Genomic DNA, 49605 nt, shown 5'->3' with positions numbered 1-49605 from the left:
GCATCGGCCTTGATCGGTGCCGGTTGCGCAGGTCCCTCAGGAACGGAAGGTTCCGCCAGGTCCGGGGCGAGCCACGGTGGCCGGGGCCTTCGGCACAGCGGGCGGGCTAGATCCCCTGCCAGGCGGGCTTGTTGGCGTAGGTGTGGCGGAAGTAGCCGGCGAGCTTCAGCTTGGACGCCGCGGCCTCGTCGGCGACGACCGTCGCGTGCGGGTGGAGCTGGAGCGCGGACGCCGGGCAGATCGCGGCGACGGGGCCCTCGACGGTCGCGGCGACCGCGTCCGCCTTGCCCTCGCCGGTGGCGAGGAGCACGAGGTGCCGTGCCTCCAGGATGGTCCCGATGCCCTGGGTGATCACGTGATGCGGTACCTGGTCGATGTCGCCGTCGAAGAAGCGCGCGTTGTCGATCCGGGTCTGCTCGGTCAGCGTCTTGATCCTGGTGCGCGAGGCGAGCGAGGAGCACGGCTCGTTGAACCCGATGTGCCCGTCGGTGCCGATGCCGAGCAACTGAAGGTCCACGCCGCCGGCCGCGGCGAGCGCACGGTCGTAGGCCTCGCACGCCGCCTGCACGTCCTCGGCGGTGCCGTCCGGTCCCATGAAGGCGTCCATGTCGATGCCGAGCGGCTCCAGCACCTCGCGCCTGAGCACCGAGCGGTAGGACTCGGGATGCTCGGCCGGCAGCCCCACGTATTCGTCGAGCTGTGCGATCCGCGCCCGCGAGGCGTCCACGGCACCGGAGCGCACCTCGGCCGCCAGCGCCTCGTAGACGGGCAGCGGGGTCGAGCCGGTGGCCACCCCGAGCACGGCGTCGGGCTTGCGCCTCAGCAGCCGCGCCATGGCCTCGGCGATGAGTGCGCCACCTGCCTTGGCATCCGGAACGATGACAACTTCCACGCTGGGCCTGCCGATCTGAAGAGGGCTCGCCGGGGAACCGAGGGGAAACAATAGTGGTATAGACCAATCTACCAGAAACGGTCTCCGACCGAGGGTTCCACGGGCCGCGCGTCCCAGGCCGGCCATGTCCGGGTCGCCCCCCGGCTGCGTGGATCCAAGGACGGGGGCGTGGAACGGAGGCAGCCGACGCCGTGCCGTAGCGGTGAGCCACCCCGAGGAGGCCCCATGACCGCGCCCACCACGGACCCCCGCAGCGACGACCTGCCCGGGCGGATCATGGCCGGGGAGATGGCCGAGCAGCCCGCCGTGCTGCGCCGGATCCTGGACGCCGGGGCGCCGCGGATCCAGGAGGTGGCCCGGGAGGTCGCCGCCCGCAAGCCCCGGTTCGTGCTGCTGACCGCCCGCGGCACCTCCGACAACGCCGCGCTCTACGCCAAGTACCTGCTGGAGATCCGACTCGGTCTGCCCTGCGGTCTCACCTCGATGTCGACGACCACGGCGTACGGCGCCCGCCCCGATCTCACCGACGTTCTCGTCATCACCGTCAGCCGGTCCGGCGGCTCCCCGGACCTGGTCGCCTCCACGCAGGCCGCCCGCGAGGCCGGCGCGCTCACGCTCGCGGTGACCAACAACCCGGACTCGCCGCTCGCCGCGGTCTCCGAGTTCCACATCGACATCCTCGCGGGACCGGAAAAGGCCCTTCCGGCGACCAAGACCTACACCGCCTCCCTGCTCGCCCTCTATCTCTTCGTGGAAGGGCTGCGCGGCGGTGACGGTGCGCCCGCGAAGGTACTGCCCGACCTCGCCGGGCGGCTGCTCGCCCGCCAGGACGAGGTCCGCACCCTCGCCGCCCGGTACCGGTTCGCCGAGCGGATGGTCATCACCTCGCGCGGCTACGGCTATCCGACCGCGAAGGAAGCCGCCCTGAAGCTGATGGAGACCAGCTACATCCCTGCCCTGTCCTACTCGGGCGCCGACCTCCTGCACGGTCCGCTCGCCATGGTCGACAACGTCTCGCCGGTCATCGCGGTCGTGACGGACGGCAAGGGCGGCGCGGCGTTCCGGCCCGTACTGGACAGGCTGCGCGGCCGCGGCGCCGATCTTGTCGTCATCGGGCCCGAAGACCAGGTGGAACAGGCCTCGGCGGGCTTCGTCCTGCCCACCGGGGGCGTACCCGAGGAACTCCAGCCGATCCTGGAGATCATCCCGCTTCAGTTGCTGGCGTACGAGGTGACCATCGCCCGCGGTCAGGATCCGGACGCTCCGCGTGCCCTGGCCAAGGTGACGCAGACGCATTGAGCGGGAGGGTGGTGGCTCCCCTCAGACGCACGCCGGGGCGGGCCGGTGGGAAGCGGAGCACTCGCGAGCACCACGATGGCGATCCGGCCCCGCCCGGGAGCCGAAGACGGCTACGCTGCGGGTGAGCCGTCGGCGGGTGTCCGATAAAGAGACAACAACAAACATCCGCCAACGCATGGACACACGCCCCGGGACCCAGGAACATGGTTCGCGAGCGTGGTCTAGTCCAGACAGCTCAGGTAAGTTCAGTAAAGTCCGCTCGTCCCACGGTGAGCGGGACCTGCCGCACAGACCTCCGTCTTCCCCGCACAGGAGGACGGAACGAGGATCCGGCGCTCTCTGCCCTGACTGCTCCGGCTCCTCGACCATCGGCCGACCGGGACCGCACACCCCACGGCCGTTGCTGCTCCGGGCTGCGGTGCCGGGAGGGTTGAGGGTCCCTCCCAGGCGCCGCGGCCCGCGGGTGTTCCTGGGGGCCTACCGCACCGTCGCCGGTCTGGCCGATTTCGATCGATGTACGAAGCCCCGGGTACCCTCGCACACGTGCCCTCCATGAACGAGCTGGTCCGCCAGCACACCGCGCTCAGCGACTCCGACCTGGAGTGGCTGCATCTGCTGGTGTCGGAGTGGCAGCTGCTCTCCGACCTCTCCTTCGCCGACCTGGTGCTGTGGGTGCCCACGCGCGACGGCACCCGTTACGTCTCGGTCGCCCAGATGCGCCCCAACACCGGCCCCACCTCCTACCAGGACGACATGGTCGGCCATCTCGTCCCGCGTGGCCGCCGCCCCATGCTGGACGCGGCCCTGGACGAGGGCCGGATCGTCCGTGAGGGCGACCCCGAGTGGCGCGAGGAGGTTCCGGTCCGGGTCGAGTCCATTCCCGTGCGACGCGAGGGCCGTGTCCTCGGTGTCATCGCTCGCAACACCAACCTGCTGACCGTACGGACCCCGAGCCGCCTGGAGCTGACCTACCTCCAGAGCGCCTCCGACCTGGCGCAGATGATCGCGGCGGGCTCCTTCCCCTTCCCCGGGCAGCAGGTCGACATGGACGCCTCGCCGCGTGTCGGCGACGGGCTGATCAGGCTGGACGCGGACGGCATAGTCCAGTACGCCTCCCCGAACGCACTGTCGGCGTACCACCGCCTGGGCCTCGCGGCCGACATCGTCGGCCACCACCTCGGCGAGACCACGGCCGAACTGGCTCCGACCCAGGGTCCGGTGGACGAGGCCCTGGTCAAGGTCGCCAGCGGCTGGGCGCCGCGCGAGTTCGAGATCGAGTCGAACGACGGGGTCATCCAGTTCCGCGCGATCCCCCTCAAGCCGAAGGGCACCCGGATCGGCTCTCTGGTCCTGCTCCGGGACGTCACCGAACTGCGGCGCCGTGAGCGGGAGTTGATCACCAAGGACGCGACCATCCGGGAGATCCACCACCGGGTGAAGAACAACCTCCAGACGGTAGCCGCGCTGCTCCGGCTCCAGGCCCGCCGGATCGAGTCCGAGCGGGGGCGGGAGGCCCTCGAGGAGGCCGTACGGCGCGTGGGCTCGATCGCGATCGTCCATGAGACGCTGTCCCAAAATCTGGACGAGCGGGTGGAGTTCGACGAGATCGCCGACCGGGTGCTCGCCATGGTCGCGGAGATCTCGCCCGGTATGGTCACCGGCCGGCGCAGCGGCCGCTTCGGCATCCTCGACGCCGAGGTCGCGACCCCGCTCTCCATGGTGCTGACCGAGGTGCTGCAGAACGCCCTGGAGCACGGCTTCCGGCAGGGCGACACCGGCACGGTCGAGGTCTCCGCGGTCCGCGGCGGTACGACGAAGGAGGCCCGCCTCCTGGTCACCGTCCAGGACGACGGTGTCGGTCTGCCCGAGGGCTTCGATCCGCACACGGCGGGCAACCTGGGCCTGCAGATCGTACGGACGCTGGTGGAGGGCGAGTTGGGCGGCACCTTCGACATGGTCCCGGCCCCGGAGCGCGGTACGAGGGTCATCCTGGACATCCCGGTACGGGCACCCAAGTGACACCGCCTCACGGCGCCGGCGGCGTCCTGCCCCGGACAGCGCCCCCCGACAGTGGTCCCGGACAGCAATGAGCCCCGGACCACAAGTGGTCCGGGGCCAGAGCTCGTTGCCGGGTGTTGCTCACTAGGCGCACCGGGGGTACTGCGCGCTGCGGCTCGGGGGCGGGAGATGCGTACTCGCTGTACGCGCCGCCAACCTCAGGCTCGTACGGGGTGGGCAGGTCAGGCGGTGGCCTGACGGGCCCGGTTGCGGGCGGCGCGGCGCTTCATCGCGCGGCGCTCGTCCTCGCTGAGACCACCCCAGACGCCGGAGTCCTGGCCGGACTCGAGCGCCCACTGCAGGCACTGCTCCATAACCGGGCAGCGACGGCAGACGGCCTTGGCTTCCTCGATCTGCAGCAGCGCAGGACCGGTGTTGCCGATGGGGAAGAAGAGCTCGGGGTCTTCCTCGCGGCAAACGGCGTTGTGACGCCAGTCCATGGCTGCTACCTCTCCGTGGTAATACGTGCAGATTGCTTGTGAATGTGAACGCTTTCACGAATCCCTCAACAAGTGAAGGGCCGATCGTCAGACATACTGACGTGGTCCTGTGGATTGAGGAGGGGTTCGGGCTCTCGATGGGAGGCCGATGTTGCGGGCCGTCCCGAGCGCCACGTAGAGACTCGCAAACCTCAGCGGCGGATACAACCCCTTCCGGAAAGTTTTTTTTGATTCCTTGGTGTCGGCTCGATCACAGCCGTACTTCCAAGGGGTGGATCCTGGCCTAAACGTTCGAGTGAAAGGACTTTAGCCCCTTCTGCTCACACAATCACACGCAGTGCACGGCGTACGCCTGTGAACGTCACGCTCGTACGCACCCCTAGGTGGTCACCGTCCATCTGAAGGGGCAGGGGAGCCTTCGAATGCAAGGTGAAGTCACTCAGGTCGTGCAGTGACACCACATGCTTGCCGCGGGGCCCCCGTTCGGGGGACGAAGTGAGCAACTGGGTTGCATATCGGGCAACCGAGGCCGTCGAGACGCGGCTGAGACCGAGTACGTCAAGTCCTGTATCGAACGACGCCTTAGGTGACGCGTACACCGGACGATTGCCGAGAAACGTCCAGGGCGCCGTGTTGCAGATTATGGACAGGACGAGATCCGTGATCGGTTCCTCGCCGGCCCGCTCCAGAGTGATCGTTCCGTGCCGGCGGTGGGGTTCGCCCAGGAACTGGCGTGCCACCTGGCGCATATACAGCGCATGGGTCGAGCGCTTGCCCTGCTCGCGCCGCTGCTCGACCCGGCCCACCACGCCGGCGTCGAAACCCAGGCCCGCGTTGAAGGTGAACCAGCGGGAGGGCACCGCCTCGTCCTCGGTGCCCGGGGTGCCCGAGGCGAGACCGAGGCCGACCGTCCGCTCGCTGTCGTTGCGCAGGGCGTCGAGGATCGCGCCGGTCGCCTCTACTGCGTCGTTGGGCAGCCCCAGCGCGCGGGCGAAGACATTGGTCGAGCCGCCGGGGACCACCGCGAGGCGCGGGAGGCGGTCGGGGTCCGGGCCGTGGTGCAGCAGGCCGTTCACGACCTCGTTGACCGTGCCATCCCCGCCGAGGGCCACCACCAGCTCGATGTCGTCGCTCTCCGCGGCCTGGCGGCCGAGGTCCCTGGCGTGCCCCCGGTACTGCGTGGTGATCGCCTCGAGCTTCATCTCGCTCGCCAGCGCGTGGAACAGGACGTCACGAGTACGTGCGCTTGTGGTGGTGGCTGTCGGATTGACCACGAGAAGTGCACGCATGGATTGCAGGGTACCTACCGGGGCGGTGCTCATCCCAGCCCGAGGTAGGGATCCGGTAAGAAGAAGGGGGGTGGCCTTGAGCACAGTCGCGGTACCCGTGCCGACGGTGGGCGTGGGCCCGAAGGCTACTCTTCAGGGGTGAGCGCTGAGCAGAACCCCACCCCCGCCGCCTCCGGAACAGAACCGCGTCCCGGGCGGCTGACCGCCGCGGCCGCGCTGGCCGCTCTGGAGGGGCTCGCCGTGGTCGTGGGCGGCATCTGGATTCTCGTCCTGGGTCTGACGGGCACGCCCGACGACCGCGGGCAGGCCGTCACCGGTGGCCTGACCCTGGTCGTGCTCGCGCTGCTGCCCCTGCTGGCCGCGCGCGGACTGCTGCTGCGGCGCGGCTGGAGCAGGGGACCCGCCGTCATCACCCAGATCCTGGCCCTGCCGGTGGCCTACAGCCTGCTTCAGGCCGACAGCATGGCGATCCCGGCCGGCATCGCCCTCGCGGTCGTCGCGGTGTCCGCCCTGGTGCTGCTGCTGCACCCGGCGACGACGCGGGCCCTCGGCATCCGCGGACCCGGAAACGTGCAGGACCAGAAGTAACGGCGCGGCCGGGCTTCGGCACACGCACCTTGGGGCGACCGGATCTCCGGTCGCCCTTCGTCACTCCTCGACCAGCAACTTCTCCCGCAGTTGCGCCAGCGTCCGGGCCAGCAGCCGCGAGACGTGCATCTGGGAGATGCCGACCTCCTGCGCGATCTGCGACTGCGTCATATTGCCGAAGAAGCGGAGGAGCAGGATCCGCTTCTCTCGGGGCGGAAGGTCCTCGAGCAGCGGCTTCAGCGACTCGCGGTACTCGACGCCCTCCAGCGCCTCGTCCTCCGCGCCGAGCGTGTCGGCGACCGCGGGCGACTCGTCGTCCGTGTCCGGCACATCGAGGGACAGCGTCGAGTACGCGTTCGCCGACTCCAGGCCCTCCAGGACCTCTTCCTCCGAGATGGCCAGTTTCTCGGCCAGCTCGTGGACCGTCGGGGAGCGGCCGTGCTGCTGGGACAGCTCGGCCGTGGCCGTGGTCAGGGCCAGACGCAGCTCCTGCAGACGGCGCGGCACCCGCACCGCCCATCCCTTGTCACGGAAGTGGCGCTTGATCTCGCCGACCACGGTCGGGGTCGCGTAGGTGGAGAACTCGACGCCGCGGTCCGGGTCGAACCGGTCCACCGACTTGATCAGACCGATGGTGGCGACCTGGGTCAGGTCGTCCAGCGGTTCGCCCCTGTTGCGGAAGCGGCGCGCGAGGTGCTCGACGAGCGGCAGGTGCATACGGACGAGCTGGTTGCGCAGCTCGGCGTACTCCGGGCTGCCCTCCTTCAGCTTGCGCAACTCGACGAACATGGCCCGCGCTCCGGTGCGGTCCTGAGGGTCGTGCTGTACGCCGCCCGGCACACTCTGCTCAGCGTTTCGCTCGTGCTCGCTCATCGTCCCGCCCGTCACCCTTCCCCATGCTCTCGACTCCGCTCGAGCAGGGGAGGCCCCAGTCCCTCCGGAGGACGTGCTCCGCGTGGCGTCGTCCGGATCCCGCAGTCCGTCGCCCCGGACGGAGAACGCCTCGTCCGTGCCGTTCGGCCCCGTCTGCAGGGGCGCCACGGCCGCCGAAGCCTCGTCCTCCGGGTGCGGACGGGCCTGCTCAGGGATGCCGTCCACGCCGTCCGCCATGCGCCGCGACCCGCTCGGGCCACCGGCGTCCCCGGCGGGGAGTTCCCGTGTGCCGCGCTCTTCGTCCCGCACCGGCCCGTCCCCGTTCGTCACGCCGGCCCGGGTCCCGCGCCGCGCTGTTTGTAGAGGCTGATGGACACGGTCTTGTCGTCGCCGACCGCGGAGGAGACCTTGCCGGCCAGAGCCGACAGAACGGTCCAGGCGAAGGTGTCCCGCGAGGGGGCGTGCCCGTCCGTGGTGGGGGCCGAGACGGTGACCTCGAGCGAGTCGTCGATGAGCCGGAAGACACAGCTGAGCACCGAGCCGGGCACGGCCTGTTGCAGCAGGATCGCGCAGGCCTCGTCGACCGCGATGCGCAGGTCCTCGATCTCATCGAGGGTGAAGTCCAAACGCGCCGCGAGACCGGCCGTGGCCGTGCGCAGCACCGACAGGTAGGCACCCGCTGCCGGAAGCCGGACTTCCACGAAGTCCTGGGTCGCGGGCTCGCCTGCGATCTGGGACACCCTCACCTCCAAGGTGGTACAAGCTCTTTCGGGGCCGAGGGTCGCCCCCGGGGGTAACGCCCTACGTGGTTCAGCGGTGACGCTATCGCGATCTCAGCTTTTCTGTCCCGGGACCCCGATCCCTTCCTGTCACTCATAGTAAACCCATGTATACGCACAGTGGCTAGGGGTCTGCGGGCCCAATCCGGATGAGCGAGCGCCGGTTTGACGTACCCAGTCGTCAGACCGCCGAACCGTCCGGATCCAGGGTCACACGCGAGGGGACCGCGCGTCACACGAGTACATGGTCGACAAAGCACCACCGCCAGCTCTCGCCGGGCTCGAAGGTGCGCATCACCGGGTGGCCGCTGTCCTTGTGGTGCGACGTCGCGTGCCGCAGGGGCGAGGAGTCGCAGCAGCCCACGTGTCCGCACTCCAGACACAGCCGCAATTGCACCGGGTGCGTGCCTGCCGCGAGACACTCCAGGCAGGTCTCGCTCTGGGGCTTGGGCTCGGGGAGCGGCAGCGCGTCGGCGTGCGTGCACTGTTTCATGATTGCCAGGTTACGACGGGTCCGTGCGGTGCCGCGCGGAATTCGGGGACGGGAAGCTGTGCGGAGATCGAGGGTGGGCGGAAGACGATGAACGTATTGCCGTTGCTGTTGCTGGTGGCCGGCAGTGCCGCCGTCGCCGGTGCGGCGCGCCGGACTCCGGTGCCCGCGCCGCTGCTGCTCGTCGCTGTGGGGCTGGTGGTCTCGTATCTGCCGGGGGTGCCGGAGTACACCCTGGACCCCGACATCGTGCTGCCGCTGGTGCTGCCCCCGCTGCTGTACACGGCGGCCACCGACAGTTCGTACCTGGACCTGCGGGCCCAGGTGCGGCCGGTGGCCCTGCTGTCCATCGGGTACGTGCTGTTCGCGACGCTCGCCGTGGGCTGGGCGGTGTATGTACTGGTGCCGGGCATGCCGCTCACCGCCGCCCTGGTGCTGGGTGCGGTCGTCGCGCCGCCGGACGCGGTCGCCGCGACGGCGGTGGCCCGGCGGGTGGGGCTGCCGTCACGGATCACCACGATCCTGCAGGGCGAGTCGCTGGTGAACGACGCGACCGCGATCACGGCGTACAAGGTGGCGCTCGCGGCGGCGGTCGGCGAGGGGGCGACCTGGGCGGACGGGGCGCGGGAGTTCGCCGTGGCGGCTGTGGGCGGCGTCGCGATCGGTCTGCTGCTGATGATGCCGATCCACTGGCTGCGTATGCACCTGAAGGAGGCGTTGCTGCAGAACACGCTCTCCTTGCTGATTCCGTTCGTCGCCTACGGGGCCGCTGAGTGGGTCCATGCCTCCGGGGTGCTCGCCGTGGTCGTGGTCGCCCTCTACCTCGGGTACCACAACTGGCAGGTCGACTTCGCGACGCGGCTCCAGGAGGAGGCGGTGTGGAGGATGGTCGCGTTCGTCCTGGAGTCGGCCGTGTTCGCGTTGATCGGGTTGCAACTCCCGGTCGTCCTGAGGGGGCTGGGCCGGTTCGAGGGCACGCGTGCGGCCTGGTACGCGCTGGTCCTGTTCGTCGTGGTCGTCGTGACACGGTTCATGTGGGTGTATCCGTCGATCTTCCTGCCGCGGATTGCGTCCAAGCGCATCCGGGAGCGGGAGGAGGACCCGACGTGGAGGGGGCCGTTCGTCATCAGCTGGGCCGGGATGCGCGGCGTGGTCTCACTGGCGATCGCCTTCTCGATCCCCCGGGCCATGCACAACGGCGACCCCTTCCCCTACCGCAACCTGATCCTCTTCCTGACCTTCACGACGGTGATCGGCACGCTGGTGGTGCAGGGACTGAGCCTGCCCCCGCTCATCCGGCTGCTGAGGCTGCCGGGGCGTGACGCGCAGGCGGAGACCCTGGCGGAGGCCAACGCCCAGGCACAGGCGTCCCGGGCCGCCGAGCAGCGCCTGGACGCGCTGCTCGACGACGAGCGCAACGCCCTGCCGCCACCGCTTGCCGACCGTCTGCGCAGGGTCCTGGAGCGGCGCCGCAACTCGGTCTGGGAGCGGCTGGGCTCGGTGAATCCGGTGACCGGGGAATCGCACGACGACACCTACCGCCGTCTGTCCCGCGAGATGATCGGCGCGGAACGCAAGGTCTTCGTCAAGCTCCGCAACCACCGCTACATCGACGACGAGATGCTCCGCACCCTGCTGCGCCGACTGGACCTGGAGGAGGCGGCGGCGTACCGGGAGACCACGTGAGGCGGCTCGTCGGGAGCCCACGGGACCACGGCGGTCCCGTCCCGGGGAGGGGCTTGGACCGTATCGCGCGTCGGGCCCCGGATGTCGGTGACCGCCTAAGGGACCCGGGGCGGCGCTGAGGGAAACGGGCTTCCGGTGATCACGGCGGCCAGCACCGTACCCGGAGGGATGGCGCCCTCTTCGGTCAGGACGACAAGTCCGTAGAGCAGTTTGGCGACATAGAGATGTTCCACCGGCAGGCCGTGGCGGGACTCGAAGTCGGCCGCGAAGGCCTCCAGTTCATCGGGTACGCGGGCGTAGCCGCCGAAGTGGAAGCGGGTGTCCAGCGACCAGGTGCCCCGCCGGGCGCCGAAGGTCCGCTGTTGCAGCTCGGCGGTGTCGGCGGCCAGGAAGTCGCCCTTCAGAACCGGGATCCCCAGGGCCCGCTGGTCCTGTGCCAGGCCGGCGGCAAGGCCTGCCAGCGTGCCGCCGGTGCCGCAGGCGACGGCGACCACGTCCGCCCGGCCGCGCAGTTCCTCACCGAGCGCGAGGCAGCCGTGCACGGCGAGGGAGTTGCTGCCGCCCTCGGGCACGACGTAGGCCTCCGCGGCGTCCGCGGCCCGCAGGATGGCGGCCAGGGTCTCAGGTTCCGACTTGCGGCGGTACGTCGACCTGTCGACGAAGTGCAGCCGCATGCCGTCGGCCGCGCACCGGGCCAGGGAGGGGTTGAGCGGGCGGTGGGCCAGCTCATCGCCGCGGACCACTCCGATCGTCCCGAGGCCCAGCAGCCGGCCGGCGGCTGCGGTGGCCCGCAGATGGTTGGAGTGGGCGCCGCCGAAGGTGACCAGGGGGCGGCCGGCCGCGGCCCGCAGGTTCGGGGCGAGCTTGCGCCACTTGTTCCCGACCAGGTCCGGGTGGATCAGGTCGTCCCGCTTGAGCAGCAGCCGGACGCCGTGCCGCGCGAACCGCTCGTCCGCGACCTCCTTCAGGGGAGACGGCAGACGTGGGTGCAGCACGGCCGGGTCGAGCGCTTCGGTGTGCGGCACATCGGGGCTGGTCACCCCGCCATTGTCGAACACGCGGGGAGTCCGCACGGCCGGGCGGGGGCGGCCGGTGTCACTTCAGGCGGTCGCGGACCCGCTCCCGAAGCCAGGTCATCGAGAAGCCCTTCGGATCGACCTTCCCGGGCTGCCACTCCAGATGCCCGATCACCGAGCGTTCCGACCAGCCGTGCCGGCGGCAGATCGCCGCACTCACCTTCTCGATCGCCTCGAGCTGGGCCGGGGGCCAGGGGTCCTCGCCGTCGCCGAGGTTCTCGCACTCGAAACCGTAGAAGTGGCGGTTGCCATCGGTGTTCGCCTCGTTCACCGGGGGCAGCGCCTTTTCGGCGACGACCGCGCGCAGTACGTCGTCGTCGCCCGGCCCCGCGTGGTTGGCGCGGCCGTAGCCCACCAGATGCACCACACCGTCCTTGGTGATCACGCCGTGGCACAACGGCCCGGGCAGCTCGGCGTCGCCGTCGCGGCACACCGCGACGGTCCGCTCGCTCCCCGATGTCGCCGTGTGGTGGATCAGCACTCCGTGGACGGGGCCCCAGGGGCCCTTGTGGTCGCGGTTGTGATGTCGCCAGTCGCCGACCTCGACGACGGTGACGCCTTCGGCTTCGAGCCGGTCGAGGAACGTGCCCGCGGACATGGGTGGGGCCATGGCCGCCTCCTTCGCGCTGCGCGACGGCCACCGGTCGCGGCCGCCCTGTACCGCTGCTTGTACCGGCGACCGCAGCGCGCGGACCAGCCGTTCGTACGGTGTGCGAGCCGATCCGGTCAGCGGAGGATCTGCCGACGATCGGCCGGCCCGAGCAGGGACTTGTGCGTGCGCTTTTGGGCCCGCGCCCGTCCTCGACCGCCGGTTCGGGAGGGATGCCGCGGCGCCTTGGCAGGGCTCCCCAGTGTGCCCAGGGCCACGATGATCCATTCCCGCTCGTTTGGGTAATGGCACGGTCACGCTTCGTGCTGCGAGGCTTCTTCCCGCAGATCAACGCATGATCCGGGAGGGGCAAACCCAATGTCGGTAGGCGAAGAGGTCCGCGCGGACGAGAACAGGCCGCAGCAGAGTCTGGGTACCGCGGCCGCACGGAACCTGGCCACCACCACCAAGTCCGCACCCCAGATGCAGGAGATCAGCTCACGATGGCTGCTGCGCATGCTGCCGTGGGTGAACGTGCAGGGTGGTACGTACCGTGTGAACCGCCGCCTCAGCTATGCGGTGGGCGACGGCCGTGTGACGTTCGTGAAGACCGGCGACCAGGTCACGGTCATCCCGGCCGAGCTCGGTGAGCTGCCGGCCCTGCGGTCGTACGACGACCAGCACGTGCTCGGCGAACTCGCCCAGCGCTGCCAGCAACGGAGGTTCGCGCCCGGGGACGTGCTCGCCGAATTCGGCAGCCACGCCGACGAGGTGTATCTGCTCGCGCACGGCAAGGTCGAGAAGATCGGAACGGGCCCCTACGGGGACGACGCGGTGCTCGGCGTCCTCGCCGACGGCGCCTACTTCGGCGATCAGGCGCTGCTGGACCAGGGTGCCATCTGGGAGTACACGGCCCGCGCGGTCACCGCCTGCACGGTGCTCGCCCTGCCCCGCCGGGACGTCGAACAGGTCGCGGAGCGCGCGGAGTCGCTGCGCGAACACCTCCGGCAGCAGCGCACGATCCCGGAGCAGCGCACCAACAAGTACGGCGAGAAGCAGATCGACCTCGCCGCGGGCCACAGCGGCGAGCCGGACGTGCCGCACACCTTCGTCGACTACGAGGCCGCACCCCGCGAGTACGAGCTGAGCATCGCCCAGACCGTGCTGCGTATCCACTCGCGCGTGGCGGACCTCTACAACCAGCCGATGAACCAGACCGAGCACCAGTTGCGGCTCACCGTGGAGGCGTTGAAGGAGCGCCAGGAGCACGAGTTGGTCAACAACCGTGACTTCGGTCTGCTGCACAGCTGCGAATACGACCAGCGGCTGCAGCCGCACGACGGCGTGCCGAGCCCCGACGACCTGGACGAACTGCTCAGCAGGCGGCGCGGCACCAAGCTGTTCCTCGCCCACCCGCGCGCGATCGCCGCGTTCGGCCGGGAACTCAACAAGCGCGGACTGGTCCCCGAGACCGTCGACATGGGCGGCAACCGCATCCCCACCTGGCGGGGAGTGCCGATCTTCCCGTGCAACAAGATCCCGGTCAGCGAGGCCCGTACGACCTCGATCATCGCCATGCGTCTCGGGGAGGAGGACCAGGGCGTCGTCGGCCTGAGGCAGACGGGCCTCCCCGACGAGATCGAGCCGAGCCTCTCGGTGCGCTTCATGGGCATCAACGAACAGGCGATCATCAAGTACCTGGTGACGGCCTACTACTCGGCCGCGGTCCTGGTCCCCGACGCGCTGGGTGTCCTGGAGAACGTCGAGATCGGCCGCTGGAGGTGACACTGAGCACAACCGGCACGCCGTGTGCCCGCCCGTCCGGGCGGGTACACACTCGGGGTACTGGCCCATCGGCAGCGGAAGCGTCACCGTCCGCAGACACTTCGAGGCGGTTCCATGGGTGAGTTCATGACGGAGCCGAAGCAGAGTCCGACGCTCGGACGGCTCGGCCCGGCCGGCCCCCTTGGCCGGCTCGGCCCGCTCCCGGGCCCGGCCGGGCCGCCCGACGGACACGAGGCCACGGTGATCCTGGAGCGCACCCGCGCCTCGGTCGACCCGGAGCTGCGCCGGGCCGTGGACTCGCTGCCCGGCTCGATGCGCCGCATCGCGCGCTACCACTTCGGCTGGGAGCACGCGGACGGCACCCCCGCGTCCGGCAACGCGGGCAAGGCGATACGGCCCGCGCTCGTCCTGACCGCGGCCCGCGCGCTCGGCGGCCAAGCGGCCGCCGCCGTGGGGGCCGCCGCGGCCGTCGAACTGGTCCACAACTTCACGTTGCTGCACGACGACGTGATGGACCGGGACGCCACCCGCAGACACCGTCCCACCGCCTGGACCGTGTTCGGCGACGCCGACGCCATCCTCGCCGGGGACGCCCTGCAGGCGCTGGCCCTGCGGCTGCTCGCCGAGGACCCGCACCCGGCGTCCGGGGCGGCGGCCGCCCGGCTCGCGTCCTGCGTCGTCGAACTGTGCGCCGGTCAGCACGCGGACACGGCCATGGAGCGGCGCGACCCCGACGAGGTCACCCTCGACGAGGTGCTCGCCATGGCCGAGGCGAAGACGGGCGCACTGCTCGGCTGCGCCTGCGCACTCGGCGCTCTGTACGCCGGAGCGGACGAGGAGGACGTCGCGGCGCTGGACGCCTTCGGCCGCGAGGCCGGGCTCGCCTTCCAGCTCATCGACGACGTGATCGGGATCTGGGGGGACCCGAGCCGCACCGGCAAGCCGGCCGGGGCGGATCTCATGGCCCGGAAGAAATCGCTGCCCGTGGTCGCCGCCCTGGCCTCCGGTACACCGGCGGCGGCGGACCTGGCGGAGCTCTACCGGGGACCGTACGAGGAAGGGGAGTTGGAGCGCACCGTGCTCGCCGTCGAGCGGGCGGGCGGACGTGACTGGGCGCAGGTGCAGGCGGCCGACCGGATGGGCCGGGCGATGCACGAGCTGTCCCGTGCGGTTCCCGACCCGGCGGCAGGGGACGGCCTGCTGGCCCTGGCCGAGTTCGTGACCCGGCGCAGCAGCTGACCGGCACGACCGTCAGACCCCGGAGACCCGGGTTCCGCGAGGCTCCTGACCCCTCGCGGCACCCGGGTCTCCGGCTGCGCAGGAGGCCCCGCACCTCTCCGCGGTGTGCGGCCCCCCGCGCCCTTTGTCGAAGGCCGGTTCGCCTCCCGAACGCCCCTTCGGGTCATGCGCCCAGCAGCACTCGATAGGGTCAACGCCCGTAGGGGAAGAGCTGGTTGGGGTGAAAGGGCGGGCAGATGGGCGTGGCCATCCGGGCGGCGGAGGGGGACGACCGCGAGACGGTCGTCCGGCTGCTGGACGAGGCGTTCCGGGACGATCCGGTCAGCAGCTGGGTGTTTCCTGACGAGGAGCACCGGCGTACGACGCACCACAGGCTGATGGGCGCGTTCACCGACATCGTGTTCGCCGAGGGGCGCATCGATGTGACCGAGGACGGCACGGCCTGTGCGCTCTGGCTGCCGGTGCCCGCCGGCGACCACGCGGGCGCGGAGGACGACGCGGAGGACGCGGACGACGCCGTGCGACTGCGTGAGACGGTCGACCCGGACAACGAAAGGGTCGAGCGCATCGCCCGGCTGACGGCCGCGTCGCACCCCACGGAACGAGCCCACGAATACCTGTGGATGATCGGCGTGGCCCCGGGGCACCAGGGCGAGGGCCTCGGCACCGCGCTCATCCAGCACGTCCTCGACCGCTGCGACCGGGAGGGCCTGCCTGCCTATCTGGAGGCGAGCAGTGCCCGCAGCACCAGGCTGTACGAGCGGCTCGGGTTCGCCTACACGGGTCGCACCCTCGACATCCCCGACGGCCCGAAGATGTGGCCGATGTGGCGCGATCCTCGCTGACCGAAAGCACCGGGGGCGCCGCACCCGTGGCCGCCCTACGCTGAGGGCATGGGCAGCAAGGATCAGGTCTGTCCGTCCTGCGGGCAGCCCGTCGGCACCGTCGTACGGCGCCACAAGACGCTGGGTGCCTTCGTCCCGGTGTGGCGCCCCGGTCCGTGCCGCAACCCCAAGTGCCCGGCGTACGCGGCTCGGGAGACCGGGGTGTCGTACCCGAAGCCTAGGGTTGGCGGTATGTCCGAACCTCTGCTGCACCTCACCGAGCGCTCCCTGTGGGAGGCGGCCCGCGCGACCGGCACCTACGAGATGTCGACCCGCGACCGCACCCTTCAGGAGGAGGGCTTCATCCACTGCTCGCTGCGGCACCAGGTCCCGCGCGTCGCGGGCTGGGTGTACGGGACGTACGAGGGGCCCGACGAACTGGTGCTGCTCGTCATCGACCCGCGGCGTCTGACGGCCCCCGTACGCTACGAGGCCGTGCGGCCCGGCGGCGAGGAGTTCCCGCACATCTACGGGCCGATACCGGTGTCCGCCGTGGTGGACGTGGAGGTCTGGAACGCCGGGACGGCGGCGCCGGAGTGACCGCGACGGGGGGACGGAGCAAGGCCTGGCGGTGGGCCGTCGGGGTGTGGGCGGCACTGGTGCTGACGGGCGGGGGCCTCACGCTGTGGCTGCAGGAAGCGAACGAGCCGGATCCTCCGGCCCGGTGGGAACGCGCGCCCGCTCCGCTGCTGTCCGCGGACGTCGACGAGACCTCCTGTCCGACCCCGACGCCTGCCACGAGGCCGGTGATCATCGTCTGTGCGTACTCCGCCGTCCGGTAGGACGCCGTCATCCGGCGGAGCGGGCATGACGGCGCCGTCCGGCGTCGCCTAGCCGGGCAGGCCGCCCGTCCACGGGTCGCGGCCCGTCAGGCAGTACGTGCCGCCGGCCGGGTCGCGCATCACCGTCCAGTGGGTACCCCGCTCGACGAGGGCGGCGCCCAGGCGTTCGTGCCGGGCCCGGGTCGCCTCGATGTCCGCGCACGCGAGGTCGAGATGGGCCGAGGCGGGGCCGTCGGTGCCGAGGCGCTGCACCAGGATGCGGACCGGCAGTGCGGCGGGCGGCCGGACCACATGGAACTCCGGCAGGGAGCCCGGATACGACTCCCAGCCGGTGAGGCCGCCCCAGAAGGCGACTTCGGCGTCGAAGACAGCCAGGCCGACGTCGAGACACACCTGGTCGAGCCGGTCGGCCGCACTGCCGGAGTCCTCGACCACGGGAGGCCGCGCCGACTCGCCGTGCCAGGGCACGGCGCAGAACGACTGGCCGCCGGGGAGCGGAGCACGGCCCACCCCGGATGGCCGGCGACGACGTCGGCTCCGCGCCGCCGCCACCAGCGCGGGCACGTCCTCGACGGCCAGGTCGAGATGGGTGCCGCCGCCCGCGCGCACGGCCTGCGCCTTCAGGCAGGCGTCTCCCGTCTCTGGCAGCAGCGTCACGAACTCGCCGTCATCACCCCGGGTTTCGGACAACTTGGTCTCCGTGACCGCGGTCCAGAAATCGCAGGCCCGGCCGAACTCCGGAGCGGGTCGGTCGACGAAGACGTAGGTCCAGCGGATCGGTTCGCTCACGGGGCGACTCCCTGGCAGACGGTGCGGACGGTGGACGGGCCGCTCGTACCGTCTCCCGGCCGGAAGGAACGCGCAACGCGTATCCCGGGCCCGGCTGCCAGGTGGCCGCGGTCCGCGTCAGGCGGCGCGGCGCTCCGTGAAGCGCAGCAGGTTGCCCGCCGGGTCGCGGAAGGCGCAGTCGCGCATGCCCCAGGGCTGGTCCATGGGTTCCTGGAGGACGTCGGCCCCGGCCCCCTCGACGCGGGCGAAGAGGGCGTCGCAGTCCTCGGTGGAGAAGATGACGCCCCGCAGGATGCCCTTGGCGAGCAGCTCCGCCATCGCCTGGCGGTCCGCCGGGGAGGCGTCCGGGCTGGCGCCCGGCGGCTCCAGGACGATCTCCACGTCGGGCTGGAGCGGTGAAACGACCGTCACCCAGCGCATCCCCTCGAACCCGACGTCGTTGCGGACCTCGAGGCCCAGGACGTCCCGGTAGAAGGCGAGCGCCTTGTCGTGATCGTCGACGGCGATGAAGCACTGGGAGAGTTTCAGGTCCATGGCGCCAGGCTAGAGCTGGGCGCGCGGGTCCGCTCGCGTATCGCCCGGCCTGCCCCGGCGGGGGCGCGTCAGGCCCTTCACCACGCACGGCGGAATCGGCGCTGCGTGCTCGTGCGACCGCGCTCGGTAGGCGCTCGGCGTCTCGCCGACCAGTTCCGTGAAGCGCGAGCTGAACGACCCCAGGGAGGTGCACCCCACGGCGATGCAGACCTCCGTCACGGTCATGTCCCCGCGCCGCAGCAGCGCCTTGGCCCGCTCGATGCGGCGGGTCATGAGGTAGCTGTACGGAGTCTCCCCGTAGGCCGCGCGGAAGCTGCGCTGGAAGTGCCCGGGCGACATCAGCGCGGTGTGCGCGAGCGCGGGCACGTCCAGCGGCTGTGCGTAGTCTCGGTCCATCCGGTCGCGGGCCCGCCGCAGCCGGACCAGGTCGTCCAGGTCCACGCCCACAGCATGGCACGGGGTACTGACAACAGGACCCGGCTTGAGACGGCTCGGCGGCCCGGACGGACGGAACGGTCCGGTCCGCAACCGACTGATCCATGCGCTTGCCCCGGGCGGCCGGGCACATGTGAAGGGGCCCGGCCGACGGTGCGGCCGGGCCCCTTCAGACACGTCGCTGACCTGCGAGGATGCACCGCTCGCGGGTCTTTGCGATCAGAAGGACCGGTGGATCAGGCCTTCTTGGTCTCCCAGAAGATCTTGTCGATCTGGGCGATGTAGTCCAGCGCCTTCTGGCCCGTGGCCGGGTCCTTCGACGCCTTGGCGGCCGAGAGGGCCTTCAGGGTGTCGTTGACCAGCTGGTGCAGCTCCGGGTACTTCTCGAAGTGCGGGGCCTTGAAGTAGTCGCTCCACAGCACCGAGACGTGGTGCTTGGCGAGCTCGGCGCGCTGCTCCTTGATGACGGTGGCGCGGGCCTGGAAGTGCGGGTCGTCGTTGGCGGCCATCTTCTCCTGTACGGCCTTCACCGACTCCGCCTCGATGCGGGCCTGGGCCGGGTCGTAGACGCCACAGGGCAGGTCGCAGTGGGCGCTGACCTTGACCTTGGGGGCAAACAGGCGGGAGAGCATGAAGCTGTCCTTCCTCGTGATCGTCTTCTCAGGTGGGACATTACTCCGTGGGGGACGGGTTTTCGCGAGTGCCCCCGTGGGCTTACGTCAAAAGTCCAGGGTGAGACTGGGACTGGTGGAGGATCGGACCGGGGAGGTGCCGGGGATGCCGGAGCTGTCACAGGAGTTCGAGCGCACGAGGGCCCTGCTGCCGTTGGGGGCGGCGGAGGTGACGGGACCGTCCATGGTGCCCACGCTGCACCACGGGGACCGGCTGCTCGTCCAGTACGGGGCGCGGGTCCGGCCAGGTGACGTCGTCGTTCTGCGGCATCCCTTCCAGCAGGACCTGCTGGTCGTCAAGCGGGCTGTCGAGCTCCGCGAGGGCGGCTGGTGGGTGCTCGGCGACAATCCGTACGCGGGCGGGGACAGCACCGACTACGGCAGCGTTCCCGAGGAGCTCGTCCTCGGGAAGGTGCGACTGCGCTACCGGCCGCGCAAGGAGGGTCAGCGCTCGCTGTTCGCGCTGCTGCGCTGGGCGCTCTCGGCCGGCCGGCCCGTGTTCTCCGACCGGTCCGCCTCCAGGCGCTTGCGGGCACGGTAGGCGGCCACGTTGGCGCGCGTCGCGCAGCGGTCCGAGCAGTAGCGCCGGGAGCGGTTCGTCGACGTGTCGAGGTACGCGTTGCGACAAGGGGCCGCCTCGCACAGGCCCAGGCGGTCCACGCCGTATGCGGTGAGGTGGAAGGCGAGCCCCATCGCGGCGATCGCCGCATAGCCCGCGGTCGCGTTCGACGGGTGGTCCGCGAGGTGCATGTGCCACAGCGGGCGGCCGTCCTCGTCGCGGTGGTCGTGCCCGGAGATCTGCGGGCTCACCGGGAACTCGAGGAGCAGCGAGTTCAGCAGGTCCACGGCGAGCGTCTCGTCGCCGGTGTCGGCCGCCTCGAAGACCGCACGGAGTCGGGCCCTGACCGATCGGAACCGGGTGACGTCGGCGTCGGTGGCGCGGCGGGCCGCCGACTGGTTGCCCCCGAAGAGGTCGCGGACGGCCTCCACCGAGGTGAGCGAGTCCTTGCCCCGGGCCGGTTCCTCGCTGTTCACGAGTCGTACGGCGTAATCCGAGTAATAGGCCAGTTCCACTTGTAGTCCTTACGGAGGCGCTCTATGGTCGTGGGGCGGTCGGGTAACAGACGATCGTGCTTCCAGGGTATTACGTGACGCACGTAACGGAGGGCGGCATGGCGGACACGGAGACCACGGCGACGACCGACTGGCGGGCCTGGCAGGAGAGCTGGGACCGACAGCAGGAGTGGTACATGCCCGACCGGGAGGAACGCTTCCGGATCATGCTCGACATGGTCGAGGCGTTCGTCGGCACCGAACCCCGGGTGCTCGACCTCGCCTGCGGCACGGGCAGCATCACCGCCCGGCTGCTCGACCGCTTCCCGGGGGCCACCAGTACCGGCGTCGATCTCGATCCCGCACTGCTGGCCATCGCGCGCGGCACGTTCGCGGGCGACGACCGCGTCACGTTCGTCGAGGCGGACCTCAAGGACCCCGGCTGGCCCGCGCGTCTGCCGCACGACGTGTACGACGCGGTGCTCACCGCCACGGCCCTCCACTGGCTGCGCAAGGACCCCCTCGAAGGCCTCTACGGTCGGCTCGCGGAACTCGTCCGCCATGGCGGTGTCTTCATGAACGCCGACCACATGATCGACGACACCACGCCCCGGATCAACGCGGCCGAGAGCGCCCTCCGGCACTTGCGCATGGACCAGGCGATGCGGGGCGGTGCCCTCGACTGGGCCGAGTGGTGGCGACTGGCCGCCGAGGACCCCGTTCTCGCCGCGCCGACCGCCCGCCGCTTCGAGATCTACGGCGCCCACGCCGACGGGGAGACGCCCTCGGCCGCGTGGCACGCGCGCGTACTGGGCGAGAAGGGCTTCGCCGAGGCCCGCCCGGTGTGGTGCTCGCCTTCGGACACGCTCCTGCTCGCGCTGAAGTAGGGGCAACAGGCTGCCGTTTCACCGCGTTTGCGGTACCGGCCGCGGCGGGCCGGGCTCGGCGTATCGCCGAAGTGAGCGGGCCCCGTGTCCTTGCGACACGGGGCCCGCTCACGTCTTGCTCTGCGCAGTCCGCGACGTGCTCTACAGAACCTTCGACAGGAACGACTTGGTTCGGTCGTGCTGCGGGTTCGTCAGGACCTCGCGCGGGTGGCCGGCCTCGACCACCACGCCGTCGTCCATGAACACCAGCGAGTCGCCGACCTCACGCGCGAAGCCCATCTCGTGCGTGACGACGATCATCGTCATGCCGTCCTCGGCCAGGTCCCGCATCACGTCGAGCACCTCGCCGACGAGCTCCGGGTCGAGGGCCGAGGTCGGCTCGTCGAAGAGCATCAGCTTCGGCTCCATCGCCAGCGCCCGGGCGATGGCGACCCGCTGCTGCTGGCCGCCGGAGAGCTGGGCGGGGTAGTGCCCCTTCCGGTCTCCGAGGCCCACCCGGTCCAGGAGCCGCTCCGCGCGCTCCCGTGCCACGGCCTTGGACTCGCGCCTCACCTGGACCGGAGCTTCCATGACGTTCTCCAGCGCCGTCATGTGCGGGAACAGGTTGAAGCGCTGGAACACCATGCCGATGTTCCGCCGCTGGGCCGCGACCTCCTTCTCCTTGAGCTCGTAGAGCTTGTCGCCCCTCTGCCGGTAGCCGACCAGTTCATTGTCGACGTACAGCCGGCCAGCGCTGATCTTCTCCAGGTGGTTGATGCACCGCAGGAAGGTGGACTTGCCGGAGCCGGACGGGCCGATCAGGCAGAACACCTCACGCGGGTTCACCTCCAGGTCGATGCCCTTGAGGATGTGCGCAAGGCCGAAGGACTTGTGCACCCCCTCGGCCTTGACCATCGGGTGGCCGGTCGTGCTCGGGGCGATGCCCTTGCTGAGACTGCTCATCGGGCCACCTCCGGGCGGCGGAACGAACCGAACAGGCGGAGGTTCTTCCTCAGGCGCTGAAGCGGTGTCGGCGGCAGGCTGCGCGACGAACCGCGGGCGTACCGGCGTTCGATGTAGTACTGGGCGATGCTGAAGACCGTGGTGAGGATCAGGTACCAGATCGAGGCCACGAAGAACATCTCCACGACCGCGAGCGAGGTACTGGAGATGTCCTGAGCCCGCTTGATGAGCTCGTTGAACTGGACCGCGTAGGCCAGCGACGAGGTCTTCAGCATGTTGATGAACTCGTTGCCCGTCGGCGGCACGATCACCCGCATGGCCTGCGGGAGGACCACGCGCCGCAGCGTCTTGCCCTGGGTCATGCCCAGAGCGTGCGACGCCTCCGTCTGCCCTTCGTCGACCGACTGGATGCCGGCCCGGACGATCTCGGACATGTACGCGGCCTCGTTCAGACCGAGTCCCAGCAGGGCCGCCAGGAACGGGGTCATCACCTGGTTCATCTCGTCCTTGTAGAACCCCAGGTTGAGGATGGGGAACACGAGCGAGATGTTGTACCAGAGCAGCAGCTGGACCAGGACCGGAGTGCCGCGGAAGAACCACACGTAGAACCAGGCCACGCTGCTGGTGACCGGGTTCGACGACATCCGCATCACGGCGAGGATCACGCCCAGGACGAGACCCAGCACCATGGCGAGCACGGAGATGTACAGCGTGTGCCAGACGCCGGACAGGATCGTCCCGTCGGTGAGGTAGTCCGGGATCACGCCGTAGTTGATCTTGGCGTTGGAGAAGGCGATCCCGATCAGCACCAGGATGGCGATGACCGCCGCGCCCGCCACCCAGCGGCCGTAGTGGCGAACCGGAATGGCCTTGATCTGCTCCGGCGGCACCGTCGGCGCCGGAGTCTTGTCGACAGTGTCAGTCACGGTGACAGCCCTTCAGTGGTGCCTGAGGCTCAGGAGCCGCCGTTGATCTTCGCCTCGGTGACCCCACCGTCCGTGACGTTCCACTTCTCCAGGATCTTCTGGTACTCGCCGTCCTTGATGATCGCGGCCATGGCCGCCTGGAGGGCGTCGCGCAGCTGGGTGCTCTCCTTGCTGACGCCGATGCCGTACGGGCCGGCCTCGATCTGGTCGCCGACGACCTCGAAGTCGTTGCCGCCGCCGGAGGTCTTCGCGTTGTACGCCGCGACGGGGAAGTCGTTCAGGTCGGCGACGGACGCGCCCTGCTTGAGGCGGAGCAGCGCCTCGGGGTCGGTGTCGAAGGTCTGCAGCGTGATGGCCTTCTTGCCGTCCTTCGTGCACTTCGTGCTCTGCGCCTTGGCGATGCCCTCCGACGTGGTGCCCTGCTGCAGGGCCACGACCTTGCCGCACAGGTCGTCCAGGGTCTTGATCGCCTTCGGGTTGCCCTTCTGGACCAGGATCGAGGTACCAGCGGTGAAGTAGTCGACGAAGTCGATGCCGTTGCCGACCTTCTTGCCCGTGTCCGAGTCGATGCCGTTCTGGCGGTCCTTCGTGTCGTTCATCGCGGACATCACCACGTTGAACCGCTTGGCCTGCAGACCCACGATGAGCTGGGCGAACTTGCCGTTCTGGAAGTCGAACTTCACGCCCAGCTGCTTGCCGAGCGCGTCCGCGATGTCCGGGTCGATCCCGACGGCCTTGCCGCCCTCCATGTACTCGACCGGCGGGTACGCGATGTCGGAGCCCACCTTGATGACTCCGGCGTCCCGGATGTCCTTGGGGAGCTTGTCGGCGAGCGGCGCCGCGGCCGGGCTGGAGCTGCCGTCGCCGCTGTTGGTGCTCTTGTCGGTGTGGTCACCGCAGCCGGCGACCAGCAGGGTGCCCGCGACCGCGACGGCGCCGACCGCGGCTATCCGGGAGCGCGTGGCGGTCGTACGACGGGTGGAGCTTGCGGCCATGGTGGGTTCCTCCGGCGGGATCAGTTGTGCCGATGGGGTCGACGAGAACACACACCTTCGGGTGTCGCGACCTCGTGTGGTTGAGGCATCTTGCCATTTGGATTCGGTTATTCAGGGGACCAGCGATGTCAAAATCGGATAACGGGTGACCCCCGAACCGCCTCGAACCCAGACCGACGCCGGACCTTGTGCGGGAATCCTTCGTTCCGGCCGGAAGATCTTCGGTGCGTCCCGGGATCCGGACGATCTCGCTCCGCGCGTGTGATCATGACGGGGTGGGTGCGTTGCCGACTTGTCCGCATTTTCGGCCATGAGTCATCTCACCGGCGTGTGACCTTCGTGTTATGGACTCGTCCGGGACACCATCCGTCGGGTAAGAAGGTTCTTTACACCCCTCATCCGGGGCTCAGGGCGCGTGTGCGGCGCGCCGTCGCGTATGCACCCGTACCCATCAGTTCTCAAGGTCATACGCGGTCCCGCCCACCCCTCAACCAGGGGTGGTCACCCTCAAACCATGAACATCTAAGGGGTTCAACACAGTGGCAGCGGAGATCGTCAATCCTCGCAGCGACAGCAATACGGATCAGGACGGCGGGGCCGAGCCCCACGATTCCTTCGATCCTGTGTTCGCGCTGCACCGCGGCGGCAAGATGGCCGTGCAGGCCACCGTGCCGGTCCGCGACAAGGACGACCTGTCCCTCGCGTACACCCCCGGGGTCGCCCGGGTGTGCACCGCCATCGCGGAACAGCCGGAGCTGGTCCACGACTACACCTGGAAGTCGTCGGTCGTCGCGGTGGTGACGGACGGTACGGCCGTCCTCGGCCTCGGTGACATCGGCCCCGAGGCCTCCCTCCCGGTGATGGAGGGCAAGGCGATCCTGTTCAAGCAGTTCGGCGGGGTGGACGCGGTCCCGATCGCGCTCGCCTGCACGGACGTGGACGAGATCGTCGAGACCGTGGTGCGCCTCGCGCCCTCCTTCGGTGGCGTGAACCTCGAGGACATCTCGGCACCGCGGTGCTTCGAGATCGAGCGCCGGCTCCAGGAGCGGCTGGACATCCCGGTCTTCCACGACGACCAGCACGGCACGGCCGTGGTGACGCTGGCGGCCCTGCGGAACGCGGCGAAGCTGACCGGGCGGAGCATCGGTGAGCTGCGCGCGGTCATCTCGGGCGCGGGCGCGGCCGGGGTCGCCATTGCGAAGATGCTGATCGAAGCGGGGATCGGCGATGTGGTGGTCGCCGATCGCAAGGGTGTCGTGTCGCTCGACCGCGAGGACCTGACGCCCGTCAAGCGGGACGTCGCCGGGTTCACCAACAAGGCCGGACTCACGGGTTCGCTCGAGCAGGCCCTCGCGGGCGCCGACGTCTTCATCGGCGTCTCCGGCGGCACGGTTCCGGAAGAGGCCGTGGCCTCGATGGCCGAGGGCGCCTTCGTCTTCGCGATGGCCAACCCGACTCCCGAGGTGCACCCGGACGTCGCGCACAAGTACGCGTCCGTGGTGGCGACCGGGCGGTCCGACTTCCCGAACCAGATCAACAACGTGCTGGCGTTCCCGGGCATCTTCGCCGGGGCCCTTCAGGTGCGGGCGTCCCGTATCACCGAGGGGATGAAGATCGCCGCGGCCGAGGCGCTGGCGGCGGTCGTCGGCGACGACCTGGCGGCCGACTACGTGATCCCGTCGCCCTTCGACGAGCGGGTGGCCCCGGCGGTGACGGCGGCGGTCGCCGCCGCGGCCCGGGCCGAGGGAGTCGCGCGCCGATAGCTCCTCCGGGTGGACGGGCTTGCATGCGGGCCCGTCCACCTCTGTGGGGCCGGGTCCGTTTGCGGCCCGCTGGTGCGGGTGGCGTTCGGTCGCCCACGTGCCCGAGCGGCTTGCGTTCGGGTGCCCGCCATCCAAGTGGGGCTGGATTTGCTTTGTCGGCCCCACCGCGGGTCGTCGGCCCGTGTGTCTGTGCGGGGTCGGGATCGCGGCCCAGCGGCATTCTCTGTTGCCCTTGCGGCCGCCTGTCCACGCGGGTGACCTTCCGGGTCCCCCTCTTCCCGGCGCATTGCCGGAGCCGGCGGGAGACGTCCCGACACCGCCCGTGCCGTCCCGGGCATCTCTCCCGCTCCGGGCCGCAGTACGACAGCTGTGCGCCCCCTCGGGGACACGCGTCACAGCCGGGCCAGGTTCCCTACGGCAACCGCGGAGCCTATCGTCAAGGTCATGTTCGCTGCCTACGCCGCCCGTATCGACCGCGACCAACCCCTGACCGGCCTGGAGTTGGGAGAGCGTCCCGCCCCCGAGCGCAGGCCCGGCTGGACGACCGTGAACGTCAAGGCCGCCTCCCTGAACCACCACGACCTCTGGTCCCTGAGGGGTGTCGGCCTCTCCGAGGACAAACTCCCGATGATCCTCGGCTGCGACGCGGCCGGCGTCGACGAGGACGGCAACGAGGTCGTCCTCCACTCCGTCATCGGCCAGACCGGTCACGGCGTCGGCCCCGACGAGCCCCGCTCCATCCTCACCGAGCGTTACCAGGGAACCTTCGCCGAACAGGTCTCCGTACCCACATGGAACCTGCTGCCCAAGCCCAAGGAACTCTCCTTCGAGGAGGCCGCCTGCCTCCCCACCGCGTGGCTGACGGCGTATCGCATGCTCTTCACCAACGCGGGCGTCCGCCCCGGCGACTCCGTTCTCGTCCAGGGTGCCGGCGGCGGTGTGGCGACCGCCGCGATCGCGCTCGGCAAGGCGGCGGGGCTGCGGGTCTTCGCCACCAGCCGTGACGAGGCCAAGCGCAAGCGTGCCCTCGAACTGGGCGCCGTGGAGGCGCTGGAGTCGGGAGCGCGGCTGCCCCAGCGCGTGGACGCCGTCATCGAGACCGTCGGCGCCGCCACCTGGTCCCACTCGGTGAAGTCGCTGCGGCCCGGCGGCACCCTCGTCATCTCGGGTGCCACCAGCGGCGACCGTCCCTCGCACGCCGAACTGACCCGAATCTTCTTCCTGGAACTGAAGGTCGTCGGCTCCACCATGGGCACCAAGGACGAACTCGAGGACCTGCTGTCCTTCTGCGCCGCCACCGGAGTGCGTCCCGTCATCGATGAAGTCCTTCCGCTGGACCGCGCCCGCGAGGGCTTCGAACGCCTGGAGTCGGGCGAGCAGTTCGGCAAGATCGTGCTGACCGGGAACTGATCGCCGCTCTGGTCCGCCGCCCACCGGGCGGCCGCGATCTTTTCCTCTGTCAGCTGATAGCTGTCAGCTGTGGGCTGTAGGCCCGCGGCGGGCTCGGACCTTCCGAGCCCGCCGCGGGTTTTTCAGGCCCTGGATTGTCAACTAGGGTTGACAATCCCTGTGCGTCAACCTAAGTTGACAGCATGACCGAAGCAACGGATCTCGCCGAGCGCGCGGGCGATCGTGATCCACGGATCGGGCTGCGGGCCGTCGCCGCGCTGCGGAGGCTGCTGGAGCAGCTGGAGGCGGTACAGGTGCGCAGCGCGCGCAACCAGGGCTGGTCGTGGCAGGAGATCGCCGCGGAACTCGGAGTCAGCAGGCAGGCCGTGCACAAGAAGTACGGGAGGCAGTGATGTTCGAACGGTTCACCAAGGACGCCCGCGCCGTGGTCACCGGAGCGGTCGAGCACTGTGAACGGGCCGGTGAGGCGCGCGTCGAGGAAGCGCATCTGCTGCTCGCCCTCCTCGACCGTGAGGGCAGCAGGGCCGCCTTCGCCCTGGCGTCACTCGGGCTCACCGGGCGGCGCGAGGCGGTGGTGCGGGAGCTCGCCGAGGCTCGCCGCCGCGGCGGCCTCTCCCGGGCCGACGCCGATGCCCTCGCCGGGCTCGGCATCGACCTCGCGGAGATCGTCTCCCGGGTCGAGGAGACGCACGGCGAGGGCGCGCTGGCCACCGGCCGTGCGGGAAGCGCACGGCGAGCCGGACGCCGTCCGTTCGACCGGGGCGCCAGGGAGCTCCTGACCGTCTCTCTGCGCACCGCCCTCGCGCATGGCGACCGGCACATCGGCGATGAGCACCTGCTGCTCGCCCTGACTCTCCGCCCCGGCATCCCCTCCGAGGTCCTCGCCGACCACGGAGTGACCCATGCCGGCGTCGAGCGCGTGCTGTGGGGTGGGCGAGCGGCACAGGCCGGGTGAGGCGAGTCCTCCGGCGGGATGCTGCCCTTGCGGCGCACGGCAGCCAAGCAGGTCCGCTGCCCATGCGGCTGGTTGATGGTTGTGGGCGAGTACCGCCGTCTGTAGGGGTGTCTCGCCCACAACTACGCGTTCATTTGCTGAGACGCTCGCATGGGCCGTGCTGAGATTCCCGCGTGGTCCCTCGTGTCATTTTCGCCAGAACAGGTGGTGCGTCACGCCGCTCGGGCTGGGCACGACCTCGAGATGGAACCGGTCGAGCAGTTCATCGGGCGACTCCCAGAGGCGCAGGCCGGACCCGAGCTTCACCGGCGAGACCGCTACGTGCAGGGTGTCGACGAGGTCGGCATCAAGGAACCGCCGGACGGTGGTGACCCCGCCGCCGAGTCGGACGTCCTTGCCCTGCGCCGCCTCCCGCGCCTGTTCGAGGACCGTGATCGGGCTGCCCTCGACAAAGTGGAACGTGGTGTCGGAGAGCGTGATCGAAGGACGCTTGTGGTGGGTCATGACGAACACCGGGGTGCGAAACGGGGGCTCGTCACCCCACCAGCCGCGCCAGTCATGGTCCTGCCAGGGCCCACGCTGGGGGCCGAATTTGTTGCGGCCCATGATCTCGGCGCCGATGTTGCGTGCGAAGTCCCGCGTGAAGTAGTCGTCGAGGCCACGGCTCCCGCCGGGGTCGGTGCGGTTGGGCCAGCTCGCCGTGGCGCCGGCCCAGGCGAACAGCCTCTCAGCATGGGCGAGGCCGAACGGATTCTCGAAGCTCTGGTGCTGGTGCTCACCGGCACCGATCCCGTCACTCGAGACGTTGAAGTTCATGAGTCTCAGTAGCTGATCCATGTGTTTCCTCATCAGGTCCTGGTCGCAACCTCGTGTGGCGAAGTGCCCCACATCAGGTCGTCGAACGGGATGTGGCCGGATCGACAGCGGCCCCTGACTTTTTTCCAAGGCGTGCCCGGCGTGAGAGTTCACGTGCGTCGTTCGGCGGCGTCCCCGTGTCGGCCAGCGCGGCGTCGAGCCGGTAAGAGACGCGCGGAGGTGGGACTGTCGGTTGCGCGCGGGCAGCCGAGGCGACAGGCAGGCCAGGCCGATCTCATTGAACCGATGGATCACGTCACGGACGGTGTCCTCCGGTGTCCTCGTCGGCCTGCACCAGCTTGGTGATCACGGGCACCTGGTTGCCGCCGGCCGAAGCGAGCAGCGTCATCGCGCGTCGGTACCGCACCGAAATGGTGCTGCCCCGGCGCACGATCTGCTGCAGCTTCTGCCCTTCCTGGTCGGTCGACCTGCGCAGCCGGGAAGGAGGCATCCCGTGGCAGCCCAGGCGGCGCCGCGCCCGCGGTCCGGCCCCGCGGTAGAGGTGTCAGCTCTTTCCTGACCGCAACGTCGCCCCGATATGAGCCGCAGCCGTCGACAGATGGCGGCGGGCCTCGCGGAGCTGGTCCTCCGTCACCCCGTGGTCGCGGGCCGCGTCCCGGATGTCGTCGCGGAAGCGGTCCAGAAGCCGGTCGAGGGCACGGGCCGGGTCGCCCGAGAAATCCTCGTGCGCCCAGGAGGGTTCGTACGCTCCGGGGAAGTCCTCGGAGGTCGTCGAGTACTCCGGGGCATCCGGGGCCTTCGGCGTGCCAGCGGCTCCGGCGCGTCCGAAGCCGTACTCCTTCCCGAACTCACCGAACTCCTTGGCCAGTTCGGTGATGCCCTCTCGGACGCCGGTCGGCCAGTCGCCGCGCGCGAAGTGGTCCTGCACCTGCTCCTGCACCCGGCGGGCTATGCGCTGCACATCCTCCTGCGCCTGGGCGCGCGCCCGCTCCTGGGCCTCCCTGGCCTGGTGGCGGGCGCGCTCGGCCTCCTCACGGGCCCGCCGGCTCTCGTCCTTGGCGCGCCGCGCCTGGTCCTTCCACTCCTGCTTGACGCGGCGCATCTCCTCCTTGGCGACGCGCCACGCCTCCTTCTCGGACTGGTCGGTGTGCCCCCCGTACGCATCCCCGTGGCCCTTGGTGCCCCGCTGGGCCTCGGAGACCGCTGCCCGCATCTCGCGGCGCAGGTCTCCCGCAGCCCCCCGGACGTCGGCGCGGATCTCGGCGGCCAGCTCCGCGACGGATTCCCGGATCTCCAGTTCCAGATCGGCCAGTTCGGCGCTGCGCTCGGACAGTTCGGCGCGGCCCGCGTCCGTGATCGCGTAGACCTTGCGACCGCCCTCGGTGGTGTGCGTCACCAGGCCCTCGGCCTCCAGCTTGGCCAGCCTCGGGTAGACGGTGCCGGCGGACGGCGCGTACAGGCCCTGGAAGCGCTCCTCCAGGAGCCGTATCACCTCGTAGCCGTGGCGCGGCGCCTCGTCGAGCAGCTTCAGCAGGTAGAGGCGCAGTCGTCCATGGGCGAAGACGGGAGGCATGTCAGAGCCCCTTCTGCTCGGTCGGACCGGCGGTCGTGCCGTTGGAGGAACGATCTGACGAGACGGTGGTGTCGCCGCCTGCGGAGCGGTCCGCGGGTGGCGCGTCCCAGGGCTCGTCCTCGGCGGGCGGCCGACGGAGCAGAGCGATGGAGCCGGAGACCGTGGTGGCCTTCACTCGGCCGGTGCCCCCGCCCAGGCGGCCCGTGATCTTCTTGGCGCCCCACTGGCCGCTCACCCGCAGGTCGTCGAAGGCGTTGGACACCGCGCCGCTCGCCGTGTTCGCCTCGACCTCGGCGTCCGCGGGGTGGGGGAGGCGGATGGCGATCTCACCCGAGACGTTCGTCAGACGGGCGTCGGTGGGGCCGCTCGTGGGATTGAGGTCGAGGATGATCGAGCCGCTCACGGAGTCGGCCTTCACGACGGGGCAGGTCCCCTCGATGACCGTCAGATCGCCGGAGACGGAGTTGAGCTTCAACTCCCCGCTGACGCCCTGGGCCTCGACGCTCCCGGACACCGTCGTGGCGCGGACCGGTCCGGAGACGCCGACGAGTGTCGTGTCGCCCGTCACGCCCTTCACATCGGAGCCGCCGTCGATCCCGGAGACCATGGCGTTGGCCCCGACCACGCCCACCGCCACACGGGTGGACGCAGGGACCGCCAGGGAGACCACCGCGCTGCGGCGCCAGCCCTTGGAGTCGAGCCACTTGAGGAACCCCTTCCAGGGGAGGTCCTCGTACGCCACAGTGAGGGCGCCGTCCTTGTGGGTCACCACGAGCGGCGGCCCCTCGATCTCCGAGACCTCCAGCCGCGCGGAACTCTCGTCGGTGCCCACCACGTTCACCGTTCCGTTGACGATGCGCACATGGAGTGCCGTCACCGGGGCGTCGAAAGTGAGCTTCCTCGGCTCTGCGACGGACCACTCTGACATGGTGCTGACCTCCTCGGCCGGGGCGGACAGGCATCCGCGAGGGACGGCGGCGCGGACATGCGCGACGACGCCGGACGACTCCGCGGACGGGGCTCCCGACGCGCCATATCGCGTCTTCTGCAATTCACGATATATCGCGGCTGGGGAAAGTCAAGGCGCCCATTCGGGGGAACGCGCGGACGGGTAGCGACGCGCGCCGGCGACGAGGGAGTGTACGGGAGGAAGAGGCCGAAACGCCCTGAAAGTGGCGCGCCGAAGGCGGTGTGCCGAAGGTGGTGTAACGGCGGAAGGCCCCGGGGCGTGCGAGTCACAGGAGAACGGCGAGGCGCCATCAAGGCCGCCCCCGTGCACCGTCGTTCCGCCGGATCGACAGGGCCACCACCGCCTCGGCACCTGGCTGCCGTGCGGCGGCCGGTGATCACGCGCCAGCCCGTCCGGAGGGGCAGGTCACCCGGAAGCGTCGACGGACAGGTCACGCGAGGAGCGCGCCGGGCAGTCGGACGGATCCCGAGTCACGCGGGGGGCGCAAGCCGGACGATCGAGCAACCCGGACGAACTCAACAAACTGACCGCGCCCACACTGGCCGGTTCCCGACGGCTCGCGTACGGCACCCCGCCGGCAAGCACGAGACGACGCGCCGACGGGCGCCGCCCGCCACCGCTCGCGACCGTGCCCGACGTCGCAGGAGGCCGCCCCGCCACCCCTCGCGACCGGTGGTCAGGCCCGCAGAGGGCGGGCCCCGGCGCCGCTACGGTCGTGCCCGACACCGAAGAAGGCCGCCCCGCCACCGCTCGCGACCGTGTCGGACGCCCGCAGAGGGGCCCCGCCGCCACGGTCGTGCCCGACACCGAAGAAGGCCGCCCCGCCACCGCTCGCGACCGTGACGGACGCCCGCAGGAGGCGGCCCCGCGCACGCAGAACACCGCCCCGGCGCCGCTGTGGCGGTGCCGGGGCGGGCGGCGCGGGTGCTACTCGTCGTCGTCCTCGTCGTCCAGCCGGGCCAGCCAGGTCGCCAGGCGCTCCACCGGCACCTCGAAGTCCGGATTGAGATCGACGAACGTACGCAGCTGCTCGGCGAGCCACTCGAAGGTGATCTCTTCCTCGCCGCGCCGCTTCTCCAGCTCTTCGATACCGCGGTCGGTGAAGTACATCGGTGGTGCTCCGGAGGTTCGCTGAGGGGGTAGGAGAGGACAAGAAAAGGATAGGCGGGAGCGCGGTGGTCCCGCGGGTCGGCTGTGCTCTCGCGTCTCGTCCGCCGTGTCGCTAGCCTGCGCAGCGGCAGACGGGATCACGGGGGTCCGGGGGAGCGGGGGATGCCATGGCGGACGAGTCGACGCGGATAGCGCGCATCGAGATGCCGGACGGAACACCTGTGTGGGCCCGGATATCCGGGGCCGAGGAGCTCGCGGTGCCGTCCGGGGAGCTGTCGTACACGGACACCGGTTTCGCCGACCGGGTGGAGGCACAGGTCGAGAGCCTCCACTCCGTGATCACCGGCGTGGCGCGTTCGCTGGCCGGACCGCTCCGCGCCGTACGGCCCGACGAGGTCAGCGTCGAGTTCGGGATCGAGCTGACCGCGAAGGCGGGCAAGGTGGTCGGACTGCTCGCGGACGGCGAGGCCAAGGCGGGCATCACGGTCACCCTGACCTGGAACGGTGGCCCGCCACCGCCCGGCACGCTCGACGGCACCCCAGGCACGCTCGACGCCACCGCCGGTACGGGCGACGACACACCGGGGACCACACCGTCCCCCGCGGCCGGCGTCCCGGACGCGGGCGCTTCCCCCGGCGCTCGGGGGCACGGCGGCGCCGATGCGGCCGGCGGCGGGAGCGGGGCATGACGGACGGGCACGCCCGGGGCGCATCGAGCGGCCTCGACGCGGCCCATCGTGCGCTGCGTGAACTCGTCATGGCCGCGACCGTGCGCATCCATAGCCCGAGGGTCGGGTATGCCCTCGACGAGCCGGGAACATTCCTCGGCAGCGGGTTCTTCGTCGCGCCGAACTGGGTTCTGACCTGCGCGCACGTGGCACTGGGCGGGGAGGGGGACGAGGTCGCCGTGGTCTACGAGAACGGTCCGGGGCGCGGTGGCTCCGTCGTGCCCGGCGCCGTCGCGGCCACGGTCCCGGAGCGCCCGGCGGGGGCCGTGCGCGGCAACTGGCCCGCCCCGGACCTCGCGCTCGTCCGGCTCCGCGAGCCCGTCGACCACGACTGCGTCTACGTCTCCGAGCGGGCCGCCGCGTATTACGGCGAAGGCAGGGTGTTCTACGCGGGCTGGACCGTGCTGGGCGGCCAACTGCAGGTCATGGACGGACCCCTCTCGGTGCAGGGCACCCTGGGAGGCTGGTCCTCGGGCGTGCAGATGCGCCTCGGCCACAACGACCTTCCGCCGGGTGTCTCGGGAGGCCCCGTCATCGACCCGCTGCGCGGCGAGGTCATCGGCGTCCTGAAGTCCCGCTCGGACCACGGCAGCGGGGGTACGTCCACGGGGATCGAGCAGTTACGGGCGCTGGCCGTGCCCCGGGACGGGATCCGCAGCGAGCACTGCGATCTGTACCAGGCCGTCTTCCACGCCCACGACCGCTACCACAGGGACCGGCAGCGGCACCCCGACTCCGAGCGTCCCACCTGGGCCGATGTGCAGGGCCAGCTCGGCGCACGGCCCGGCCGCGCACTCAGTCCCGACGAGCGGATCCAGCTACTGGGCCGCCTCGCGGACCTGCCGCCCCCGGCCAGCACCCGCGGCCTGCTGGACATCCTCGAGTCGCTCCCGGGTCTGGCGGCCGCGATCCCCCAGCCGGCTCCGCGCGGCTGGCGCGACGGCCTCGGCGCACTGTACGAGAGCGCCCGTGAGGACGGCGCGCTGGAACTCGTGATCGACTACGCGATGCGAGTCATGTCCGCCGACCGGCCCTTCGAGACGCCCGGCACCCAGGACGCGGAACAGGCCCTGTGGGAGTGGCTGCGGCAGAGCGCGGAGGGTCTCGGCACGCGGTACCGGCACATTCTGGCGCAGCGGCGGATCGATCTCCTCCGGCCACGGCACAGCCCGGGGTCCGCCCCGCTGCCCCCGCAGCGCGGAAGGCGCGATCCGTTGGACCTGGTCCCCGTCGCGCCAACACCCGCGTCGACCGGTTCCACAGCGTTCGCGCCCTCGAACGACCTTGCGCCCGGACTCGAAGGGTCCTTGGTTCACGACCCCGCGCGCGGGGAGCGGGTCGAGGCGCACACGGCCGATCGCGCGCCACGCCCGTGCGCACTGCTCGAACTCGTCCAGCGGGGCTGGGAGCCGGACCGCTGCGACTGGCGGATCTCGGTGGCCCGGCCCGACGGCGAGGTCGTCCGCCTCGAAGAGGCCGAGCGGCTGCCGCTGGACGCGTTGCCGGGACCGCTCGTCGGCCCCCTCGCGGAAGCCTTCCGCCACTGCGACCGGCCCGGCCGGCCCGCCCTGCTGCAGGTCGCGCTGCCCCGGACGCTGCTCGGACTGCCGGTCGACACCTGGCAGTTGGGTCCGGACGGCACGCCGCTCGGCGCCGAACGCCCTGTCGTCGTGCGCTCGGCCGACCGTGACCAGCTGCCCGACGGGGCGGAGTTCGTACCGTACGAGAAGGACCCGCTCGCCGACGACGAGGAGCAGCGGGAGCGGGAGGCCCGCTGGCACTGGGTCCATTCGCACGATGCCCGGCCCGAAGTCCTGGACTGCGACGACGGATTGCGGATACCCGTACCGCCACTGAACCGGCTGCGGGGCCTGCCGCACGGTGCGATCCCGATCCTGTGCCGCTACGGCGACCAGCGGTTCGAGGACGACACGGTGGCGCTCACGCGGATCGTGCACGGCGGCTTCGGCGTCGCGCTGTGGCGCCGCTGGCGCGGCCGACGGGACGCGGTGTGCGGGGAGTTCCACCGCCGGGCGGGCGACACGGTCGCCGGGGCGGGCGGCGCCGAACGGCTTCCGGAGCTGGTCCACACGTTGCGGGCGGGGCTCCGGGCCGGCCGGACGGAGACGTACTGGGCCGAGGGCATCGCCCTGTTCTACGACGACCCGCACCGGCCGCTGCCGGGGAGCGACGACCTGCTGGAGGCACCGTGAAGCGACCGCGCCGAAGGCTGTACCGCGCTCTTACCAGGCTTCCTGTGGATGGATACGGTGAAGCACGTTCGGCGGCCATGGCGGACGAGTGACGACGAGGACCGGATCATGACCGAATCCAGTGAGTGGCTCATCTACCGAGGCGCCGGGGAACCCCACGACGGGATCGAACGGCTGCCCGACCCTCCGCCGTGGCGGGACTTCAGGGGCCGGGAGGCCGCGGCCGCGGGCGTCGACGGCGACGGGTCCGAGGACCGCAGGCTCGGCGCGTACCGGCACCTCGCCGAACTGCACCGGCCCGGCGCCGAGGAACTGGAGATGATCAACGCGGCGCTCTATCTGCGCCGTCCCCTCCTCGTCACCGGCAGCCCCGGGGCGGGCAAGAGCACCCTCGCGCACTCCGTCGCCTACGAACTGGGTCTCGGCAACGTCCTGCGCTGGTCCATCGTCAGCCGCTCGACGCTCCAGGACGGCCTCTACCACTACGACGCCATCGCCCGGCTGCAGGATGTGCAGATCGCGGCGCAGGGAGGATTCGGGACCGCGGCCGGTTCCCCCGGATCGGCGGAGAGCATCGGCAGCTACATCCGCCTCGGGGCCCTCGGTACCGCCCTGCTGCCGTCCGACGTTCCGCGCGTGCTGCTCATCGACGAGCTGGACAAGAGCGACATCGACCTGCCCAACGACCTGCTCAACGTCCTGGAGGAAGGGGAGTTCGCCATCCCCGAACTGGAACGCATCGCCGACCGGTTGCCCGACGGCGAGGCCGAGGTGCTCACCGCCGACGGCACGAAGGTGCGCGTGCGTGACGGCAGGGTCCGCTGCCGCGCCTTCCCCTTCGTCGTCCTGACGAGCAACGGGGAGCGCGACTTCCCGGCTCCGCTGATGCGCCGCTGCATCCACCTCCAGCTCGGCCGCCCCGACCACAAGAGGCTCGCCACCTTCGTCCGCGCGCACCTGGGCGACGAGGCGGCCCGTTCGGGTGACGACCTGATCAGCCATTTCCTCGAGCGTTCGCGCAGCGAACTCCTCGCGGCCGACCAGCTGCTGAACGCCATCTACCTCACCGACGCGGCCGCTCCGCCGAGCCGCGAACGCCTGGCCGACCTGCTCATCCAGCGACTCGACCGGCCGAGGTGAGAGTGATGCCCGACGCAGCGGCGCGCCACGGTCCTGTCCGCCCCGGCGAAGGACCCGGCGCCGGACGCCCCGTCGTACCCCCGGCCGACCCGATCACCGAACTCGTGGCCGTGCTGCGGGAGATCGGGCTCGATCCCGATGGCGAGCAGCTGTGCGACGCCCTCTGGCTGGCCCGCTGGACGCGTCCGGCGCATTCCGGAGACGCGGCGCCGGAGCAGCCGGCGCGGCCGGCCGTACCCGCCGTTCGGCCCGGCGAACAGCCGTCGGGGGGCCTCCCGGCCGCGGACCTGGGCCAGGCCGACCCGCTCCCGCCCGAGCCGTTGCCGCACGAGCCGGAAGGCGACCGGCGCATCGCCCTGTACCCGGTGCCCCAACAGGGCGGGGAAAGGTTCCGGGGGCAGGGACGGGCCACCGCGCTGCCCGTCGGTGTGCCCGTCGCCCCCGCCTTCCCCGCCCCGCTCGAACTCCAGCGCGCATTAAGGCCGTTGCAGGGGTACCGGAGCGCAGCGCCACCGCTGAGGTCGGTGCTCGACGAGACGGCGACGGCGGAGCGGAGCGCCCGCGCCGGAGGTCTGGTACTGCCGGTCTTCCGGGCGGTGACCCGGGCCGACGCACGGCTTCAGCTGGTGATGGACGCATCGTCGTCGATGCGGGTGTGGGACCAGATGTTCGCCGAACTGGAGCAGGTCTTCGCGCAGTTGGGGGCCTTCTGGGACATCCAGGTCAGCTATCTGCACGAGGGTCCGGACGGCGAGCCCGCGGTCAGCTTCAGTCCCGAACCGGAGGCCGCACCGCTGCACTCCGCCGACCGGCTCAGCGACCCGACCGGACGCCGTATCACCCTCCTGGTCAGCGACTGCGCGGGTCCGCTCTGGCGCAGTGGCCGTGCGCACCGTCTGCTGCACCACCTGGCCCGCCAGGCCCCCGCCGCCGTACTCCAGCCCCTGCCGCAACGCATGTGGAACCGCACCCGGCTTCCCGTCACCTATGGGGAACTGACCCGGGGAGAGACGCTGGGCGGCGCCGCCGCGCTCCGAGTGCGCACTCCGGCCGGGCCGTCCCCTGATTCCCGGCGCGGTGCGCTCCCGGTTCCGGTGCTGCCGCCGGAGCCGGTGGCCCTGGGGGCGTGGGCGCGGCTGCTGTCCGGTGCGGGCGCCGGTCCGGTGGCCGGCGCCGTGGGCTGGGTACGCGCCGACCAGCCGTCCGCCTCGGCGGCACGCCCGGGCCGCCGTCCGTCCGCGCTGGAACTGGTCAGCCGCTTCCGCTCCACCGCCTCCCCGGCCGCGGGCCGGCTGGCCGTCTACCTCGCCGCGGCCCCGCTGTGCCTGCCGGTGATGCAGTTGGTGCAGCGGACCATGCTGCCCGGCTCCGGGCCGTCCGAACTGGCCGAGGTCCTGCTCAGCGGTCTGCTCTCACGTGCCAAGGAGGACCACGGCGCCGACGGCGTCCAGTGGTACGAGTTCGCGCCCGGCGTCCAGGAGTCCCTGCTGTCACCGCTCGGCCGGGACGAGGCCATGCTGGTGCTCAAGCACTGCTCGGAGTACATCGAACAGCGCTTCGGAAGGGGCGGTCCCAACTTCCCCGCCCTCGCCCTCGCGCAACTGGGCAACGGCGGCTCGGGGCGCCCCTATGCGCCCGGCGCCCCCTATCCGGAGGAGAACGGCGACAACGGCGGCGCGACCCTCGTCCCCCAGCCCTTCGCGGAGGTGGCCGCCCGCGTGCTGGAGCGCTTCATGCCCCTGCCGGAGCAACTGGCGCTCTACGGCAGCCGGGGCCGCCCGGGGCCGGCCACGGAGCGCCCGACGCACCAGGCCGTCGTACGGGCCCGTGCGCTGGTCGAGCAGTTCGACCAGGAAGGCATGGTCCAGGACCTGATCGACGCCGTGCAGCTGTTGCGGGGCGCCACGGAGCACGAGCCGGCCATCGGCACCGACCCGGAGCTGTGGGCCGAGTACGCGCACTGCGTCCTGCGGTTGTGGGAGGTGCTGGGCGGCGCGGACTTGCTGCGGGAGGCGGAGACGGCCGCCGACCGTGCCGTGGCCCACCCCCGTGCCCTGCGCGAACGGGCCGTACTCGCGCGGGTGCTGCGCGCCGCCGCCACCGACCGCAGGCGACGCGGCGACGAGCGGGGCGCGCTCGAACTGCTGCGCAGGGCGGACCGCGAGTACGCGGTGGCCTGCGCGGCCCCGGAACTGAACGAGGACGAGGCGCTGAGGCTCACACTGGAGCGCGTGGGCGCACTGGAGGCGCAGTGGAGCCTCGGTGGCGACAGCGCGCTTCTGCAAGGCGCCGTCGGCATGCTGGAGGCGTTCGCCGACGCCTGGCCGGACCTCAGCCGGAGGCCGCCCGAACTGCCGCTCGCCCACGGCCGGGTCCTGCTGCGCCTGTCGGACGCCACCCTCGACCCGGAGCAGGCCCGCCGCTATGCCGAACAGGGTGCGCTGTCGCTGCGCAACGCCCTGGAGACCGCCCCCGAGGCGGACGGCGGGACCCACGGGGAGCGCCCCCGGGAGCGGGTCCGCATCCTGCTCGACCTGGTCGATGCCCTGCTGAGGTCCGGCGGAGCCCTGGACGACGCGCAGGCGCGCGTGGACGAGGCACTGAGCCTCACCAGGGACCAGGGTCTGCGCGCCGCCCTTCTGGTGCGCGCCGGACGCATCAGGGCGGCCCGCTACGGCGAGACGGGGGATCCGCGCGAACTCGTGCAGGCCGCGGACCGCTTCGAGCAGGCGGCGCAGCGCATGTCGCGGGACGCGCCCGCGCACGCCGATGTGCTGGCCGAGTGGGGCGAAGTACTGCTGCGCCGGGCCGGGCTGGACACCGGTCACCGCTCGTCCGAGCCGCTGTCCCGGGCGATCCGGGTGCTGCGGGACTGCCGCACGGAGACCCCTGCGGGCAGCCCGCACCTCGGGCACCGCCTGCTGCTGCTGGGCAAGGCCCTGATGCTCCGCTACCGGGCCAGGGGCGACCGGGTCGATCTGCGTGAGGCCGAACACCTCCTCGGGCTCGCGGCGGCGGAGGCGAACGAACCGCTGCTGGCCGCCCGCTGCTGGCTGGAGGTCGGCCAGGTGCAGTTCGAGGCGTACCAGAGTCTGGGCCGCCCCGCGCGCCTGGACGAGGCGGTCGACGCGTTCCGGGCCGCCGCCGAGTCGGCCCGTGAGGCGGAGGAGAGGGCCGAAACGGATCGTCGACGCCGGGAAGCCGTCGAACTCGGCGCGCAGGCACGCCACTGGCGGGGTATGTCCTACGAGGCGGCGGCCCGTCCGCGGGCGGCCCGCGAGGCGTACCGGGCCGCCCGGACGGAGTGGTCGAGGCTGCCGGAGGACCACGTGGGCACGGGCGAGCCGACAGCACGTCAGACGGCCCAGCGACTGGCTGAGCTGGAGTGAGCGGGGCGAGGGGAGAGGGACAGGCGATGGACATACGCGAGGAAGCGTCTTCCGGGGCGCCGGATGAGGGAGCGGGCCCGGTGGTCACGCAGGAGCCGCTTCCGGATCTGCTCGGGCTCGACCTGGACGAGCTGAGGACGCTCCGGCATCCGGTGCTGACCGAGGTGCTGGAGGAGTTGAGGGAGCGGGCGGCGCAGCCGAGCGAGATGCTGTGGGGCTTCAACAACTCCTTCTGAGAGGAGCGGAGGCCTAGGCGCCATCGGGAACGGTCCGACTGGCGCCGTGACGCATCACTTTCGGTCGAATGTATTGCCCAATCAGTCACTTTCGAACGTAGTGCGTTTGCGCCGGCCCGTGGGTAGGCATAGCCCCTGTACGGGTAGGGGGCCGTGCCGCGGAGGGGCGAACCGCCACAGCACGAGCCGTACGGCATGGGGGTGCTGGAGTGTCGCCGAACGCCGCTCCCGAGCACATCCCGGAGGAACCCGGATCTCCGAGTGTCGCCGGTGAAGGGCGCCACCCCTTCCGGCAGTTCATCGTGAAGGTCAACGGCCGGTGCAATCTGGCCTGCAGGTACTGCTATCTGTACGAGGGTCCCGACCACACCTGGCGCGACCGGTCGGCCGCCGCGTCGGCGGAGGTCCTGGACCGCACCGCACACCGCATCGCGGAGCACGCCCGCGTCCACGACCTGGCTGCGGTGTCGCTGGTCCTGCACGGGGGCGAACCCTTGCTCGCCGGCGCTGAGGCGCTCGCGCGCTTCACCGACCTCGTCCGTGACCGCGTCCCGGCCGCCTGTGCCGTCCACCCGGTCGTCCAGACCAACGCCACGCTCCTCACCGAGCGCCGCGTGGCCACCCTGTCCCAGCACGGCATCCGCATCGGCATCAGCCTTGACGGAGGCCTCGCCGCCCACAACGCGCGGCGGGTCGACCACTCGGGCCGCCCGTCGTGGCCGGCCGCAGCACGCGGGGCACGCCTGGTCGCGGACCGGTTCCCCGAGTCGTACGCCGGAATCCTCACGGTGGTGGACCCCGTGCTGGACCCGCTGGAGACGTACGAATCCCTGCTCGCCCTGCGCCCGCCGGCCCTGGACCTTCTCCTGCCGCACGGGAACTGGTCGGCCCCGCCACCGCACCTGGACGGCGCGGGAACGCTCTACGGCGACTGGCTGTGTGCCGTGTTCGACCGATGGTGGGACGCCGCACGGCGGGAGACCCGGGTGCGCCTCTTCGAGGAGTGCCTGGCGCTGCTCATCGGCCTGCCGGCCGCAACGGAGTCGCTCGGCCTGTCGCCCTTCGACGCGGTGGTGGTCGAGACGGACGGGTCCATCGAACAGGTGGACTCGCTGAAATCCGCGTACGAGGGCGCGGCGGAGACGGGCCTGGACGTCTTCCGGCACGGCTTCGACGACGCACTGGGCCATCCGGGCGTGGCGGCCCGGCAGTCGGGCGCGGCCGCGTTGGCGGCCCAATGCCGGGCGTGCCCCCTGCTCACCGTCTGCGGCGGCGGCCACTACGCCCACCGCTACCGAGCCGGAAACGGCTTCGCCAACCCGTCCGTGTACTGCGCCGACCTGCAGCGCTTCATCCGCCATCTGGCGAAGCGCCTCGCCGACGGCGCGGCACGGGCACCCCGGGCGTCCGTCCCCGCCGTCTCCTGCGAAGGGAGCACCCCGTGATACTTCCGGCGGTCCCCGACCGTGCCCTCACCGAACTCGGCCGCACCGAGGGCGGCCCCGACACCCTCGCACTCCTGGTGCGCGACCAGGACACCCGGCGACTGCTGGTGGTGCGAGCGGTGCTCGACGCGGTGGAGGGGGCGGACGACGCGGTGTGTCCGCCCCGGGCGCGGGCACGGATGCGGGAGGACTGGGCGTTGCTGGTGCAGGCGGACCGGGCGGGGCCGCCGGGGGGCTACGGACCGGAGCGGGAAGGGGCAGGGCCGGTCCCCGGACCCGTGAGCCTCTCGCACGGCGTGTCCGTGTCCCGCCGCTCACCCGCCCGCGACCGGCTCCTGCATCCGCTGATCGGCCCCTGGGCCAGGCGCTGCCTGCGCGGCCTGGAGGCGGAGCCGGGACCGCCGACGGAGGAGGGCGCTCGGGAACTCGCACGGGACCTGGCCCACTTCAGCGCCGCCGCCGCGGTGGCCGCGGCTCGCGCCGGGATCTCCTTCAGCGTGCGGCTGAGGGGGCGGGACGGGGTGCTTACGCTGCCGTCGCTGGGGGCGTTGTACACGGTCCAGTCCGGGGACGCGATGGTGGACGTCCTCTGCCGGGACAGGCGTCTGATCATGCGTCAATCAGGGGCTTCCGACATCGTCGTGCATCTGGAGGACGGGGTCGGCGCCTGGTCGGGCTCACCTGCGTGGACACCTGCGTATGCGTTGCCGGGTCTGGTGCCGGGTGCTGAACCCATGGCTGTGGACGACCTCGATCCATACCGCACGGTGAGGGACGGGTCGCTCCACCACGGGCTGAGCGGTCCGACCACCTTGGACGAAGGCGAGCGGAAACGCTGGGCGCAGGCCTGGGCGGATACAGCGGGGGCATTGGAGATCGGGGGAGAGGACCGGGTGGCTGAGGCCGTCGGCCTGCTGCGCTGTCTGGTCCCGCTGGCCGTCCCTCCCGGTACCGACCCGAAGGGCAGGGGCACCGGCAGTTGCAGCGGCACGCGACGTGAGGCCTTCGGCGCTCTGCTCAGCAGTACCCCGCCGACCCCCAAGGTGTTCGCGGCCACGCTTGTGCACGAGCTGAACCACACGAAACTGGCAGCGCTGAGCGACATGGTGATACTCCATCAGGCTGCTCGCGAGGAGAGGTACTTTGCCCCCTGGCGACCCGATCCGCGACCGTATGACGGATTGTTGCAGGGTGCCTATTCACACCTGGCGCTCGCGGACTTTCATCAGCGCTGCGCACTCGCCGCCGTGAACCAGGCCGACCGGGAGTCCGCCTGGACTCTGCACGCCCGCTACCAGGCTCAGGTGGGGGCAGTACTGCCGGTGCTGGTGGGTTCCCCTGAACTCACCGTGGTAGGTCGGCGGTTCGTAGACGAGATGGTCGGGACGTACGAGCGGATGGCTGGTATCCCCGCACCTCGAGGCCATGTCGTCCAAGCGCGAGCATACGTCGAGGTGGCGCGTGCCCTGTGGGTGCAACGGCACGGTCCTCGGCTTTCGGCGGCCGAATGAGTGAAGGTCCCCACACCAAGGGGACTCTTGCGCAAAGATCGAAAGACACACTACGAACCGAAGCCTCAGTTGTCGGTTGCGGCCGGCGACCTACCGGAGCACAGCGCGGAGGTTCTACGATTTTGGGAATGACGCGCAGGGAGGCCGCTGCATGTCTGGAACTCATACGCCGGTTGGATCAACCGAGAAGGGGGCCAGGAAGCAGACCGTCACGATCAGCTTCGCCGGGTTCAACCGGGCCTGGGCTGCCTGGATCGGTGACCGGCTCGAGCGCCGCGGGCTTCGTGTCGTCTACCTGCGCTGGGACTCCCCTTCGGAGGTCCCCCTCGAGGACCTCCTGCGCGACCTGAAGCTCGCCGAGGGCCGCATCCTCATCATCGTCAGCGAGTGGTACTTCCAGTTGGGTCCGCGCACCCACGAGGAATGGAACGCTGCCCTGCGCAAGGTCGTGGCTCCCGAGCCCTCTCGTTTCGCGGCCGTGTCGGTCACCACCAACACCGTGCCGGTGGCCGCCGCGGTGCTCGCCGCCGTCGACCTCACCAACATGGGTGCCGAAGAGGCCGAGCGCCGGATGCTGGACCGGCTGGACCTGCCGACCGCTCCGCTGCCCGGCTCCACGAACGGTCCCCGGCGCGGGCCGCGCTTCCCCGCCTCCATGCCCGAGGTCTGGGGCGGTGTCCCGCGCCGCAACACGCGCTTCACCGGCCGGGAGTCGCTGCTGAACGACGCCTACCACGTCCTCCAGAGCGCCGAGCCCGGCGCGGGAGTCGTGACGCTGCACGGCATGTCGGGCGTGGGCAAGACGCAGCTGGCCGCGGAGTACGTGTACCGGTTCGGCTCCGAGTACGACGTGGTGTGGTGGGTCAACGCCGAGAAGAGAGTCAGCTACCGCCGCGTCCTCGCGGAACTCGCTCCGAAACTGGGGCTGGCGACGGGGCAGGAATACGGTGAGCGCCTGCGCGCCGTCCGCGACTCGCTGCGCCGGGGCGACCCGTACGCGCGCTGGCTGCTGGTCCTGGACGGGGCCGACGAGCCGGACCAGATCTGGGACCTGGTGCCGACCGGCCCCGGGCATGTCCTGATCACTTCACGGAACCCGGAGTGGACCGAGCACAACAGCAAGCTGCTGGAGGTGCCCGTGTACGAGCGCTACGAGTCCGTGGCCTTCGTCCGCCGCCGTGCACCGCGGCTCACCGAGGCCGAGGCCGACCAGCTTGCCGAGGCCCTTGAGGACTTGCCGCTCCTGCTGGACCAGACGGCCGGCTGGCTGAACGACTCCGACCTGTCGGTCGAGGACTACATCGCCCTCCTGGAGGGCGGTATCGACCAGGACGTGGTCAAGGTGTCGGCGGACTTCCCGCTCGCGTTCCAGACGGCGTGGTCGATACTGCTGAACAAGCTGCGTGAGACGGTCCCGGAGTCCGTGGACCTGTTGCGCCTGTGCACGTTCTTCGCGCCAGGATTCATCCCCGTGCGACTGCTCAAGGAGATGCCGCACGACGAGCTGCCCGAACAGGTCGCGGGACTGCTCAACGACCCGCTCCTGTGGAACAAAGCGATCAACCAGCTGCGCCAGTACTCTGTCGTCCGCCTGGAGTCCCACGACACGACCTCCGACGACGCGGCGGCCTCTGGCGAGTCGTTGTATCTGCACCGCATGGTGCACCAGATCGTCGGCAAGGACATGCCGGACGAGGACCGCGAGGAGTTCATCGAGGTGGTACGCCAGTCATTGGCGGCAGCGGACCCCCGCAGGCCGACGGACCCGGAACTGTGGCCCGTGTACGCGGAAATCGTCCCGCACCTGAAGTACGCGGACGTCCTCAACAGCACGGACCCGGCCATTCAGCGTCTGGTCTTCAACTGCCTTCGCTACATGTTCTTCTCGGGCGAGTACCAGGCCGGGATCAAACTCGGCGAGCGCGCTCTGGAAGCCTGGCGGTCGCTGCTGGGGGAGACCCACCCCCGCATCTGGGAACTGACCTACCACTACGCCAACCTGCTGCGCGCGGTCGGTGACTACGGCCGTACGGAGGCCATCGAGCGTATTGCCGTCGACCACCTGCGGGAGGAGCGTGGGCCGCAGGATCTGGAGCACCTCCGCGCGGCGGGCGGCCTCGCCGCCGACCTGCGCGGCCTGGGCCGCTACGACGAGGCGCTGGAACTCTCGCACTGGCTTCTGACGGCTTATCGCGAACTCCTCGGCGAGCAGGACTCCCGTACCCTCAACGCGCAGAACAACGTCGGCGCCACGCTGGTGCTGCTCGGCCGGTACGAAGAGGCCCTGGAAATCGACCGCCGAACCCTCGAAGCGAGGCGCCTGCTACTGAGGGCACGGCATCCATGGACGCTCTTTTCCGAGATGTCCTACGCCATCGACCTGCGTCTTCTGGGGCGCTACACCGAGGCGGAGTCGATCCAGGCGAAGAACGTCGAGGAACAGCTCCACGTGCTGGGCGCGAACAACCCCTACACGTTGAAAGCTCAGCACAACCTCGCCTTCTGCCACTACCGCAGGGGCGACCGTGAGGTGGCGGGGAAACTCTTCGCCGACGTGCTGGAGCGGTCTGAGCGCGTTCTGGGTGAGACGGATCCCGAGACCCTCCGGTACGCCACCAGCCAGAGCTGCTTCACACGCGAGCACGGCGACATCGACCGGGCCCGCGAGCTCAGTGAGGCCACCATCGCTCGCTACGAGGTCATGCTCGCCGAAGGACACCCGTTCGTCGCGGGAGCCCGTGCCAACCACGCCCTGATCCTGCGGGGCGTGGGGGAGCGTGATCACGCCCATGTCCTGGTCGAACAGGCTCTGACCGACATGACCACGGCCGTGGGGGAGAGCCACCCCTGGGCCTTGGGCTGTGCGATCAACGCATCGGCCCTCCGCAGCCTCGTCGGTGATCCCGATTCGGCGGCCGAACTCAGCAAGGTCACCGCCGCCCGGGCCGCCGAGGTGCTCGGCCGGACGCACCCGCTGACGCTCTCCGCCCGTATCGCCCAGGCCGCCGACCTCCGCTCCGTACGGGACCGCCAGCAGGCCGAGAAGCTGGAGCAGGAAGCATTGTCGGACCTTGCGGCGACGCTGGGCCCGCAGCACGTCCACACCGTCTCGGCACGCGCCCGCACCCGTCCGTTCTGGGATTTCGAGCCCCAGACCTCGTGACCGATCGCGGCCTTCCCCGGTGCGTCTGACCGCGCGCGGCCCCGGGGAAGGACCCCCGGCTCTCTCAACCTGCGTGCACCAGAGGGGAACTACCTCGGCGAGACCCGTGGGCGTGCCGACCAGGCCATCGAGGACGCACGACGAAAGGGCCCGGCCCCGGGAAACCCCCGGGGCCGGGCCCTTTCGTCAGCTGTGCTCCGAGGCTTACGCCTCGAACACCTCACGCACCAGCTGCTCCTGCTCCGCCTGGTGGCGCTTCGCCGAGCCCACGGCCGGGGACGAGCTGTGCGGGCGCGAGATGCGGCGCAGGCGCTCGCCGGCCGGGATGTCCGCGCCGACCGCCAGGTCCAGGTGGTCGATGAGGTTCAGGGCGATGAACGGCCAGGCGCCCTGGTTCGCCGGCTCCTCCTGGACCCACAGGTACTTCTCGGTGTTCGGGTACTTCTTGATCTCGGCCTGGAGCTCCGCACCCGGCAGTGGGTACAGGCGCTCGAGACGGATGATCGCCGTGTCCGTCACACCGCGCTTCTGGCGCTCGGCCTCGAGGTCGTAGTAGACCTTGCCCGCCGTGAAGACGACCTTGCGGACTCCGGCCGGGTCCACCGAGGAGTCGCCGATGACCGGGCGGAACTGGCCCGTCGTGAACTCCTCCGCCTTCGACGCGGCGGCCTTGAGGCGCAGCATCGACTTCGGCGTGAAGACCACCAGCGGCTTGTGGTGCGGGTTGTGCACCTGCCACCGCAGGAGGTGGAAGTAGTTCGACGGCAGGGTCGGCATCGCGACCGTCATGTTGTTCTGGGCGCAGAGCTGCAGGAACCGCTCCGGGCGGGCCGAGGAGTGGTCCGGGCCCTGGCCCTCGTAGCCGTGCGGGAGGAGCAGGGTGACGCCGGACGTCTGGCCCCACTTCTGCTCCGCCGCCGAGATGTACTCGTCGACGACGCTCTGCGCGCCGTTGACGAAGTCGCCGAACTGCGCCTCCCACATCACGAGCGCGTCGGGGCGGGCCAGCGAGTAGCCGTACTCGAAGCCCATGACCGCGTACTCGGACAGCAGGGAGTCGTAGACGTTGTAGCGCGCCTGGTCTTCCGACAGGTACTGCAGCGGGGTGTAGTCCTCGCCCGTCTGGCGGTCGATCAGCACCGCGTGGCGCTGGCCGAAGGTGCCGCGGCGGGAGTCCTGGCCGGAGAGGCGGACCGGCGTGCCCTCGAGGAGCAGCGAGCCGATGGCCAGGGTCTCGCCCATGCCCCAGTCGATCGTGCCGTCCTCGACCATGGCCGCCCGGCGCTGCAGCTGCGGCAGCAGGCGCGGGTGGACGGTGAAGTAGTCGGGGATGTTGACCTGGGACTCGGCGATCCGCTTGACGACCTCGGCGGACACGGCCGTGTCGACCGCCACCGGGAAGCCGTCCTGCGGCTCCGGCGTCGCGGCCGAAACCGGCTGCGACGTGGCCTCGCGGACCTCGGTGAAGACCTTCTCCAGCTGGCCCTGGTAGTCCTGCAGCGCCTGCTCGGCCTCCTCCAGCGTGATGTCGCCGCGGCCGATCAGCGACTCGGTGTACAGCTTGCGCACTGAGCGCTTCTTGTCGATCAGGTCGTACATCAGCGGCTGGGTGAAGGCCGGGTTGTCCGACTCGTTGTGACCGCGGCGGCGGTAGCAGATGAGGTCGATCACCACGTCCTTGTTGAACGCCTGGCGGAACTCGAAGGCCAGACGCGCGACGCGCACGACCGCCTCGGGGTCGTCGCCGTTCACGTGGAAGATCGGGGCCTCGATCATGCGGGCCACGTCCGTCGCGTACATGGAGGAACGCGAGGACTCGGGGGCCGCGGTGAAGCCGACCTGGTTGTTGATGACGATGTGGACCGTGCCGCCCGTGCGGTAGCCCCGCAGCTGCGACATGTTCAGGGTCTCGGCCACCACGCCCTGGCCCGCGAAGGCCGCGTCGCCGTGGATCGCCACCGGCAGGACCGTGAAGTCCGTACCGCCCTTGTTGATGATGTCCTGCTTGGCCCGGGTGATGCCCTCGATGACCGGGTCGACCGTCTCCAGGTGGGACGGGTTGGCGGCGAGCGAGACCTTGATCTGCTCGCCGTCGAGACCGGTGAAGGTGCCCTCGGCGCCCAGGTGGTACTTCACGTCGCCGGAGCCGTGCATCGACTTCGGGTCGAGGTTGCCCTCGAACTCGCGGAAGATCTGCGCGTAGGACTTGCCGACGATGTTCGCGAGGACGTTCAGACGGCCGCGGTGGGCCATGCCGATGACGACCTCGTCCAGACGGGACTCGGCCGCGCTGTCGATCACCGCGTCGAGCAGCGGGATGACCGATTCGCCGCCCTCCAGGGAGAAGCGCTTCTGGCCGACGTACTTGGTCTGCAGGAAGGTCTCGAAGGCCTCCGCCGCGTTCAGCCGGCGCAGGATGCGCAGCTGCTCCTCGCGCTCCGGCTTGGTGTGCGGGCGCTCCACGCGGTCCTGGATCCACTTGCGCTGCTTGGGGTCCTGGATGTGCATGTACTCGATGCCGGTGGTGCGGCAGTACGAGTCGCGCAGCACACCGAGGATGTCGCGCAGCTTCATCATCGACTTGCCGGCGAAGCCGCCGACGGCGAACTCGCGCTCCAGGTCCCACAGGGTGAGGCCGTGCTCGACGATGTCCAGGTCGGGGTGCTTGCGCTGGCGGTACTCCAGCGGGTCGGTGTCGGCCATGACGTGGCCGCGGACCCGGTAGGAGTGGATCAGCTCGAAGACGCGGGCGGCCTTGGTGACGTCGTCGTCGTGCGAGGCGTCGATGTCCTTCAGCCAGCGGACCGGCTCGTAGGGGATGCGCAGGGCCTCGAAGATCTCGTCGTAGAAGCCGTTCTCGCCGAGCAGGAGGTTGGCGACGACGCGCAGGAACTCGCCGGAGGCGGCGCCCTGGATCACCCGGTGGTCGTAGGTCGACGTGAGCGTCATGACCTTGGAGATGCCGAGCTTGTTCAGGGTGTCCTGGGAGGTGCCCTGGAACTCCGCCGGGTAGTCCATCGAGCCGACGCCCATGATCACCGACTGGCCGGGCATCAGGCGCGGGACCGAGTGGACGGTGCCGAGGCCGCCGGGGTTGGTGAGGGAGACCGTCACGCCGGTGAAGTCGTCCATCGTGAGCTTGCCGTCGCGGGCGCGGCGGACGATGTCCTCGTAGCCCTGCCAGAACTCGAAGAAGTTGAGC

Annotated in this window: 43 protein-coding genes and 2 pseudogenes (1 of these 45 only partly in view); 23 read left to right on the top strand and 22 right to left on the bottom strand. The window is 70.7% G+C overall.

The window, feature by feature from the left end; translation table 11 throughout:
- Positions 1-106: 106 nt before the first annotated feature.
- Positions 107-892, bottom strand: coding sequence for a glucosamine-6-phosphate deaminase (gene nagB, locus ABZ904_RS24785; RefSeq protein WP_359395868.1), 786 nt, complete (start codon positions 890-892; stop codon positions 107-109).
- Positions 893-1117: 225 nt separating this feature from the next.
- Between nagB and ABZ904_RS24780 the strand changes: the two genes are divergently transcribed.
- Both ABZ904_RS24780 and ABZ904_RS24775 read left to right on the top strand, forming a co-directional pair.
- Positions 1118-2191 (top strand): SIS domain-containing protein, encoded by a 1074-nt coding sequence (locus tag ABZ904_RS24780; protein WP_361825522.1) that lies wholly within the window; start codon positions 1118-1120, stop codon positions 2189-2191.
- Between the two features lie 552 nt (positions 2192-2743).
- Positions 2744-4210: a PAS domain-containing sensor histidine kinase gene (locus ABZ904_RS24775; protein ID WP_359395988.1), complete on the top strand. Its 1467-nt coding sequence runs from the start codon at positions 2744-2746 to the stop codon at positions 4208-4210.
- Between the two features lie 221 nt (positions 4211-4431).
- Here the strand turns inward: ABZ904_RS24775 and ABZ904_RS24770 are convergent, their stop codons facing one another.
- A complete protein-coding gene (locus ABZ904_RS24770; RefSeq protein ID WP_006380970.1) occupies positions 4432-4689 on the bottom strand; it encodes a WhiB family transcriptional regulator in 258 nt (85 codons plus the stop codon).
- Positions 4690-5009: 320 nt separating this feature from the next.
- A complete protein-coding gene (locus ABZ904_RS24765) occupies positions 5010-5978 on the bottom strand; it encodes a diacylglycerol kinase family protein (RefSeq protein WP_361825519.1) in 969 nt (322 codons plus the stop codon).
- Positions 5979-6116: 138 nt separating this feature from the next.
- Between ABZ904_RS24765 and ABZ904_RS24760 the strand changes: the two genes are divergently transcribed.
- A complete protein-coding gene (locus tag ABZ904_RS24760) occupies positions 6117-6566 on the top strand; it encodes a hypothetical protein (protein WP_359395861.1) in 450 nt (149 codons plus the stop codon).
- A 60-nt stretch (positions 6567-6626) separates the two neighbouring features.
- On the opposite strand, the gene ABZ904_RS24755 is transcribed toward ABZ904_RS24760, so the two are convergent.
- From ABZ904_RS24755 to ABZ904_RS24745, 3 genes are all read right to left on the bottom strand, one after another.
- Positions 6627-7769: an RNA polymerase sigma factor SigF gene (locus ABZ904_RS24755; RefSeq protein ID WP_359395859.1), complete on the bottom strand. Its 1143-nt coding sequence runs from the start codon at positions 7767-7769 to the stop codon at positions 6627-6629.
- On the bottom strand, positions 7766-8179 hold the full coding sequence (locus tag ABZ904_RS24750; protein ID WP_071369611.1) for an anti-sigma regulatory factor: 414 nt from the start codon (positions 8177-8179) through the stop codon (positions 7766-7768). The genes ABZ904_RS24755 and ABZ904_RS24750 overlap by 4 nt, the downstream gene beginning before the upstream one ends.
- A gap of 271 nt (positions 8180-8450) precedes the next feature.
- Positions 8451-8711 carry a UBP-type zinc finger domain-containing protein gene (locus ABZ904_RS24745; protein WP_359395856.1) on the bottom strand — a complete coding sequence of 87 codons (261 nt, stop codon included), beginning with the start codon at positions 8709-8711 and terminating at the stop codon, positions 8451-8453.
- Positions 8712-8798: 87 nt separating this feature from the next.
- Here ABZ904_RS24745 and ABZ904_RS24740 point away from each other — a divergent pair, with 87 nt between their 5' ends.
- Positions 8799-10394, top strand: coding sequence for a Na+/H+ antiporter (locus ABZ904_RS24740; protein WP_359395854.1), 1596 nt, complete (start codon positions 8799-8801; stop codon positions 10392-10394).
- A 95-nt stretch (positions 10395-10489) separates the two neighbouring features.
- Here ABZ904_RS24740 and ABZ904_RS24735 read toward each other — a convergent pair whose 3' ends face one another.
- On the bottom strand, positions 10490-11434 hold the full coding sequence (locus ABZ904_RS24735; protein WP_361825516.1) for a pyridoxal-phosphate dependent enzyme: 945 nt from the start codon (positions 11432-11434) through the stop codon (positions 10490-10492).
- A 55-nt stretch (positions 11435-11489) separates the two neighbouring features.
- On the bottom strand, positions 11490-12080 hold the full coding sequence (locus tag ABZ904_RS24730; protein WP_361825514.1) for an N-acetylmuramoyl-L-alanine amidase: 591 nt from the start codon (positions 12078-12080) through the stop codon (positions 11490-11492).
- Positions 12081-12437: 357 nt separating this feature from the next.
- On the opposite strand from ABZ904_RS24730, the gene ABZ904_RS24725 reads away from it, so the two are divergent.
- The 5 genes from ABZ904_RS24725 (at position 12438) to ABZ904_RS24705 (ending at position 16749) form a co-directional block, all read left to right on the top strand.
- Positions 12438-13844 (top strand): family 2B encapsulin nanocompartment shell protein, encoded by a 1407-nt coding sequence (locus tag ABZ904_RS24725; protein ID WP_359395848.1) that lies wholly within the window; start codon positions 12438-12440, stop codon positions 13842-13844.
- Positions 13845-13958: 114 nt separating this feature from the next.
- Positions 13959-15083, top strand: coding sequence for a family 2 encapsulin nanocompartment cargo protein polyprenyl transferase (locus tag ABZ904_RS24720; protein WP_361825512.1), 1125 nt, complete (start codon positions 13959-13961; stop codon positions 15081-15083).
- Between the two features lie 236 nt (positions 15084-15319).
- A complete protein-coding gene (locus tag ABZ904_RS24715) occupies positions 15320-15928 on the top strand; it encodes a GNAT family N-acetyltransferase (protein ID WP_359395843.1) in 609 nt (202 codons plus the stop codon).
- A 231-nt stretch (positions 15929-16159) separates the two neighbouring features.
- On the top strand, positions 16160-16507 hold the full coding sequence (locus ABZ904_RS24710) for a DUF952 domain-containing protein (protein WP_359395986.1): 348 nt from the start codon (positions 16160-16162) through the stop codon (positions 16505-16507).
- Positions 16504-16749 (top strand): hypothetical protein, encoded by a 246-nt coding sequence (locus ABZ904_RS24705; protein ID WP_359395841.1) that lies wholly within the window; start codon positions 16504-16506, stop codon positions 16747-16749. The genes ABZ904_RS24710 and ABZ904_RS24705 overlap by 4 nt, the downstream gene beginning before the upstream one ends.
- A gap of 48 nt (positions 16750-16797) precedes the next feature.
- Here ABZ904_RS24705 and ABZ904_RS24700 read toward each other — a convergent pair.
- The 4 genes and pseudogenes from ABZ904_RS24700 to sodN form a co-directional block, all read right to left on the bottom strand.
- Positions 16798-17538 (bottom strand): annotated as a pseudogene (locus ABZ904_RS24700) (VOC family protein).
- Positions 17539-17655: 117 nt separating this feature from the next.
- Positions 17656-18072 carry a VOC family protein gene (locus tag ABZ904_RS24695; RefSeq protein ID WP_359395837.1) on the bottom strand — a complete coding sequence of 139 codons (417 nt, stop codon included), beginning with the start codon at positions 18070-18072 and terminating at the stop codon, positions 17656-17658.
- 9 nt (positions 18073-18081) lie between these two features.
- Entirely contained in the window at positions 18082-18513 is a 432-nt protein-coding gene (locus tag ABZ904_RS24690) for a helix-turn-helix transcriptional regulator (RefSeq protein ID WP_359395835.1), read from the bottom strand.
- A 230-nt stretch (positions 18514-18743) separates the two neighbouring features.
- A complete protein-coding gene (gene sodN / locus ABZ904_RS24685) occupies positions 18744-19139 on the bottom strand; it encodes a superoxide dismutase, Ni (protein WP_355133333.1) in 396 nt (131 codons plus the stop codon).
- 145 nt (positions 19140-19284) lie between these two features.
- Between sodN and sodX the strand changes: the two genes are divergently transcribed.
- Positions 19285-19719: a nickel-type superoxide dismutase maturation protease gene (gene sodX / locus ABZ904_RS24680; RefSeq protein WP_359395832.1), complete on the top strand. Its 435-nt coding sequence runs from the start codon at positions 19285-19287 to the stop codon at positions 19717-19719.
- Here sodX and ABZ904_RS24675 read toward each other — a convergent pair.
- Complete coding sequence (locus ABZ904_RS24675; RefSeq protein WP_359395830.1) at positions 19623-20252, bottom strand: CGNR zinc finger domain-containing protein; 630 nt, start codon at positions 20250-20252, stop codon at positions 19623-19625. The genes sodX and ABZ904_RS24675 overlap by 97 nt on opposite strands.
- A gap of 98 nt (positions 20253-20350) precedes the next feature.
- Between ABZ904_RS24675 and ABZ904_RS24670 the strand changes: the two genes are divergently transcribed.
- Entirely contained in the window at positions 20351-21118 is a 768-nt protein-coding gene (locus ABZ904_RS24670; RefSeq protein WP_361825508.1) for a class I SAM-dependent methyltransferase, read from the top strand.
- 141 nt (positions 21119-21259) lie between these two features.
- On the opposite strand, the gene ABZ904_RS24665 is transcribed toward ABZ904_RS24670, so the two are convergent.
- Genes ABZ904_RS24665 through ABZ904_RS24655 form a run of 3 tightly spaced genes read right to left on the bottom strand, consistent with a single transcriptional unit; the run spans position 21260 to position 23981 of the window.
- A complete protein-coding gene (locus ABZ904_RS24665; RefSeq protein WP_359395826.1) occupies positions 21260-22060 on the bottom strand; it encodes an amino acid ABC transporter ATP-binding protein in 801 nt (266 codons plus the stop codon).
- Complete coding sequence (locus ABZ904_RS24660; RefSeq protein WP_361825506.1) at positions 22057-22986, bottom strand: amino acid ABC transporter permease; 930 nt, start codon at positions 22984-22986, stop codon at positions 22057-22059. The genes ABZ904_RS24665 and ABZ904_RS24660 overlap by 4 nt, the downstream gene beginning before the upstream one ends.
- Before the next feature lie 29 nt (positions 22987-23015).
- A complete protein-coding gene (locus ABZ904_RS24655) occupies positions 23016-23981 on the bottom strand; it encodes an ABC transporter substrate-binding protein (protein ID WP_361825504.1) in 966 nt (321 codons plus the stop codon).
- A 539-nt stretch (positions 23982-24520) separates the two neighbouring features.
- Here ABZ904_RS24655 and ABZ904_RS24650 point away from each other — a divergent pair.
- The 4 genes from ABZ904_RS24650 to ABZ904_RS24635 all read left to right on the top strand — a co-directional run bounded on the left by ABZ904_RS24650 (position 24521) and on the right by ABZ904_RS24635 (position 28109).
- Positions 24521-25744 carry an NADP-dependent malic enzyme gene (locus tag ABZ904_RS24650; protein WP_361825502.1) on the top strand — a complete coding sequence of 408 codons (1224 nt, stop codon included), beginning with the start codon at positions 24521-24523 and terminating at the stop codon, positions 25742-25744.
- A gap of 444 nt (positions 25745-26188) precedes the next feature.
- Positions 26189-27154, top strand: a complete 966-nt coding sequence (locus ABZ904_RS24645; protein ID WP_359395818.1) for a zinc-binding dehydrogenase — start codon at positions 26189-26191, stop codon at positions 27152-27154.
- A gap of 182 nt (positions 27155-27336) precedes the next feature.
- Entirely contained in the window at positions 27337-27546 is a 210-nt protein-coding gene (locus ABZ904_RS24640; protein ID WP_040248424.1) for an HTH domain-containing protein, read from the top strand.
- Positions 27546-28109 carry a Clp protease N-terminal domain-containing protein gene (locus ABZ904_RS24635; RefSeq protein ID WP_360995572.1) on the top strand — a complete coding sequence of 188 codons (564 nt, stop codon included), beginning with the start codon at positions 27546-27548 and terminating at the stop codon, positions 28107-28109. The genes ABZ904_RS24640 and ABZ904_RS24635 overlap by 1 nt, the downstream gene beginning before the upstream one ends.
- A gap of 186 nt (positions 28110-28295) precedes the next feature.
- Here ABZ904_RS24635 and ABZ904_RS24630 read toward each other — a convergent pair whose 3' ends face one another.
- The 5 genes and pseudogenes from ABZ904_RS24630 to ABZ904_RS24610 form a co-directional block, all read right to left on the bottom strand.
- Positions 28296-28946 carry a dihydrofolate reductase family protein gene (locus ABZ904_RS24630; protein ID WP_360995684.1) on the bottom strand — a complete coding sequence of 217 codons (651 nt, stop codon included), beginning with the start codon at positions 28944-28946 and terminating at the stop codon, positions 28296-28298.
- A 225-nt stretch (positions 28947-29171) separates the two neighbouring features.
- Positions 29172-29415 (bottom strand): annotated as a pseudogene (locus ABZ904_RS24625) (helix-turn-helix domain-containing protein); the annotation flags it as partial.
- A gap of 54 nt (positions 29416-29469) precedes the next feature.
- On the bottom strand, positions 29470-30498 hold the full coding sequence (locus tag ABZ904_RS24620; RefSeq protein ID WP_361825500.1) for a PadR family transcriptional regulator: 1029 nt from the start codon (positions 30496-30498) through the stop codon (positions 29470-29472).
- A 1-nt stretch (position 30499) separates the two neighbouring features.
- Positions 30500-31426 carry a DUF4097 family beta strand repeat-containing protein gene (locus ABZ904_RS24615; protein WP_361825498.1) on the bottom strand — a complete coding sequence of 309 codons (927 nt, stop codon included), beginning with the start codon at positions 31424-31426 and terminating at the stop codon, positions 30500-30502.
- Between the two features lie 969 nt (positions 31427-32395).
- On the bottom strand, positions 32396-32578 hold the full coding sequence (locus tag ABZ904_RS24610; protein ID WP_128381182.1) for a DUF6104 family protein: 183 nt from the start codon (positions 32576-32578) through the stop codon (positions 32396-32398).
- Between the two features lie 167 nt (positions 32579-32745).
- Here ABZ904_RS24610 and ABZ904_RS24605 point away from each other — a divergent pair, with 167 nt between their 5' ends.
- The 8 genes from ABZ904_RS24605 to fxsT all read left to right on the top strand — a co-directional run bounded on the left by ABZ904_RS24605 (position 32746) and on the right by fxsT (position 46403).
- Entirely contained in the window at positions 32746-33267 is a 522-nt protein-coding gene (locus tag ABZ904_RS24605; protein WP_359395808.1) for a CU044_2847 family protein, read from the top strand.
- Positions 33264-35519, top strand: coding sequence for a trypsin-like peptidase domain-containing protein (locus ABZ904_RS24600; protein ID WP_361825496.1), 2256 nt, complete (start codon positions 33264-33266; stop codon positions 35517-35519). Before ABZ904_RS24605 ends, ABZ904_RS24600 begins: the two co-directional genes overlap by 4 nt.
- 108 nt (positions 35520-35627) lie before the next feature.
- On the top strand, positions 35628-36659 hold the full coding sequence (locus ABZ904_RS24595; protein WP_359395804.1) for a MoxR family ATPase: 1032 nt from the start codon (positions 35628-35630) through the stop codon (positions 36657-36659).
- Positions 36660-36664: 5 nt separating this feature from the next.
- Positions 36665-40048: an SAV_2336 N-terminal domain-related protein gene (locus ABZ904_RS24590; protein WP_361825494.1), complete on the top strand. Its 3384-nt coding sequence runs from the start codon at positions 36665-36667 to the stop codon at positions 40046-40048.
- Positions 40049-40074: 26 nt separating this feature from the next.
- Positions 40075-40284, top strand: coding sequence for an FxSxx-COOH cyclophane-containing RiPP peptide (gene fxsA / locus ABZ904_RS24585; protein ID WP_359395800.1), 210 nt, complete (start codon positions 40075-40077; stop codon positions 40282-40284).
- Positions 40285-40520: 236 nt separating this feature from the next.
- A complete protein-coding gene (locus ABZ904_RS24580) occupies positions 40521-41729 on the top strand; it encodes an FxsB family cyclophane-forming radical SAM/SPASM peptide maturase (RefSeq protein ID WP_361825526.1) in 1209 nt (402 codons plus the stop codon).
- On the top strand, positions 41729-43240 hold the full coding sequence (locus ABZ904_RS24575; RefSeq protein WP_361825524.1) for an HEXXH motif-containing putative peptide modification protein: 1512 nt from the start codon (positions 41729-41731) through the stop codon (positions 43238-43240). Before ABZ904_RS24580 ends, ABZ904_RS24575 begins: the two co-directional genes overlap by 1 nt.
- 151 nt (positions 43241-43391) lie before the next feature.
- Positions 43392-46403, top strand: a complete 3012-nt coding sequence (gene fxsT / locus ABZ904_RS24570) for an FxSxx-COOH system tetratricopeptide repeat protein (protein ID WP_360995556.1) — start codon at positions 43392-43394, stop codon at positions 46401-46403.
- Positions 46404-46607: 204 nt separating this feature from the next.
- Here the strand turns inward: fxsT and ABZ904_RS24565 are convergent, their stop codons facing one another.
- Positions 46608-49605 carry the 3' portion of a multifunctional oxoglutarate decarboxylase/oxoglutarate dehydrogenase thiamine pyrophosphate-binding subunit/dihydrolipoyllysine-residue succinyltransferase subunit gene (locus tag ABZ904_RS24565; RefSeq protein ID WP_359400957.1) on the bottom strand. The gene runs 812 nt beyond the window's last position, so only the last 2998 of its 3810 coding nucleotides appear in the window; its start codon lies beyond the right edge, outside the window; the stop codon is at positions 46608-46610.

The organism is Streptomyces sp. NPDC046900, assembly GCF_040644975.1.
In the GTDB taxonomy this organism is placed as follows: Bacteria; Actinomycetota; Actinomycetes; order Streptomycetales; family Streptomycetaceae; genus Streptomyces.
Note: the sequence above shows the minus strand (reverse complement) of the source record. Positions and strands in the feature narration are given on the sequence as shown.

What these genes read in the sequence shown, in the direction of transcription:
- ABZ904_RS24605 (WP_359395808.1), top strand. Translation starts at nt 32,746, where the DNA reads ATGGCGGACGAGTCGACGCGGATAGCGCGCATCGAGATGCCGGACGGA.
- ABZ904_RS24610 (WP_128381182.1), bottom strand. Translation starts at nt 32,578, where the DNA reads ATGTACTTCACCGACCGCGGTATCGAAGAGCTGGAGAAGCGGCGCGGC.
- ABZ904_RS24725 (WP_359395848.1), top strand. Translation starts at nt 12,438, where the DNA reads ATGTCGGTAGGCGAAGAGGTCCGCGCGGACGAGAACAGGCCGCAGCAG.
- ABZ904_RS24770 (WP_006380970.1), bottom strand. Translation starts at nt 4,689, where the DNA reads ATGGACTGGCGTCACAACGCCGTTTGCCGCGAGGAAGACCCCGAGCTC.
- fxsT (WP_360995556.1), top strand. Translation starts at nt 43,392, where the DNA reads ATGTCTGGAACTCATACGCCGGTTGGATCAACCGAGAAGGGGGCCAGG.
- ABZ904_RS24665 (WP_359395826.1), bottom strand. Translation starts at nt 22,060, where the DNA reads ATGAGCAGTCTCAGCAAGGGCATCGCCCCGAGCACGACCGGCCACCCG.
- ABZ904_RS24615 (WP_361825498.1), bottom strand. Translation starts at nt 31,426, where the DNA reads ATGTCAGAGTGGTCCGTCGCAGAGCCGAGGAAGCTCACTTTCGACGCC.
- ABZ904_RS24655 (WP_361825504.1), bottom strand. Translation starts at nt 23,981, where the DNA reads ATGGCCGCAAGCTCCACCCGTCGTACGACCGCCACGCGCTCCCGGATA.
- ABZ904_RS24590 (WP_361825494.1), top strand. Translation starts at nt 36,665, where the DNA reads ATGCCCGACGCAGCGGCGCGCCACGGTCCTGTCCGCCCCGGCGAAGGA.
- fxsA (WP_359395800.1), top strand. Translation starts at nt 40,075, where the DNA reads ATGGACATACGCGAGGAAGCGTCTTCCGGGGCGCCGGATGAGGGAGCG.
- ABZ904_RS24620 (WP_361825500.1), bottom strand. Translation starts at nt 30,498, where the DNA reads ATGCCTCCCGTCTTCGCCCATGGACGACTGCGCCTCTACCTGCTGAAG.
- sodN (WP_355133333.1), bottom strand. Translation starts at nt 19,139, where the DNA reads ATGCTCTCCCGCCTGTTTGCCCCCAAGGTCAAGGTCAGCGCCCACTGC.
- ABZ904_RS24710 (WP_359395986.1), top strand. Translation starts at nt 16,160, where the DNA reads ATGTCCGAACCTCTGCTGCACCTCACCGAGCGCTCCCTGTGGGAGGCG.
- ABZ904_RS24695 (WP_359395837.1), bottom strand. Translation starts at nt 18,072, where the DNA reads ATGGACCTGAAACTCTCCCAGTGCTTCATCGCCGTCGACGATCACGAC.
- ABZ904_RS24720 (WP_361825512.1), top strand. Translation starts at nt 13,959, where the DNA reads ATGGGTGAGTTCATGACGGAGCCGAAGCAGAGTCCGACGCTCGGACGG.
- ABZ904_RS24600 (WP_361825496.1), top strand. Translation starts at nt 33,264, where the DNA reads ATGACGGACGGGCACGCCCGGGGCGCATCGAGCGGCCTCGACGCGGCC.
- ABZ904_RS24645 (WP_359395818.1), top strand. Translation starts at nt 26,189, where the DNA reads ATGTTCGCTGCCTACGCCGCCCGTATCGACCGCGACCAACCCCTGACC.
- ABZ904_RS24730 (WP_361825514.1), bottom strand. Translation starts at nt 12,080, where the DNA reads ATGGCCCCACCCATGTCCGCGGGCACGTTCCTCGACCGGCTCGAAGCC.
- ABZ904_RS24715 (WP_359395843.1), top strand. Translation starts at nt 15,320, where the DNA reads ATGGGCGTGGCCATCCGGGCGGCGGAGGGGGACGACCGCGAGACGGTC.
- sodX (WP_359395832.1), top strand. Translation starts at nt 19,285, where the DNA reads ATGCCGGAGCTGTCACAGGAGTTCGAGCGCACGAGGGCCCTGCTGCCG.
- ABZ904_RS24635 (WP_360995572.1), top strand. Translation starts at nt 27,546, where the DNA reads ATGTTCGAACGGTTCACCAAGGACGCCCGCGCCGTGGTCACCGGAGCG.
- ABZ904_RS24630 (WP_360995684.1), bottom strand. Translation starts at nt 28,946, where the DNA reads ATGGATCAGCTACTGAGACTCATGAACTTCAACGTCTCGAGTGACGGG.
- ABZ904_RS24775 (WP_359395988.1), top strand. Translation starts at nt 2,744, where the DNA reads ATGAACGAGCTGGTCCGCCAGCACACCGCGCTCAGCGACTCCGACCTG.
- ABZ904_RS24740 (WP_359395854.1), top strand. Translation starts at nt 8,799, where the DNA reads ATGAACGTATTGCCGTTGCTGTTGCTGGTGGCCGGCAGTGCCGCCGTC.
- ABZ904_RS24670 (WP_361825508.1), top strand. Translation starts at nt 20,351, where the DNA reads ATGGCGGACACGGAGACCACGGCGACGACCGACTGGCGGGCCTGGCAG.
- ABZ904_RS24640 (WP_040248424.1), top strand. Translation starts at nt 27,337, where the DNA reads ATGACCGAAGCAACGGATCTCGCCGAGCGCGCGGGCGATCGTGATCCA.
- ABZ904_RS24765 (WP_361825519.1), bottom strand. Translation starts at nt 5,978, where the DNA reads ATGCGTGCACTTCTCGTGGTCAATCCGACAGCCACCACCACAAGCGCA.
- ABZ904_RS24745 (WP_359395856.1), bottom strand. Translation starts at nt 8,711, where the DNA reads ATGAAACAGTGCACGCACGCCGACGCGCTGCCGCTCCCCGAGCCCAAG.
- ABZ904_RS24595 (WP_359395804.1), top strand. Translation starts at nt 35,628, where the DNA reads ATGACCGAATCCAGTGAGTGGCTCATCTACCGAGGCGCCGGGGAACCC.
- ABZ904_RS24780 (WP_361825522.1), top strand. Translation starts at nt 1,118, where the DNA reads ATGACCGCGCCCACCACGGACCCCCGCAGCGACGACCTGCCCGGGCGG.